Source organism: Umezawaea endophytica, from assembly GCF_025061645.1.
Lineage (GTDB): Bacteria > Actinomycetota > Actinomycetes > Mycobacteriales > Pseudonocardiaceae > Umezawaea > Umezawaea endophytica.
This window is the reverse complement of record NZ_JANYMP010000017.1, coordinates 54,641-110,217: the sequence shown is the minus strand read 5'-3', so window position 1 is coordinate 110,217 and position 55,577 is coordinate 54,641. Positions and strand designations below refer to the sequence as shown.

Annotated in this window: 60 protein-coding genes and 1 riboswitch (2 of these 61 running past the window's edge); of the genes, 35 read left to right on the top strand and 25 right to left on the bottom strand. The window is 71.3% G+C overall.

The genetic code is table 11. From position 1 onward, the window contains the following. Positions 1-754: the 5' end (the start) of a Tex family protein gene (locus tag NZH93_RS30800; RefSeq protein WP_259626757.1), read on the bottom strand. It extends 1,559 nt beyond the left edge of the window; 754 of the gene's 2,313 nt are visible here — the first part of the coding sequence; its start codon is at positions 752-754; its stop codon lies beyond the left edge, outside the window. Between the two features lie 185 nt (positions 755-939). On the opposite strand from NZH93_RS30800, the gene NZH93_RS30795 reads away from it, so the two are divergent. After that, a complete protein-coding gene (locus tag NZH93_RS30795) occupies positions 940-2,361 on the top strand; it encodes an FAD-dependent oxidoreductase (RefSeq protein WP_259626756.1) in 1,422 nt (473 codons plus the stop codon). On the opposite strand, the gene NZH93_RS30790 is transcribed toward NZH93_RS30795, so the two are convergent. Then, positions 2,350-2,781: a MerR family transcriptional regulator gene (locus tag NZH93_RS30790; RefSeq protein WP_259626755.1), complete on the bottom strand. Its 432-nt coding sequence runs from the start codon at positions 2,779-2,781 to the stop codon at positions 2,350-2,352. The genes NZH93_RS30795 and NZH93_RS30790 overlap by 12 nt on opposite strands. Before the next feature lie 79 nt (positions 2,782-2,860). On the opposite strand from NZH93_RS30790, the gene NZH93_RS30785 reads away from it, so the two are divergent. Genes NZH93_RS30785 through NZH93_RS30770 form a run of 4 tightly spaced genes read left to right on the top strand, consistent with a single transcriptional unit; the run spans position 2,861 to position 6,398 of the window. Next, complete coding sequence (locus NZH93_RS30785; protein ID WP_259626754.1) at positions 2,861-3,703, top strand: SDR family oxidoreductase; 843 nt, start codon at positions 2,861-2,863, stop codon at positions 3,701-3,703. A 57-nt stretch (positions 3,704-3,760) separates the two neighbouring features. Beyond that, a complete protein-coding gene (locus NZH93_RS30780) occupies positions 3,761-4,567 on the top strand; it encodes an LLM class flavin-dependent oxidoreductase (protein WP_259626753.1) in 807 nt (268 codons plus the stop codon). Further along, entirely contained in the window at positions 4,567-5,436 is an 870-nt protein-coding gene (locus NZH93_RS30775) for a patatin-like phospholipase family protein (RefSeq protein ID WP_443742670.1), read from the top strand. The genes NZH93_RS30780 and NZH93_RS30775 overlap by 1 nt, the downstream gene beginning before the upstream one ends. Before the next feature lie 53 nt (positions 5,437-5,489). Next, positions 5,490-6,398, top strand: coding sequence for an alpha/beta fold hydrolase (locus NZH93_RS30770; protein ID WP_259626751.1), 909 nt, complete (start codon positions 5,490-5,492; stop codon positions 6,396-6,398). Here the strand turns inward: NZH93_RS30770 and NZH93_RS30765 are convergent. Continuing rightward, positions 6,390-6,959 (bottom strand): hypothetical protein, encoded by a 570-nt coding sequence (locus NZH93_RS30765; RefSeq protein ID WP_259626750.1) that lies wholly within the window; start codon positions 6,957-6,959, stop codon positions 6,390-6,392. The two genes, NZH93_RS30770 and NZH93_RS30765, sit on opposite strands and share 9 nt — an antisense overlap. Further along, a complete protein-coding gene (locus NZH93_RS30760; RefSeq protein WP_259626749.1) occupies positions 6,956-8,344 on the bottom strand; it encodes a WS/DGAT/MGAT family O-acyltransferase in 1,389 nt (462 codons plus the stop codon). Before NZH93_RS30760 ends, NZH93_RS30765 begins: the two co-directional genes overlap by 4 nt. 163 nt (positions 8,345-8,507) lie before the next feature. Here NZH93_RS30760 and NZH93_RS30755 point away from each other — a divergent pair, with 163 nt between their 5' ends. The 7 genes from NZH93_RS30755 to NZH93_RS30725 all read left to right on the top strand — a co-directional run bounded on the left by NZH93_RS30755 (position 8,508) and on the right by NZH93_RS30725 (position 12,498). After that, the gene (locus NZH93_RS30755; protein WP_259626748.1) at positions 8,508-9,320 is read left to right on the top strand and encodes a lipase family alpha/beta hydrolase; all 813 of its coding nucleotides are present in this window, start codon (positions 8,508-8,510) and stop codon (positions 9,318-9,320) included. Between the two features lie 90 nt (positions 9,321-9,410). Next, a complete protein-coding gene (locus tag NZH93_RS30750) occupies positions 9,411-10,088 on the top strand; it encodes a Crp/Fnr family transcriptional regulator (RefSeq protein ID WP_259626747.1) in 678 nt (225 codons plus the stop codon). Between the two features lie 17 nt (positions 10,089-10,105). After that, complete coding sequence (locus tag NZH93_RS30745) at positions 10,106-10,408, top strand: hypothetical protein (protein WP_259626746.1); 303 nt, start codon at positions 10,106-10,108, stop codon at positions 10,406-10,408. A gap of 4 nt (positions 10,409-10,412) precedes the next feature. Continuing rightward, on the top strand, positions 10,413-10,829 hold the full coding sequence (locus tag NZH93_RS30740) for a hypothetical protein (RefSeq protein WP_259626745.1): 417 nt from the start codon (positions 10,413-10,415) through the stop codon (positions 10,827-10,829). 63 nt (positions 10,830-10,892) lie between these two features. Then, positions 10,893-11,321, top strand: a complete 429-nt coding sequence (locus NZH93_RS30735) for a hypothetical protein (protein WP_259626744.1) — start codon at positions 10,893-10,895, stop codon at positions 11,319-11,321. Continuing rightward, complete coding sequence (locus tag NZH93_RS30730; protein WP_259626743.1) at positions 11,315-11,542, top strand: helix-turn-helix transcriptional regulator; 228 nt, start codon at positions 11,315-11,317, stop codon at positions 11,540-11,542. Before NZH93_RS30735 ends, NZH93_RS30730 begins: the two co-directional genes overlap by 7 nt. Continuing rightward, positions 11,539-12,498, top strand: coding sequence for an NAD(P)-dependent alcohol dehydrogenase (locus NZH93_RS30725; protein ID WP_259626742.1), 960 nt, complete (start codon positions 11,539-11,541; stop codon positions 12,496-12,498). The genes NZH93_RS30730 and NZH93_RS30725 overlap by 4 nt, the downstream gene beginning before the upstream one ends. Here NZH93_RS30725 and NZH93_RS30720 read toward each other — a convergent pair. Genes NZH93_RS30720 through NZH93_RS30710 form a run of 3 tightly spaced genes read right to left on the bottom strand, consistent with a single transcriptional unit; the run spans position 12,488 to position 14,984 of the window. Then, positions 12,488-13,366 (bottom strand): hypothetical protein, encoded by an 879-nt coding sequence (locus NZH93_RS30720; protein ID WP_259626741.1) that lies wholly within the window; start codon positions 13,364-13,366, stop codon positions 12,488-12,490. The genes NZH93_RS30725 and NZH93_RS30720 overlap by 11 nt on opposite strands. After that, entirely contained in the window at positions 13,363-14,685 is a 1,323-nt protein-coding gene (locus NZH93_RS30715; RefSeq protein ID WP_259626740.1) for a hypothetical protein, read from the bottom strand. The genes NZH93_RS30720 and NZH93_RS30715 overlap by 4 nt, the downstream gene beginning before the upstream one ends. Continuing rightward, entirely contained in the window at positions 14,682-14,984 is a 303-nt protein-coding gene (locus NZH93_RS30710; protein WP_259626739.1) for a DUF6403 family protein, read from the bottom strand. The genes NZH93_RS30715 and NZH93_RS30710 overlap by 4 nt, the downstream gene beginning before the upstream one ends. A 130-nt stretch (positions 14,985-15,114) precedes the next feature. Between NZH93_RS30710 and NZH93_RS30705 the strand changes: the two genes are divergently transcribed. Next, positions 15,115-15,882, top strand: coding sequence for an enoyl-CoA hydratase/isomerase family protein (locus NZH93_RS30705; protein ID WP_259626738.1), 768 nt, complete (start codon positions 15,115-15,117; stop codon positions 15,880-15,882). Here NZH93_RS30705 and NZH93_RS30700 read toward each other — a convergent pair. From NZH93_RS30700 to NZH93_RS30675, 6 genes are all read right to left on the bottom strand, one after another. Continuing rightward, positions 15,879-16,478, bottom strand: a complete 600-nt coding sequence (locus tag NZH93_RS30700) for an MBL fold metallo-hydrolase (RefSeq protein WP_259626737.1) — start codon at positions 16,476-16,478, stop codon at positions 15,879-15,881. The two genes, NZH93_RS30705 and NZH93_RS30700, sit on opposite strands and share 4 nt — an antisense overlap. Beyond that, positions 16,478-17,563: an S-(hydroxymethyl)mycothiol dehydrogenase gene (locus NZH93_RS30695; RefSeq protein ID WP_259626736.1), complete on the bottom strand. Its 1,086-nt coding sequence runs from the start codon at positions 17,561-17,563 to the stop codon at positions 16,478-16,480. The genes NZH93_RS30700 and NZH93_RS30695 overlap by 1 nt, the downstream gene beginning before the upstream one ends. Before the next feature lie 43 nt (positions 17,564-17,606). Continuing rightward, on the bottom strand, positions 17,607-18,125 hold the full coding sequence (locus NZH93_RS30690; RefSeq protein WP_259626735.1) for a VOC family protein: 519 nt from the start codon (positions 18,123-18,125) through the stop codon (positions 17,607-17,609). Positions 18,126-18,351: 226 nt separating this feature from the next. Continuing rightward, complete coding sequence (locus NZH93_RS30685; RefSeq protein WP_259626734.1) at positions 18,352-18,633, bottom strand: DUF4235 domain-containing protein; 282 nt, start codon at positions 18,631-18,633, stop codon at positions 18,352-18,354. Then, positions 18,630-19,271 (bottom strand): DUF3618 domain-containing protein, encoded by a 642-nt coding sequence (locus NZH93_RS30680; protein WP_259626733.1) that lies wholly within the window; start codon positions 19,269-19,271, stop codon positions 18,630-18,632. Before NZH93_RS30680 ends, NZH93_RS30685 begins: the two co-directional genes overlap by 4 nt. Further along, positions 19,268-19,666 (bottom strand): phage holin family protein, encoded by a 399-nt coding sequence (locus NZH93_RS30675; protein WP_259626732.1) that lies wholly within the window; start codon positions 19,664-19,666, stop codon positions 19,268-19,270. Before NZH93_RS30675 ends, NZH93_RS30680 begins: the two co-directional genes overlap by 4 nt. Positions 19,667-19,758: 92 nt before the next feature. On the opposite strand from NZH93_RS30675, the gene NZH93_RS30670 reads away from it, so the two are divergent. Continuing rightward, entirely contained in the window at positions 19,759-20,721 is a 963-nt protein-coding gene (locus NZH93_RS30670) for a YihY/virulence factor BrkB family protein (protein ID WP_259626731.1), read from the top strand. A gap of 16 nt (positions 20,722-20,737) precedes the next feature. On the opposite strand, the gene trxA is transcribed toward NZH93_RS30670, so the two are convergent. Continuing rightward, positions 20,738-21,109, bottom strand: a complete 372-nt coding sequence (gene trxA, locus NZH93_RS30665) for a thioredoxin (RefSeq protein ID WP_259626730.1) — start codon at positions 21,107-21,109, stop codon at positions 20,738-20,740. Between the two features lie 139 nt (positions 21,110-21,248). Between trxA and NZH93_RS30660 the strand changes: the two genes are divergently transcribed. Genes NZH93_RS30660 through NZH93_RS30645 form a run of 4 tightly spaced genes read left to right on the top strand, consistent with a single transcriptional unit; the run spans position 21,249 to position 25,487 of the window. After that, positions 21,249-22,169 carry an ABC transporter substrate-binding protein gene (locus tag NZH93_RS30660; protein ID WP_372506921.1) on the top strand — a complete coding sequence of 307 codons (921 nt, stop codon included), beginning with the start codon at positions 21,249-21,251 and terminating at the stop codon, positions 22,167-22,169. After that, on the top strand, positions 22,159-22,989 hold the full coding sequence (locus NZH93_RS30655) for an amino acid ABC transporter permease (protein ID WP_259626729.1): 831 nt from the start codon (positions 22,159-22,161) through the stop codon (positions 22,987-22,989). Before NZH93_RS30660 ends, NZH93_RS30655 begins: the two co-directional genes overlap by 11 nt. Beyond that, on the top strand, positions 22,986-23,744 hold the full coding sequence (locus NZH93_RS30650; RefSeq protein ID WP_259626728.1) for an amino acid ABC transporter ATP-binding protein: 759 nt from the start codon (positions 22,986-22,988) through the stop codon (positions 23,742-23,744). The genes NZH93_RS30655 and NZH93_RS30650 overlap by 4 nt, the downstream gene beginning before the upstream one ends. After that, positions 23,745-25,487, top strand: coding sequence for an aminotransferase class V-fold PLP-dependent enzyme (locus tag NZH93_RS30645; protein WP_259626727.1), 1,743 nt, complete (start codon positions 23,745-23,747; stop codon positions 25,485-25,487). Between the two features lie 177 nt (positions 25,488-25,664). Here the strand turns inward: NZH93_RS30645 and srmL are convergent, their stop codons facing one another. Beyond that, a complete protein-coding gene (gene srmL / locus NZH93_RS30640; RefSeq protein ID WP_259626726.1) occupies positions 25,665-26,762 on the bottom strand; it encodes a PheS-related mystery ligase SrmL in 1,098 nt (365 codons plus the stop codon). 177 nt (positions 26,763-26,939) lie between these two features. On the opposite strand from srmL, the gene NZH93_RS30635 reads away from it, so the two are divergent. From NZH93_RS30635 to cobM, 3 genes are read left to right on the top strand one after another with little or no spacing between them, the layout of a single operon-like run. Further along, on the top strand, positions 26,940-27,332 hold the full coding sequence (locus NZH93_RS30635) for a pyridoxamine 5'-phosphate oxidase family protein (protein ID WP_259626725.1): 393 nt from the start codon (positions 26,940-26,942) through the stop codon (positions 27,330-27,332). Beyond that, complete coding sequence (gene cbiE, locus NZH93_RS30630; RefSeq protein WP_259626724.1) at positions 27,329-28,495, top strand: precorrin-6y C5,15-methyltransferase (decarboxylating) subunit CbiE; 1,167 nt, start codon at positions 27,329-27,331, stop codon at positions 28,493-28,495. The genes NZH93_RS30635 and cbiE overlap by 4 nt, the downstream gene beginning before the upstream one ends. Next, positions 28,492-29,235 carry a precorrin-4 C(11)-methyltransferase gene (gene cobM / locus NZH93_RS30625; protein WP_259626723.1) on the top strand — a complete coding sequence of 248 codons (744 nt, stop codon included), beginning with the start codon at positions 28,492-28,494 and terminating at the stop codon, positions 29,233-29,235. Before cbiE ends, cobM begins: the two co-directional genes overlap by 4 nt. 59 nt (positions 29,236-29,294) lie before the next feature. Here cobM and NZH93_RS30620 read toward each other — a convergent pair whose 3' ends face one another. After that, positions 29,295-29,672, bottom strand: coding sequence for an SH3 domain-containing protein (locus NZH93_RS30620; protein ID WP_259626722.1), 378 nt, complete (start codon positions 29,670-29,672; stop codon positions 29,295-29,297). Positions 29,673-29,838: 166 nt separating this feature from the next. Between NZH93_RS30620 and NZH93_RS30615 the strand changes: the two genes are divergently transcribed. Continuing rightward, complete coding sequence (locus NZH93_RS30615) at positions 29,839-30,555, top strand: cobalt-precorrin-6A reductase (RefSeq protein ID WP_259626850.1); 717 nt, start codon at positions 29,839-29,841, stop codon at positions 30,553-30,555. Here NZH93_RS30615 and cobJ read toward each other — a convergent pair. The 3 genes from cobJ to NZH93_RS30600 form a co-directional block, all read right to left on the bottom strand. Beyond that, positions 30,530-31,984, bottom strand: a complete 1,455-nt coding sequence (gene cobJ / locus NZH93_RS30610; RefSeq protein ID WP_259626721.1) for a precorrin-3B C(17)-methyltransferase — start codon at positions 31,982-31,984, stop codon at positions 30,530-30,532. The two genes, NZH93_RS30615 and cobJ, sit on opposite strands and share 26 nt — an antisense overlap. Beyond that, positions 31,984-32,610, bottom strand: coding sequence for a precorrin-8X methylmutase (locus NZH93_RS30605; RefSeq protein WP_259626720.1), 627 nt, complete (start codon positions 32,608-32,610; stop codon positions 31,984-31,986). The genes cobJ and NZH93_RS30605 overlap by 1 nt, the downstream gene beginning before the upstream one ends. Then, complete coding sequence (locus NZH93_RS30600; RefSeq protein ID WP_259626719.1) at positions 32,607-33,629, bottom strand: ferredoxin-like domain-containing protein; 1,023 nt, start codon at positions 33,627-33,629, stop codon at positions 32,607-32,609. Before NZH93_RS30600 ends, NZH93_RS30605 begins: the two co-directional genes overlap by 4 nt. Continuing rightward, positions 33,627-33,773: riboswitch (cobalamin riboswitch) on the top strand. (Overlaps the previous gene by 3 nt.) A 35-nt stretch (positions 33,774-33,808) precedes the next feature. On the opposite strand from NZH93_RS30600, the gene cobN reads away from it, so the two are divergent. The 3 genes from cobN (at position 33,809) to NZH93_RS30585 (ending at position 40,818) form a co-directional block, all read left to right on the top strand. Then, positions 33,809-37,384 carry a cobaltochelatase subunit CobN gene (cobN, locus tag NZH93_RS30595; protein WP_259626718.1) on the top strand — a complete coding sequence of 1,192 codons (3,576 nt, stop codon included), beginning with the start codon at positions 33,809-33,811 and terminating at the stop codon, positions 37,382-37,384. A gap of 429 nt (positions 37,385-37,813) precedes the next feature. Next, positions 37,814-38,836: a LacI family DNA-binding transcriptional regulator gene (locus NZH93_RS30590; protein WP_259626717.1), complete on the top strand. Its 1,023-nt coding sequence runs from the start codon at positions 37,814-37,816 to the stop codon at positions 38,834-38,836. A 50-nt stretch (positions 38,837-38,886) separates the two neighbouring features. Further along, entirely contained in the window at positions 38,887-40,818 is a 1,932-nt protein-coding gene (locus NZH93_RS30585; protein WP_259626716.1) for a polyprenyl synthetase family protein, read from the top strand. On the opposite strand, the gene NZH93_RS30580 is transcribed toward NZH93_RS30585, so the two are convergent. Next, entirely contained in the window at positions 40,815-41,237 is a 423-nt protein-coding gene (locus NZH93_RS30580) for a LapA family protein (protein WP_372506920.1), read from the bottom strand. The genes NZH93_RS30585 and NZH93_RS30580 overlap by 4 nt on opposite strands. Before the next feature lie 42 nt (positions 41,238-41,279). Further along, on the bottom strand, positions 41,280-44,024 hold the full coding sequence (locus tag NZH93_RS30575) for an nSTAND1 domain-containing NTPase (RefSeq protein ID WP_259626715.1): 2,745 nt from the start codon (positions 44,022-44,024) through the stop codon (positions 41,280-41,282). 225 nt (positions 44,025-44,249) lie between these two features. Between NZH93_RS30575 and NZH93_RS30570 the strand changes: the two genes are divergently transcribed. After that, the gene (locus NZH93_RS30570; protein WP_259626714.1) at positions 44,250-45,173 is read left to right on the top strand and encodes a terpene synthase family protein; all 924 of its coding nucleotides are present in this window, start codon (positions 44,250-44,252) and stop codon (positions 45,171-45,173) included. A gap of 85 nt (positions 45,174-45,258) precedes the next feature. After that, on the top strand, positions 45,259-46,443 hold the full coding sequence (locus NZH93_RS30565) for an esterase-like activity of phytase family protein (protein WP_259626713.1): 1,185 nt from the start codon (positions 45,259-45,261) through the stop codon (positions 46,441-46,443). A gap of 49 nt (positions 46,444-46,492) precedes the next feature. Here NZH93_RS30565 and NZH93_RS30560 read toward each other — a convergent pair whose 3' ends face one another. The 3 genes from NZH93_RS30560 to NZH93_RS30550 all read right to left on the bottom strand — a co-directional run bounded on the left by NZH93_RS30560 (position 46,493) and on the right by NZH93_RS30550 (position 49,097). Continuing rightward, on the bottom strand, positions 46,493-47,095 hold the full coding sequence (locus tag NZH93_RS30560) for a DUF4232 domain-containing protein (RefSeq protein ID WP_259626712.1): 603 nt from the start codon (positions 47,093-47,095) through the stop codon (positions 46,493-46,495). Between the two features lie 21 nt (positions 47,096-47,116). Further along, a complete protein-coding gene (locus tag NZH93_RS30555) occupies positions 47,117-47,614 on the bottom strand; it encodes a DUF4232 domain-containing protein (RefSeq protein ID WP_259626711.1) in 498 nt (165 codons plus the stop codon). A gap of 154 nt (positions 47,615-47,768) precedes the next feature. Beyond that, positions 47,769-49,097, bottom strand: coding sequence for a serine/threonine-protein kinase (locus NZH93_RS30550; protein ID WP_259626710.1), 1,329 nt, complete (start codon positions 49,095-49,097; stop codon positions 47,769-47,771). A 102-nt stretch (positions 49,098-49,199) separates the two neighbouring features. Between NZH93_RS30550 and NZH93_RS30545 the strand changes: the two genes are divergently transcribed. Then, positions 49,200-49,916 (top strand): DUF4232 domain-containing protein, encoded by a 717-nt coding sequence (locus NZH93_RS30545; protein WP_259626709.1) that lies wholly within the window; start codon positions 49,200-49,202, stop codon positions 49,914-49,916. Positions 49,917-49,928: 12 nt separating this feature from the next. Continuing rightward, positions 49,929-50,459 (top strand): RNA polymerase sigma factor, encoded by a 531-nt coding sequence (locus tag NZH93_RS30540; protein WP_259626708.1) that lies wholly within the window; start codon positions 49,929-49,931, stop codon positions 50,457-50,459. Here the strand turns inward: NZH93_RS30540 and NZH93_RS30535 are convergent. After that, positions 50,456-51,664 (bottom strand): ROK family transcriptional regulator, encoded by a 1,209-nt coding sequence (locus tag NZH93_RS30535; protein ID WP_259626707.1) that lies wholly within the window; start codon positions 51,662-51,664, stop codon positions 50,456-50,458. The genes NZH93_RS30540 and NZH93_RS30535 overlap by 4 nt on opposite strands. 96 nt (positions 51,665-51,760) lie before the next feature. Here NZH93_RS30535 and xylA point away from each other — a divergent pair, with 96 nt between their 5' ends. From xylA to NZH93_RS30505, 6 genes are all read left to right on the top strand, one after another. Then, on the top strand, positions 51,761-52,930 hold the full coding sequence (xylA, locus tag NZH93_RS30530; protein ID WP_259626706.1) for a xylose isomerase: 1,170 nt from the start codon (positions 51,761-51,763) through the stop codon (positions 52,928-52,930). Further along, positions 52,930-54,327: a xylulokinase gene (gene xylB, locus NZH93_RS30525; protein ID WP_259626705.1), complete on the top strand. Its 1,398-nt coding sequence runs from the start codon at positions 52,930-52,932 to the stop codon at positions 54,325-54,327. Before xylA ends, xylB begins: the two co-directional genes overlap by 1 nt. A 93-nt stretch (positions 54,328-54,420) precedes the next feature. Then, positions 54,421-54,600: a hypothetical protein gene (locus tag NZH93_RS30520; protein WP_259626704.1), complete on the top strand. Its 180-nt coding sequence runs from the start codon at positions 54,421-54,423 to the stop codon at positions 54,598-54,600. An 86-nt stretch (positions 54,601-54,686) separates the two neighbouring features. Next, entirely contained in the window at positions 54,687-55,268 is a 582-nt protein-coding gene (locus NZH93_RS30515) for a nucleotidyltransferase family protein (RefSeq protein ID WP_259626703.1), read from the top strand. Continuing rightward, positions 55,265-55,513: a BON domain-containing protein gene (locus NZH93_RS30510; protein WP_259626702.1), complete on the top strand. Its 249-nt coding sequence runs from the start codon at positions 55,265-55,267 to the stop codon at positions 55,511-55,513. Before NZH93_RS30515 ends, NZH93_RS30510 begins: the two co-directional genes overlap by 4 nt. Beyond that, positions 55,510-55,577, top strand: the 5' portion of a protein-coding gene (locus tag NZH93_RS30505; RefSeq protein WP_259626701.1) for a metallophosphoesterase family protein. Its footprint extends 670 nt past the window's final position; the window shows 68 of its 738 coding nt (coding positions 1-68); its start codon is at positions 55,510-55,512; its stop codon lies beyond the right edge, outside the window. Before NZH93_RS30510 ends, NZH93_RS30505 begins: the two co-directional genes overlap by 4 nt.

Sequence of the window (55,577 nt, the reverse complement as noted above, 5' to 3'; positions counted from 1 at the left end):
GGACCTCGTACGTGCTCGGGCCTTCCTCCGGCGCCTCCTCGGGCTCCAGCACCAGGTCGAGCGCCTCTTCCTTCTCCCCGCGGAACATCGCCAGGATCCGGTGCGACGGCAGCTTCGTGAACGGCTCGGAGAAGTCGAAGTAGTCGGAGAACTTCGAGCCCTCCTCCTCCTTGCCGTCGCGCAGCTTCGACACCAGGCGACCGCGCGTCCACATCTGCTCGCGCAGCTCGCCGATCAGGTCGCCGTCCTCGCCGAACCGCTCGACCAGGATCGCCCGCGCACCGGCCAGCGCCGCCGCCGCGTCCGCGACCTCCTCGGTCACGAAGCCCGCCGCCAGCTCCTGCGGGTTGTGCGACGGGTCGCCGATGAGCTGGTCCGCCAGCGGTTCGAGGCCCTGCTCGCGCGCGATCTGCGCCTTGGTGCGGCGCTTCGGCTTGAACGGCAGGTAGAGGTCCTCCAGCCGCGCCTTGGAGTCCGCCGCGAGGAGCTGCGCGTGCAGCGCGTCGTCCAGCTTGCCCTGGGTGCGGACCGAGTCGATGACCGCGGCCCGGCGCTCCTCCAGCTCGCGCAGGTAGCCGAGGCGCTCCTCCAGCGTGCGGAGCTGGGTGTCGTCGAGCGTTCCGGTCACCTCCTTGCGGTAGCGGGCGATGAACGGCACGGTGGCTCCGCCGTCGAGCAGCTCGACGGCCGCTGTGACCTGCCCCGCGCGTACCCCGAGCTCGTCGGCGATCCTCTGGTCAATGGAAGTCGTCACGGTCAGGCATTGTGCCCGCCCTCACGCCCCCGCGGTCGGTCGGGTGCCGCGACCCCCCGCCGGTTCCACTGGGCCGTTGGGCGTAATCGGCGTCGCTGTCGAGCGACTCCGGCCGTGGGGAGTTGACGGATCACCACCCGACGCTAGATAACCGGAGTAATTCTCACCTTTCCTAGGAGCAGCGCGTGCCGTCGTCACCCACCCGCAAGTTCGCCGAGATCAGCACACCGACCCCGCCCACCCGCACCGACGTGATCATGCGGAGGGCCGTCGTGCTCGGCGGGAGCATGGCGGGGCTGCTGGCGGCGCGGGTGCTCAGCGACCACGCCGACGAGGTGCTGGTCATCGAGCGGGACGGTGGCGCGGCCGACGGCGGCCCGCGCTCCGGCGTGCCGCAGGGCGGCCACGTGCACGCACTGCTCGCCGCGGGCAACGTGCAGCTCGACCGCTGGTTCCCCGGCTTCACCGAGGCCGCCGTCGCCGAGGGCGCGGTGCTCCCGCCGCGCGGCGGCGTGAAGTTCCACAGCAACGGCGAACTCCGCATCGGACCGCCGTCCAAGCACGACCCGGCGCTGCTCAGCACCCGCCCGTTCCTGGAGGGCCTGGTGCGCGCCAGGACCGGTGCCGTGCCCAACGTCAAGTTCGTCACGGGCCGCGCGCAGGGCCTGGTGTTCGACGACGACCGGGTCGTCGGCGCCCGCTACGTCCCGGAGGGCGCGACCGAGGAGGTGGTGGCGCCCGCCGACCTCGTGGTCGACGGGATGGGCCGGTCCAGCAGGCTCGGCGACTGGCTCGGGGACAACGGCTGGCAGCGCCCGCCGATGCGGCGGATGCCCATCAAGCTCAACTACGCCACGGCGGTGTTCAAGCGCGACGACGCCGTCAGCGACACCTGGGTCTCCGTGTCCACCGCGGACTCCGTGCCGGAGGAGGGGAGGGTCGCGCGGATCGCGGGCATCAACCGGGTCGAGGGCGACCGGTGGACCATGCTGATCTCCGGCTACGACGACGACCGCCCGACCCGCGACGTCGAGGACTACCGGACCCGCTGCCGCCGCGACTTCCCCCCGGTCTACGGCGACATCGCCGAGCGCTGCGAGATGATCGGCGACGTCATCACCTACCACCAGGCCGACAGCAGGCGCCGCGACTACCACCTGGTCGACCGCCTGCCGGGCGGTGTCGTGGCCACCGGCGACGCCGTCGCGTCGTTCAACCCGGTCTACGGCCAGGGCATGACGTCCGCGGCGCTGCACGCCTCCTGCCTCTCGGCCTACCTGCGGTCCAACCCGGACCTCGGCGCGCCCGCGAAGACGTACTTCGACGACGTGCGGGTCGTGGTCGACGCGGCCTGGCAGGTCTCCACCCTCGCCGACCTGTCGCTGCCGCACGTGGACGGCCCGTACCCGCGCGGCTACCCGGTCATCAAGTGGATCGGCGGGCTGGTGTTCAAGGCGTCCTCGACCGACCCGGTGGTCGCCGAGCGGATGAACGACGTCACCGCGATGCTCGCGCCACCGGCCGTCCTGGCCAGGCCGAGCACCCTGCTGCGGGCGATCGTGGTCGGGCTGCGCCGGAAGGTGTCGGCCCGGCGATCAGGCGCTTGAGCACGCGGGGCCGTCGCGCCAGAGCGCGTCGGCCGTCCCCGCGGCCAGGTGCTCCTCGTAGAGGGACACCTTGGCCTTGATGACGTCCAGCGCCTCGTTCAGCTCCTCCACCTGCCTGGTCACCCTGGCCTCGTGGCCGCGCAGCAGGTCGAGGCGCGCGGCCTCGGTACCGGGGCCCTGGCGGACCAGGTCGGCGTAGCGGCGGATGTCGGCCAGCGGCATGCCGGAGGACCGGAGCTTCGTGCAGACGCGCAGCCAGCCGACCTCGGAGTCGGTGAAGACGCGGCGGCCCGCGCTGGTGCGCCGCACCGGCTCCACGAACAGGTGCTCCTGCTCGTAGAACCGGAGGGTGTGCGTCGACAAGCCGGTCAGTGCGCTGACTTCGCCGATCGTCAGCGTGGTGCTGGAGGCTGTGGTCATACCCCCCACTGTAGGGAGGTTGACTTCGAGTCGCCTCTAACTCCTAGCGTCGGTGGCAGCCACGAGGAAGGGAAGACCCATGAGCAAGACCTGGTTCATCACCGGCACGTCGTCGGGCTTCGGCCTGCTGCTCACCAGGCGGCTGCTGGAACGCGGCGACCGGGTGGCGGCGACCCTGCGGCGCCCCGAGGTGCTCGACGGGCTGCGCGCCGAGCACGGCGACCGGCTCTGGGTGCGGCGCCTGGACGTGACCGACACCACGGAGGTCCGCGCGGTCGTGGACGCGGCGTTCGCGGAACTCGGCACGGTCGACGTGGTCGTCAACAACGCCGGTTACGCGGTGTTCGCCGCGGTTGAGGAGGCGACGGACGAGCAGGTCCGGCAGGTGGTCGACACCAACCTGATCGGGTCCATCTCGGTCATCCGCGCCGCACTGCCGCACCTGCGGGCGCAGGGGCACGGCCGCGTCCTCCAGATCTCCACGGCGGGCGGGCAGACCACGTACCCGAACTTCGGCTACTACCACGCGTCGAAGTGGGGGATCGAGGGCTTCTGCCAGACCGCCGCCCAGGAGATCGCCCCGTTCGGCATCGGCCTGACGATCGTCGAGCCGGGGGCGTCACCGACCGGGTTCGGGGCCGCGCTGGCCACCGCGCCGATCATGCCCGAGTACGACGCCGGGCCCGCGGGCGACGTCCGGCGCGCCATCGCCAACGGCGACTTCCCGTTGGCCAACGACCCGGAGAAGATCGCGGGCGCGATCGTCGACCTGGTCGACAGCGGCGAGGTCCCGCTGCGCCTGCCGCTGGGCCCGGACACCTACCAGGACGTCCGCGCGTCCCTGGTGGCCCGCCTGGAGGAGCACGACGCCCACCGCGAGACCGCGCTGTCCGTGGCACGGGACGAGTTCGCCACCCGGTAGCACGGCTCCGGGGCGGGGCGCGGCCCGCCGGGTTACCGTGCTCGCCGGAGGTCAACGATGCGAGCTGGGGTTGTGCTGCCGTTCTTCGACGCGCCGGACGTCGCCGAAACCGCCGTGCTGGCCGAGGCGCACGGGTGGGACGGGGTGTTCCTCGCCGAGGCCGTGTGGGGTGTGGACGCGTGGGTCTCGCTGACCGCGGCGGCCATGTGCACCCAGCGGATCCGGCTCGGCACGATGCTCACCCCGTTGGCGCGCTTCAAACCGTGGGACGTGGCGTCCAAGGTCGGCACGCTCGACCGCTTGTCCGGCGGTCGGGTGCAGCTCTCCGTCGGCCTCGGCGCGTTGCACCCCGGCTGGACGGCGTTCGAGCCGGACACCGGTCGCGCCGAACGGGCGCTGCTGCTCGACGAGGGGCTGGCCGTCTACGACGGGCTGATGCGCGGCAGGCCGTTCTCCTTCGACGGGCGGCGCCACACCGTGCGGGAGACCGACTTCTTCCCACCGCCGCCCACCGTGCAGCGCCCGCGGGTGCCGGTGTGGGTCGTCGGCGCGCACCCCTCCCGGAAGTCGCTGGGCCGCGCCGTGCGCTGGGACGGCCTGGTGCCGAACGTGTTCGGCCCGGAGGGTGCGCGCGGTCCCGAATCGCCCGCGGAACTGGCCGAGGTCGTCGGCGCGGCGCGGGAGCTCCGCTCGGACCTCGGCCTGCCGTGGGAGGGGTACGACGTCGTCGCCGAAGGCGTGACCTCGCCCGGCGACTCCGTGCGGGAGTGGGAGGACGCGGGCGCGACCTGGTGGGTCGAGTCCAACTGGGACACCACGCCCGAGGCCGTGCGCAGGCGCGTCACCGCCGGGCCGCCGTCGTGATCGCGCTGCCCGGTCCCGTCGGGTTCGTCCTCGGAGGCGGCGGCAGCCTCGGCGCTGGCCAGGTCGGCATGCTGAAGGCGTTGGCGGAGCACGACATCACCCCCGACCTGGTCGTCGGCACGTCCGTCGGCTCGGTCAACGGCTCGCTGCTCGCCCTCGACCCGGACAAGGCCCCCGAACGGCTCGCGCTGATCTGGGAGCACATGACCCGCCCGCGCGTGTTCCCCGGCGGTCCGCTCGCCCAGTTGCGGACGTTGCGCGCCCACAAGAAGTTCCTGTTCCCCAACACCGGTCTTGCCACGGTGATCGAGCAGGGCTTGGGTGGTGCCGACGACTTCGCCGACCTGCGCCTCCCGTTCGGCGCGGTCGCGGTGGACTCCACGACCGGCCAGGCGGTGCTCATCCGCACCGGCCCGCTCGTCCCGGCCATCCTGGCCAGCAGCGCCATCCCCGGCGTCTACCCGCCCGTGCACCTGGACGGCCGCGTCCTCTACGACGGCGGCGTCCTGGCCAACGTGCCGATCCGCCAGGCGCTCGCGATGGGCGCGAAGTCGTTGGTGGTGCTGGACTGCGCGTTCCCCGGCCACCTGCCGACCGTCCCGGAGACCCTGGCCGAGACGCTGCTGTTCTGGGCCACCCTGAGCATGCGCAACCAGGCCGTCCTGGAGGTCGAACTGGCCTCCGCGGACGTCCCGGTGCTCTACCTGCCCGGCCCGCCGGTCCAGCCCGTGACACCGCTGGACTTCAGCCACACGGCCGAGCTGATCGCCAGCTCGTACACGGCGTCGACCGCGTTCCTGGACACCGTGCGGGTCGACGGACCGGGCCTGTACGGCGCTCCTGGCGGGCCGCCGGTGGAGACGATCTAGGTGTGTCACAGCTCCACTACCGGTAGGTAGCTTCAAGCGACATACTGGTCGGTATGACTGCGATGAGCGTGGCGAACTGGGGTGGGACCAGCCGTTATGCCGACCTGGACGGCCAGGTGCACTACGTCGACTTCGGCGGGCCGGACGATCCGGACGCGCCGACCGTCGTACTGGTGCACGGGCTCGGCGGGTCGCACCTCAACTGGTGCCTGCTCGCGCCCCGGCTGGTCGGGCACGCGCACGTCGTGGCCGTCGACCTGGCCGGGTTCGGGCTGACGCACCCCGAGGGGCGGCGGACGACGGTCGCGGCGAACGCGCGGCTGCTGGACCGGTTCCTGCGCGAGGTCGTCGGCAAGCCGGTCGTGCTGGTCGGCAACTCGATGGGCGGGATGATCTCGATCCTGCACACCGCCGCGAACCCGGACACGGTGACCGCGCTTGCGCTGGTCGACCCGGCCCTGCCGCTGGTCTTCGGCGTGCGGCCGGACCCGCTGGTCATGTCGACGTTCTTCCTCTACGCCCTGCCGGGGCTGGGGGAGCGGGTGCTCGCGAAGGCGCGGTCCGGGCAGACGCCGCGCCAGCAGGTGAAGCAGGTGATGAACCTGGTGTGCGCCGACTCGAAGGTCGTGCCGGAGGAGTTGATCCTCGCCTCCATGAGCCTCATCGAGCAGCGCGCCGAGGTGCCCGGACTGGACACGGCGTTCCTCGCGGCGGCCAAGTCGATCGTCCTGGTCAACGCCCGCCGCGGCGCCTACTGGCGGGCGATGAAGAACATCAGGGTGCCGGTGTTCCTGATGACCGGCGACAAGGACCGGCTGGTCCCCGTCGGATCGGCCAAGGCGACCGCGGCGCGCAACCCCGGCTGGCGGTTCGACGTGTTCGAGGGCATCGGCCACGTGCCGCAGATCGAGGTCCCGGACGTCGTCGCGGACCGGCTGCTCGACTGGCTCGGATCACGCTGACCGCAGCAGCCGCACCAGCTTGGTGAGCGGCACCCGTTCCCGCCACTGCTCGGAGCGGGCCGTGACGACCACCTCGCCCGGTGCCGTCTCGACCCCGGTCAGCCGCAGACCGCCGGGCAGCGCGGGCACCGGGACCTGCCTGCGCAGCGGCAGGAACCCGGTGCGGACCCACAGCTCGCCGTCCCGCACGGACGGCACCAGCGGCACGACCCCCCACCGCAGCACGCCGTCCGCGCCGATGTCGAGCTTGCCGACGTCCTGGGCGCCCAGCACCAGTTCGACCTCGACCGGCGCGGCCACCAGCGTCGGACCGGGGTTGACGTGGACGTTCACGCAGCTCACCGCGAGCCTCCTGGCCGTCCGCCCGGACCACTCGACGTCCTCGACGACGATCCGCACGTCGTCGAACTGGCCGAGCGCCAACCCGAGCGCGCCCAGCGTGCAGTCGACGTCGGCGACCGTCATCGTCGCGTCGGCCTCCCCGACGCGCACGGTCACCCGCCGGTCCGTCAGCGGCCGGGTGGCGAGCTGGAGGACGGAGTGGACGAGACCGGGGATCACCCTGCCGGGGTCGCGGCGACGGCCAGCAGTTCGTCGAAGCCCGCGCGGATGCCGTCGGCCAGCACCTGAACGTCCGGCACGCCGTCGAAGTCCGCGTTGATGCCGAAGGTGATCTGGTCGAGGTAGGAGAAGATGCCGATGGAGATCCGCATCGTGCTGGCGATCGGCACGTAGGGGTAGATCTCCTTCAACGCCCGGCCGAGCATGAACAGCGGCACGCGCGGGCCGGGCACGTTCGTCGTCACGGTCTGCAGGAGCTGCTGCGGGAACCGCATCGCCGTGCGCGACCCCAGCGCGAGCAGCGTCGGCGCGGCGAAGTTGCCCGCCTTCGTCAGCACGTCCGCGCCCGCCGCCTGCCTGCTGCCCTTCAGGTCGTCCATCTGCTCGCGGATCGAGGCCAGCCGCTCCAGCGGCTCCAGCGTGCTGACCGGCAGGTTCACCAGCACCGCGCTGACCCGGTTGTCCAACCGGTCGTGCTCGTCCGCGGCGCGCATCGACACCGGCACCATGGTCCGCACGACCTGGCCGTCGACCAGTTCCCCGCGCTTGGCCAGCAGCTCGCGGAACCCGTGCGTGATCGCGGTCAGGATGACGTCGTTGACCGTGCCGCCGACCGACTTGCGGATCTTCTTGACCTCCGCGAGGTCCGCCTTCGCCCACACCCAGCGGCGGTGCGGCCCGATCGGGCCGTTCAACGAGCCCGCGGTCGAGGAGGTCAGGCGCTTCGCCGTGCCGGGCAGGCTGCCGAGGACGGCGCGGCCGATGTCCAGCAGCTCCGACCCGCTGCGCAGGCTCCTGGCGAACGCCGGGATGGCGGCCAGGTGCTTGACCGGCGTCCACACGGCGTCGCGCACGCCGTCGACCACGAGGTCGAGCTGCGACGGGCTGGGCTGCGGCTTCCACTCCTTGGGCTCCGGCAGTTCCGCCTCCTCCCGCCAGTCGAGCAGGAGCTGCATCAGGTCCGTGCCCGCCACGCCGTCGATCATGCAGTGGTGGACCTTGGAGATGATCGCCCAGCGCCCGTTCTCCAGGCCCTCGACGAGCCAGACCTCCCACAGCGGCTTGCTCAGGTCGAGCCGCTGCGCGAACAACCGGCCCGCCAGGTTGCGGAGCTGGTCGTCGCCACCCGGTGAGGGCACGGCGGTGTGGCGCACGTGGTAGAGGATCTGGAAGTGGTCGTCGTCGACCCAGACGGGGCGTCCGACGTGCAGCGGGAGGCTCTTCACGCGCTGCCGGTAGCGCGGCACGCTGTCCATTTTCGAGAGGAAGAGCCTGATCACGTCGCCGTAGGAGGGGGCTGGTCCCTCGAACACCAGCACCGATCCGACGTGCATCGGCACGTTCTCGTCCTCGACGAAGTAGAAGCTTGCGTCCATCGCGCTCATCCGGTCCACAGTGGAGACCGTAGGACTCCCGGTCTGCCGCAGTCCAGGACCACTGGGGTGAGAGCGCGCCCAACCGAGACGTTCTAGGGGTGGCGCAATTCACTTTCAGGAAACATCATGGACACATGCAGTAGCGGATTTGCCGACGGAACGGGGGATGGCGATGACAGCCGTACCTTCAGACGCCTACTTCCCGCTGCCGGACGAGCCTCCTCTCCCGCTCGTCGAGGGTCAAGCCCCCAGTCTCCTGTGGTACCTGACGGAACCGACGAGAGCCGCCGTCGACATCGGCCAGTTCGCCGCCACCAGGCAGCTCCTGCGCGCCGCGCCGAGCGGTGACGGCCACCAGGTGATGGTCCTGCCCGGCCTCGGCGCCTCCGACGGCTCGACCTCCGTGCTGCGCCGCTTCCTGGCGAAGCTCGGCTACGACGTCCACGGCTGGGGCCTGGGCCGCAACATCGGTCCGACCGTTCCCGCGGTCCAGGGCATCCGCGCCCAGCTCCGCGAACTCGGCAGGGCAGACAAGGTCAGCATCATCGGCTGGAGCCTGGGCGGCATCTTCGCCCGCGAGATCGCCAGGGAACACCCGGAGCTGGTCCGCCAGGTCATCACGCTGGGTAGCCCCTACGCGATGACCGACATGAAGCACACCAGGGCGAACCCGGCCTACCAGTTGCTGTCCCGCTTCTACACCGCGGGCGCCGCCCACCCGCCGCCCGAGCACAGCCGTCCGGCGTTCCCGGTGCCCGCGACCTCGGTCTACTCCAAGACCGACGGCATCGTCCCGTGGCAGGGCTGCGTGTCGGACCCCGGCCCGCGGGCGGAGAACGTGGCGGTCTCGTGCAGCCACCTGGGTTTCGGCTACAACCCGTCGGTCATGTGGGTGGTGGCCGACCGGCTCTCCCAGCCGTACGGCTACTGGCGTCCGTTCGCGCCCCCGCCGGGGATGGCGAACATGTACCCGAAGGCCGCGTAGTCCCTCCGTCGAAGCCCGCCCTGATCCGTCGGGGCGGGCTTCTTCGTCGTGGGCCTTGCTCGCAGCTAAGTGTATCTTTACACTCAGGACATGGCTGAATTATCCTCTTCTCCGGGTGATCCCCTCCTCACCGAGGAGGAACTGCTGGCGCTCCGGTCGGTCGGCAGGGTCATCCACCGGCAGGAGGGGCACGTCTTCATCAGCCAGGGCGAGGAGACGGACTTCGCGCTGCTCATCCAGAAGGGGCACGTCAAGATCGTCGTCGGCACGCCGCCGAGGATCGTGGCCATCCGCAAGCCCGGTGAGATCGTCGGCGAGATGGCCGCCATCCGGCAGAGGCCGCGCTCCGCCAGCGTCGTCGCGCTCGACGAGGTGGAGATGCTCTACCTGCCCGCGGCCGAATGGCTGAAGTTCCTCTACGACCACCCGCGCGCGATGCGCGCCCAGTTGTTCGCCGCCGACGAGCGGCTGGAGCAGGCGACCCGCAAGATCGTGGAGTCGGACCTCGCGGTCGAGCAGCGCCTGGCCAAGGCCATCGTCGAACTGGTCGACAGCGGTGTCGGCACCCCCGGCGACGGCGGCACGCTCCTGCGCTTCAGTCAGCAGGACCTGGCGACGCTGACCGGGGCGTCGCTCGACTCGGTCAAGAAGATCATCCGGACCTTCAAGGACGAGCGCCTGGTCGACACCGGGCGGCAGACCCTGCTGATCCGCGAGATGGCCGACCTGGCGCAGATCGCCGACGGCAACCGCACCGCTCTGCTGTGACCGCGGGGAGGTCGTCGATGAGCGCGAGCCTGCTGACCGAGGCCGGATCCCTGATCGCCGCCGCGGTCGTGGCGATCCCGTCCACCGCGTGGGCGCTGGTGTCCTTCGGCAAGACGGTGGTGCAGGAGCGGTCGCGCACGGCCCGCCTCACCGCCGTGCTCAAGGACAGCGCGCCCGCGGAGCGGAGCGAGATCATGCGCGCCTGGGGGCAGTGGGAATCGGGGCGGCCCGCCGAGGTCGTCGCCGAGGCGCCAGAGGCGGAGCGGCCCGCGTGGATCAGGCGCGTGCTCAGGCGTGGGACCGATCCGGGCGGGGAGTAGACCCTTGCCGCCGCCCGGCGACCTCCTCGCCCACCCCCTCATCGCCCGTCTCGTCGAACTCGGCCTCGACCGCGACGACTTCGTCCTGTTCGGCAGCGCGCCCCTGCTGGCGCACGGGTTGCGCGCCGAGATCCGCGACCTCGACGTGGTGGCGCGCGGCGACGCCTGGCGGTACGCGTGGCAGCACGGGGTCCAGGGGGTCGGCGGCATCAGCGGCGACGAGGTCGCGCAGTTCTGGGGTGGCCGCATCCAGTTCTCCCGCCGGTGGATCCCGCCCGCCAGGAGCGCGGACGAGTTGATCGACACCGCCGACGTCGTCGACGGGCTGCGCTTCGCCCGGTTGACGGATGTCCTGGCGTACAAGCGACTCCTGCTCAGGCCCAAGGACGTGGTGGACATCGGCGCGATCGGCCACGCCTAGCGCCACCCGTCGCGATGTAAAGCAATCTTGACACCATGTCAGGGCTGCTTTACATTCGGTCGCATGGCATTCGAAGAGAAGCGCGCTTGGATGATGGGGTTGGTGACGGTGATCGCGTACGCGGTCTACGTCGTCGTCATCCTGGGGCGGTGGGATGGCGGTCCGATCGTCGACGTCCCCTACGTGGCACCTGTCCTGTGGACGATCGGCGGCGCGATCCTGGCGACCGTCGTGCTGCACACCGCTATCGCGACCTTCTCGCCCGACGACGCCGACATGAAGGACCAGCGGGACCGGGAGATCTCCCGCTTCGGTGAGCACTCCGGACGGTCGCTGGTCGTCGTGGGCGGGATGGGCGCGTTCGCGATGGCGCTGCTCGACGTCGACCAGTTCTGGATCGCGAACGCGCTCTACCTGGCCTTCGCGCTGTCCGCCGTGGCGGAGTGCGTGGCGAAGGTCGCGGCCTACCGCAAGGGTTTCTGGCCGTGGTGAAGGCGACTCGGGTCACGAACTCGATCAGGGCGCTGAGGTTCTCGCACGGGGAGATGACGCAGGCCGAACTGGCCGCCGCCGTCGGGGTCAGCAGGCAGACGGTGATCGCCATCGAACAGGGGCGGTACTCGCCCTCGCTGGAGATGGCGTTCCAGATCGCGGAGGCGTTCGGGGTCTCGCTCGACGACGTTTTCCAGTACACCAAGGAGGAGAAACCGTGAAGGCGATCGTGCAGGACGTGTACGGCTCGGCGGACGTGCTCGGGTTCCGCGACGTCGACAGACCGGCGGTGGGGGACGGCGAGGTGCTCGTGCGGGTGCGGGCCGCCGGGGTCGACCCCAGCGTGTGGCACATGACCAGAGGGCTGCCGTACCCGCTGCGGCTGGTGTCCGGGCTGCGGAAGCCGAAGGCGAAGGTGCCGGGGCTCGACGTGGCCGGGCACGTGGAGGCCGTCGGGGCGGGCGTGACGCGCCTGCGGGTCGGCGATGAGGTGTTCGGGTCGTGCGACGGGGCGTTCGCCGAGTACGCCGTGGGCCGTGAGGACCGGTTCGCGGTGAAACCGCCGGGCCTGTCGTTCGAGCAGGCCGCGGTGGTGCCGGTGTCGGCGTGCACGGCGCTCCAGTCGTTGCGCGACGCGGGGAAGGTCGCCGCCGGGCAGCGGGTGCTGGTCATCGGCGCGGGCGGTGGCATCGGGGTGTACGCGGTGCAGCTCGCGAAGGTGTTCGGCGCCGAGGTCACCGGCGTGTGCTCGACCGGCAAGGTCGACCTGGTCCGCTCGCTCGGCGCGGACCACGTCGTCGACTACACGCGGGAGGACTTCGCGGGCGGCTTCGACCTCGTCCTCGACATCGCGGGCAACCGGCCGCTGCTGCGGCTGCGGCGGGCGCTCACGCCGAAGGGGACGCTGGTGATCGTGGGCGGCGAAGGCGGCGGGAAGCTGTTGCAGGGCACCGATCGCCAGCTCCGGGCGCTCGCACTGTCGCCGTTCGTCGGCCAGCGGCTGCGCAGCCTGCTCGCGTCGCAACCGGTGGGGGACCTGGAGTTCCTGGCCGCACTGCTGGAAGCGGGCACCGTGCAGCCCGTGATCGGCCGCACCTTCCCGCTCAGCGCGGCCGCGGACGCCATCCGCCACCTGGAACTCGGGCACTCCACCGGGAAGTCCGTCCTTACGGTGTGAGCGCCAGTTCGCGGCACCTCCGGCTCAGCGCCTCGACCTGAGCGGTCAGCGCCCCGGTGCTGCCCCCGCCCGCGGCGATCGTCGCCAGCAGGCCGGTGTAGTCCCTCGTCAGCCGCCGGTACTTCCCCGCGAACGACGGGCTCGCGGTCGCGTACCGCCGGTCCAGATCGATGATCTGCTGCGCCAGCACCCCCGCGCTCGCGCTGAGCGCGCTGCGGTCGTCCGTCGCCGCTTCCAGGCCTTCCCGGCGGCGCGCGGTCAGCCTGCCCGCGCGGCGCGCGCCCAGGTAGATCCCGGCGGCGCCGACGAGCACGGCGGCGACCGAGGCGGCGGCGACCAGGTAGCGGGGGAGCGACGGGCTGATCGTCCGGGCCCCGTCGGGCACGGCACCCGTCCGGACGAGCTTGTCGTAGTTGACCGCGATGACCTTCAACGCGTCCAGCGGCTGGTCGTGGAACTGGTCCACACCGCTGGCGATCATCGTCTCGGCGACGAACGCCTTGCCGAAGTTCTCGTTGTCGACGCCCGGCAGCAGGGCGCAGCCGTAGTGGTCGTACTCGTCGCCCTCGCGCTTGAGCATCAGCGCCAGGGTGCCGTCGGCCGCGCCGTGCACGCTCTTGCAGGACGCGCGCAGGTCCGCGTCGGGCGCGAGGAACGCGACGACGAGCCTGCGGTTGCCGAGGATCCGCTCGGCGGCCGCCTGGTCGAGTTCCACGCCCGGCGCGGCGTACACCGACGACGACCGCACCTGCCGGGCGATCGGCCCGTCCAGCACGCCGCCCGACCACAGCGCCCAGCCCGCGAGGACCAGGCACGCCAGCACCGCCGCGCCGAACCCGGTGCCGAAGAAGCTCCTGACCCGCTTCACGCCACCCTCCCCCGGAGGTAGACATCGGACCGGTAGTCCTGGCGCCCCAACGCCTTCGCGGTGGTGTCCAGCTCCGCCGCGGCGTCGTCGAGCAGGGTGCGGACGTGCGCGTCCGGCAGGTCCTCGGCGAGGGCGTCACCCGCCGCGCGCAGCTTGCTCATGCCCCGCACCAGCGAGGGGTCGCTCGACAGCGCGGACACCTCGATGGCCAACGCGGTCAGCCCGGCCAGCCGCGCGGGAGTCCCGGCGCGCGCGGTGCCCCCGCGCCGCACCGAGTTCGCGGACAGCACCAGGAACACCACGGCGCACGCCGCGAACAGCCACGGCAGCGCGGGCAGCGCCACCCGCAGCGGGTCGAGCGGCAGGTACGGCAGCGGCCGGTCGAACAGGCCCGCGTACCGCACGTCGGTGACCCGGTTGAGGTACGCGTGCAGCACGTTGGCCTGCGGGTAGGCGTAGGTGGCGATCCGGTCGGCGGCCTGGGCGTAGAAGCTCGTGCCGACCACGTCGGCGAACTCCTCCGCGCGCGGCCCGTGGTACTCGATCCAGTCGCCGTACATCACCACGACCGGTCGGTCGGGGAACAGCGCGGTCAGCGCCGGGCCGTACTGCGGCACGGGTTCCCCGAACGGCTGCCGGGGGAGCGCGACGTACAGCGCGCCGTCCGGGAACGCCGCCTCCGCCGACTTCGGCACGCGCGCCAGCGTGGCACCGGCGCCGGTGTGCACCCCAGCGGCCCGCAGGTCGGCCACCACCGGGTCGAGTTCCGCGGCGGTCGGCTCACGCCAGCGGAACCGGTCGACGTCCTCGGCGGCGGGCTTGTCGTTCAGCTTCGCGGCCAGCGTGACCAGCAGGCTCGTCACGTCGCCCTGCGCGAACCGGATCCGCCAGTCGGCCAGCCCGGTCGACGTGGCCTGGAGCCCGCCACCGGTCACGTCGGTGCCGATGACCCGGATCTCGGCCGCCTCCACGTCCCGCACGCGCTTGCGCTCGGCCTCGTCCAGCCCCGGCGGCGCGACCAGGATCCGCGCGTCGCCGATCACCTCGCGCACCGCGGCCTCGTCCCACCGGGCGACCGAACCGGGCAGCCGCACCACGGCGTCGGCCCGCACCATGGCGGTCATCTCCTCCACCGACGGCACGGTCACGTCGGCCAGCTCACCGGCCGACCCCTCCTTGACCGGGTCGGACGACGTCGGCGACCGCCCGTAGCTCACGTCGACGCTCTGCCGCTGCGCGACCAGGAACACGACCAGCACGAGCACGGCCGCGCCGAGCGACCCCCACCGCACCAGCCCGGACCTCGGCACCCCGGTCACCTCCGCGCCTCCCGCCACAGCCGATCAGCCCGTTCGGCGAGGTCGGCCACCATCCCGGCCGCCTTCACCCCGCCCCGCTCACCCGCGATCGACTCGGCCCGCGCGAACAGCCGCTCGGCCTCCGGCACCGCGCCCCGACAGGCGTCCCGGCTCACTGAAGCGCTGTCGACGGCCGCCCGCGCCCGTGACCACGTCGTCCGCTTCCGCAGGTCGTGCGCGCGCCACCAGGGCAGGAACGCCACCCCGAAGCCCGCGGCCAGCAGCACGGCGGCGGCGACCAACCAGATCAGCCAGGTCATGCCACTCCCCAGGGACCACATCGGCGGGTGATGCGATTCTGCACGACCGGTTGGACGCACGCAGGCCGCCGAACGTTTCACCGATCCGGCACCAAGTGGAGTACGCACTCCGTCCGCGTAGGCTCGGCTGGTGAGTGAGCACCTGATCCTCGACACGGACGGCCACGTCGCCACCCTGACGATCGACCGGCCCGCCAAGCGCAACGCGATGAGCTACGACATGTGGTCCGCGCTGCCCGGCCTGCTCGACCTCGTGCGGCACGACGACGAGATCAGGGTGCTGGTCGTCCGGGGCGGCGAGCACTTCTCGGCGGGCGCGGACATCAGCGAGTTCTCGACGCTGCGCAAGGGTGCGGACGGGGCGGCGAAGTACGGCGCGGCGGTGCACGCCGGGGAGCGGGCCATCGCCGGGCTCGGCAAGCCGACGATCGCGGCGATCACCGGGTTCTGCGTCGGCGGCGGCTGCGAGATCGCGCTGGCGTGCGACCTCCGGATCGCCGAGTCGGGCGCGCGCTTCGGCATCACGCCCGCGAAGCTGGGGATCGTCTACAACTTCACGTCCACCAAGCGGCTGGTGGACGTGGTCGGCCCGGCGTGGGCGAAGCAGATCCTGTTCAGCGGCGAGATCGTCGACGCGTCCACGGCGCTGCGGATCGGGCTGGTGAACGAGGTCCACGGGCCGGAGGCCGTGCACGCGCGGGTCGGGGACCTGGCCGCCACCATCGCGTCGCGGGCCCAGGTGAGCCTGCGCGGGGCGAAGACGATCGTCACCATGATCACCGACGGGCGGCACGAGGAGGACGACGCCGTGCACGCCCTCTACGACGAGGCCGTGCACAGCGCCGAGTACACCGAAGGTGTCGCCGCGTTCCTGGAGAAGCGGGCGCCGAACTTCTAGACGTTCGCGGTCTCCGCGGCGATCGTGGTGCTGTCCCCGTGTCCGGTGTGGACGACCGTCTCCGGCGGCAGGGACAGCAGCCTGGCCTTGATCGAGGCGACGATCGTGTCGAAGTCCGAATAGGACCGACCGGTCGCGCCGGGGCCGCCGTTGAACAGGGTGTCGCCGGTGAAGACGACCCCCAGCGACGGCACGTGGAAGCACACGGCCCCCGGCGCGTGGCCCGGTGTGTGCAGCACGTGGACCTCGCCGCCGCCGACGGTGATCACCTGGCCGTCGGCCAGGTCGCCGTCCGGCGCGCGGTCCGGGTGGGTCAGGTCCCACACGACCCGGTCCGCCGGGTGCAGCAGCACCGGGGCGCCGGTCGCCTCGGCCAGCGCCGGGGCGACCCGCACGTGGTCGTCGTGCGCGTGCGTGGCGAGGATGGCGACCACCTTGCGGCCGTTCACCACCTCGAGGATCGCGTCCACGTCGTGCGGCGCGTCGATCACCGCGCACTCCGCGTCGTCGCCCAGCACCCAGACGTTGTTGTCCACGTCGAAGGTCTGGCCGTCGAGCGAGAACGTGCCCGAGGTGACGCCGTGGTCGACCCGCATCAGAAGACCACCACCGAGCGCAGGACCTCGCCCTTGTGCATCTTCTCGAACGCGGCCTCGACGCCGTCGAGCGGGATCTCCTCGCTGACGAACGCGTCGAGGTCGAGCCTGCCCTGCTGGTAGAGGTCGACGAGCATCGGGAAGTCGCGGCTGGGCAGGCAGTCGCCGTACCAGCTCGACTTGAGCGAGCCGCCGTGGCCGAAGAAGTCGATCAGCGGCATCTCGATCTTCATGTCCGGCGTCGGCACGCCGACGAGCACGACGGTGCCCGCCAGGTCGCGCGCGTGGAACGCCTGCTTCCACGTCTCCGGCCTGCCGACGGCGTCGATCACGACGTCCGCGCCGAAGCCGTCGGTCAGCTCCTTGATGGCCTCGACCGCGTCCACCTCGCGGGCGTTGACGAAGTGCGTGGCGCCGAAGCCCTTGGCCCACTCCAGCTTCCGCGGGTCGGTGTCCACGGCGATGATCTTCGCCGCGCCCGCCAGCCGGGCGCCCGCCACCGCGCCGTCACCCACGCCGCCGCAGCCGATGATCGCCACCGAGTCGCCGCGACCGACGTTGCCGGTGTTCATGGCCGCGCCGAGGCCCGCCATCACGCCACAGCCGAGCAGGCCGACGGCGGCGGGACGGGCGGTCGGGTCGACCTTGGTGCACTGGCCCGAGTGCACGAGCGTCTTCTCCGCGAACGCGCCGACGCCGAGCGCGGGGGACAGCGCGGTGCCGTCCTTCAGCGTCATCGGCTGGGCCGCGTTGTGCGTGTTGAAGCAGTACCACGGCTTGCCGCGCTTGCACGCCCGGCACGAACCGCAGACCGCGCGCCAGTTCAGCACGACGAAGTCGCCGGGTTCGAGGTCCGTGACGCCCTCGCCGACCTGCTCCACGATCCCGGCGGCCTCGTGGCCCAGCAGGAACGGGAACTCGTCGTTGATGCCGCCCTCGCGGTAGTGCAGGTCGGTGTGGCAGACCCCGCAGGCCTGCACGCGCACCACCGCCTCGCCGGGGCCGGGGTCCGGGATCACGATGGTCGTCAACTCGACCGGCAGTCCCTTGCCCCGAGCGATCACGCCGCTGACTTCCTGCGCCACGTCGTCCTCCGTTTTCGCCGCACGTCGTCGTACTTGAAGTCGATCAGTCAACCAGGCGTTCACCGTCGAAGACACCCAGGTCCTCGCGGTAGAACTCGATGCCCACGCCGTTCGGGTCGCGGAAGTACAGGCTGTCGTCCACCCCGCGGTCCGGGCCGAGGTACTCCACGCCCTCGGCGTCCAAAGTGGCCTTCGCCGACGCGAACTGCTCCGCGGACACCGACAGCGCCAGGTGCTGCACGGCGCCGATGGTCTCGCTGAAGTCGGGGTGGTCGTGGCCGGGGAAGTCGAAGAACCCCAGCAGGTTGCGGTGGCCGATGTCGAAGAAGAAGTGGCTGGAGCCCGCGTAGTCGCGGTTCTCCACCAGTTCCACCAGCGGGAACCCGAGGAACCCCTGGTAGAACTTGATCGTCGTCTCGACGTCCCGGCAGATCAGCGCGATGTGGTGCACGCCCCGCGTCGGCGACTGGCCGCGGTCGGCGAGGGGCTTGAGGTACCTGGACCGCAGGTCGTCACGACGGGCGCGGACGGCGTCGAGTTCGGCGCCCTCTGGCTGTGGCATGGGGTGCTCCTCGGGTCACTGGTGGTGCTGCCAACGGCCATGGTAGTTGCGTGTTCAAATTCTTGCCCAGCCGTCATTCGTTGCGCAGCACGCACAGCGTTCCGTCAAACGCAACAAACTGCGCCCAGTCGAGGCTCCTGTCAAGACCTCCAACCGGGTAGTCCCGCACGACGAGGAGCGCCCGCTCCGCGATGCGGAACGGGCGCTCCTGGTGTGGTGGGAGGTGTCAGTTGTCCATGTCGCGCTTGTCGCCGGGCCACTCGCCGGTGAGCTTGTCGTAGCCGGTGGCGCCACCGCGGTCGATCGCGGCCTTGACCAGGCCGAAGATCGCTCCCTGCACGGTCGCGGCGAGCAGCACCTCGGACCACGTGCGGTCCTGCTGCGTCGGGGTCGGCGCTTCCTTGTCACCGCTGATGAGCTTCCAGACCTGGCCGAAGGCCTTGCCCGCCAGCACACCGCCGAGCACGCTCACCGCCATGCCGAGCGGCCGGTAGAGGAGCTTGTTCACGACGCCCTCCCGCGGATGAGCTTCCACAGCACGAACAGCACCGCGCCGACGATTCCCGCCGTGACGGCCGGGTGCCTGCGGGCCTGGTTCGCGACGGGTTCGGGCAGCGCGCCCACGGCCTGGTCGGCCTTCGCCTTCACCTGCGGCGGGATCGCGTCGACCACGTGCGCCGCGGCCTCGGACGCCTTCGCCCGCGCCTCGTCCGCCTTGACGCGGACTTGCGGCGGGATCGCGTCCACGGCCTGCGCGGTGACCGTCGCGGCCTTCGCCTTCACCTGCTGGGCGGTCTCGGCCGCCTTGTCACCCACGTGCGCGGCCGTTTCGGCGGCCTTCGCGGTGGCTTCCTTGCCCTTGACCTTCACCTGCTGCGCCGTCTCGGCGGCCTTCTCGCCCACCTGGGCTGCGGTCTCGGCGGTCTTCGCGGTGGCCTCGCGGCTCTTGACCTTCACCTGCTCCGCGGTCTCGGCGACCTTGTCACCGGCCTGCGCGGCGGCCTCCTGGCCCTTCGCCTTCACCCGCGCGGGCACGTCGGCCTTGTGCGCCAACGCTTCCACGGTGTCGCCGAGTTCCCGCCGCGTCTTCTCGATGTCGGCGCGCAACTCAGCCGGGTCGGTGGGGACTTCCTTCTGGCCGCTCATCGGTGTGCCCTCTCGCTGAACGTGGCGATGTCCTGCTTCACGCCCTGGATCGCCTGCTCCGGAACGGGCGGGGTGCCCCTGTCGATCTGCTTCTTGCCGAGCAGCGCCACGATCCCGGCGATGGCGAACACGCCGACCGCGACGACGAAGGCGGCGAGCCACGGGGCCATCACCGTGGCCAGCAGCAGCACGAGTCCCGCGATGAGCGACATCACGCCGAACCACGCGAGGACGCCCGCGCCGCCGAACAGCCCGGCTCCGACGCCGACCTTCTTGCCCTTGGCCTGCACCTCCGCGACCGCGAGCTTGATCTCTTCCCTGGCAAGCCTGCTGACCTGTTCCGACAGTTGGCCGACGAGCTGCGCCGTCGACGCCTCACGCACTGTGCTGTCCATGACCGCCTCCTCTCTCTGGACGGCGGTTACCCTCTATCTCCCGACGTCAACCACCCGGTGTGGTGACACCCGATCGTGGGCACCCCGCGCGCATGACGGACACGGCCGGAGAACTCGCCCAGACACCTGACGCGCCAACGGATCTGTCGAAGCGCTCGTGGTGGGGAGTGCTCAAGAGGACGGTCAAGGAGTTCAACCGGGACAACCTCACCGACTGGGCCGCCGCTCTCACCTACTACGGGGTGCTGTCGCTGTTCCCCGGTCTGCTGGTGCTCACCGCGATCCTCGGTCTGCTGGGCCCGTCCGCGACGCAGTCCCTTGTGGACAGCGTGAACAGCATGGGACCGGGGCAGGCGCGGGACATCATCATCGGCGGCATCGAGGAGCTGCGGAAGACGAAGTCGTTCGCGGGGCCGCTGGCGGTCGTCGGCCTGCTCGCCGCGCTCTGGTCCGCGTCCGGTTACGTCGGCGCGTTCATGCGCGCGTCGAACTCGATCTACGACGTCGAGGAGGGGCGGCCGTTCTGGAAGGTGATCCCGCTGCGCCTCGGGTTGACGCTGGGAGTGGTGGTGCTGCTGGTGCTCACCGCGGCGGGCATCGGCGTGAGCGGTGGCGTGGCGGAGGAGGTGGGAGGCTTCTTCGGCCTCGGACCCACCGCCGTCACGGTCTGGGACATCGCGAAGTGGCCGGTGCTCCTGCTGCTCGCGAGCCTCGCCATCGGCCTGCTGTTCTGGGCTTCGCCGAACGTGCGCCAGCCCAGCTTCCTGTGGATCACGCCGGGCGGCCTGCTCACGGTCGTGGTCTGGATCGTCGCCTCGCTGGGCTTCGGCTTCTACGTCGCCAACTTCGGCTCGTACAACAAGACCTACGGCGCGCTGGCGGGCGTGATCGTCTTCCTGGTGTGGCTGTGGATCTCGAACCTGGCCCTGCTGCTGGGCGCGGAACTCGACGCCGAGCTGGAGCGGGGTCGGCGGATCGAGGCGGGGCAGTCACCGGAACACGATCCGGTGGCCCCGCCCCGTGACACCAAGGCGATGGACGGCGACCGGGAGTGACCCGGCCGCCCCGCGGCTACTCGGCCGCGGCCTGCTGCGCCTCGGCTTCCTTGCGCACCTCGTCCATGTCGACCTTGCGGGCCTGCTCGATCAGGTCCTCCAGCGCCGACTCGGGCAGCGCGCCCGGCTGCGCGTAGAGCACGATCCCGTCGCGGACGATCATCAGCGTCGGGATGGACCGGACCTGGAACGTCGCGGCCAGCTCCTGCTGGGCCTCCGTGTCGACCTTGCCGAAGACGATGTCCCCGTGCTTCTCGGACGACTTGTCGTAGACCGGGCCGAACTGGCGGCACGGACCGCACCACGAGGCCCAGAAGTCGACCAGGACCATGTCCGAACCGCCGACGACCTCGTCGAAGTTCTTCGTGGTCAGCTCCACCGTGGCCATGCGTCCTCCTAGCTCGACAGCAGTCCTAACGCCCTGTTCAACGGACGGGCGGCCCCAGGGATTCCCGAGGCGATTTCAACTCGCTGTGGACATCTTCAACAACGAGTTGTAGCTTTTCGCCACCACACCTGGAGGCGCCGTGCTGATCCGAAGGCTTGCCGTTACCGCCCTAGTCCTGTCCACGTTGGTGGCCTGCGGAAACGACGACGGGGCCGCACCGGCCGCGTCCGGGGGGCCGCAGCCGTCCACCGAGTCGATCGTCTCGTCCGTGAAGAAGGACGACGCGCTCGCCGCCGGCCTGCCGCCCGCGATCGCGTCCGCAGGCGTGGTGAAGATCGGATCGAACATCCAGAACCCGCCGAACAACTTCTACGCGGAGGACGGCAAGACGGCGAAGGGCTCCGAGGTCGACCTCGCCAACGCCATCGCCGCGAAGCTGGGGCTCAAGGTTGAGTACAGCGACATGGCGTTCAGCTCGCTGATCACCAGCCTCCAGTCCGGCCGGATCGACCTCACGATGGCCGCGATGAACGACACCGCCGAGCGCCAGAACGCGATCGACTTCGTCGACTACTTCACCTCCGGCATCACGATCATGGTGCAGAAGGGCAACCCCAGCTCGGTCAAGGGGCCGGACGACCTCTGCGGCAAGGGCGTCGCGGTCAACCTGGGCACCAGCCAGGAGGCCTACGCCAAGGAGCAAAGCACCAAGTGCGTCGCCGCAGGCAAGGGCGAGGTGACCGTGACCTCGACCGACAGCGACACGCAGAACCAGAACCAGCTCCGCACCGGCCGCGTCGCCGCGATCCTCAACGACCTGCCGACCGCCGTGTACGTGGCGCAGACCGCGGGCAAGGGCGAGTACTTCGAGGTCGTGAAGGCCGACCCGATCAACGGCGGCCAGTACGGCATCGGCGTGAACAAGGCGAACCCGCAGCTCACCAAGTCGGTCCAGGCCGCGCTCCAAGCGCTGGTCGACGACGGCACGTACGGCAAGATCCTGGCCGAGTGGGACGTCGCCCAGGGCGCGATCACGAAGGTGACCGTCAATGGCAAGTGAGGACCTCCAGGTCGTCCCGATCCGGCACTGGGGCCGCTGGGTCGTCGGGGCGCTGATCCTGGGGCTGCTCGCGGCGCTCGGGTTCGCGCTGGCCGACGCCCAGATCCTCTACGAGGACGTGCCGGGTTTCTTCACCCACGAGATCATGATCAACGGCCTGGTCAACACCGTGGTCCTCGCGGTGTGCGCCCAGGCCGGGGCGATCGTGCTCGGCGTGCTGCTCGCGCTGCTGCGCCGGTCGCCCAACCCGGTGGCCCGCTGGTTCGCGTGGGGCTACATCTGGCTGTTCCGCGGCCTGCCCGTGCTGCTCCAGATCCTGCTGTGGTTCAACCTCGCGCTGGTGTTCAAGTTCATCTCCATCCCGGTGCCGTTCACCGACGCGTTCCTGCTCCACGAGCCGACGAACGTGCTGATCACGGCGTTCGTGGCGGCCCTGCTGGGGCTGGGGCTCAACGAGAGCGCGTACATGGCGGAGATCGTCCGGGCCGGGCTGAACAGCGTCGACCCCGGTCAGATCGAGGCCGCGAAGGCCATCGGGATGACCCCCGGCAAGACGTTCCGGCGAGTGGTGCTCCCGCAGGCGATGCGGGTGATCATCCCGCCCACCGGCAACAACTTCATCAACATGCTCAAGGGCACGTCGATGGCGTCGGTGATCGGGTTCCTGGAGCTGATCCACGCGGCCAACCGGATCTCGTCGGGCAACCTGGAGATCATGGAGACGCTGATCGCCGCCGCGCTGTGGTACCTGATCGTGGTCAGCGTGGCCAACGTCGGGCAGTACTACCTGGAACGCGCCTACGGGAAGGGTGTCCGATGACTCTCGTTCGTGCGCACGGGGTGCGGAAGTCGTACGGGTCGACCGAGGTCCTGCGCGGTGTCGACCTGACGGTCGACGAGGGGCAGGTCGTGTGCCTGCTCGGGCCGTCCGGAGCCGGGAAGAGCACGTTCCTGAGGTGCGTGAACCACCTGGAGACGATCGACGCCGGTCGGATCTGGGTCGCGGGCCACCCCGTGGGGTTCGTGCTGAAGGGCGGGAAGTTGCACGAACTGCCGGAGCGCGAGGTCGCGACGCAGCGGCGGGACATCGGGATGGTGTTCCAGCGGTTCAACCTGTTCCCGCACCGCACGGCACTGGAGAACGTGACCGAGGGGCCGATCCAGGTGCTGGGCCGCCCGCGCAAGGAGGCCGAGCGGGAGGCGTTGGAACTGCTGACCCGCGTCGGGCTCGGCGACCGCGGCGGCGCGTACCCGCGGGAGCTGTCCGGCGGGCAGCAGCAGCGGGTCGCCATCGCCCGCGCGCTGGCGATGAAGCCGAAGGTCATGCTGTTCGACGAGCCGACGTCGGCGCTGGACCCCGAACTGGTGGGGGAGGTGCTCGACGTCATGGTGGCGCTGGCCCGCGACGGGATGACGATGATCGTGGTGACGCACGAGGTCGGGTTCGCCAGGGAGGTCGCGGACCACGTGGCCTTCATGGTGGACGGGGCGATCGTCGAGTCCGGGACGGCTCGGGAGGTGTTGGACAATCCACAACATCAACGCACGCGGCAGTTCCTCGCGAAGGTGCTCTAGGTGACTACTCGGCTCCCCGCCTCGTACCTGGTCCAGTTCCACGAGCCGGAGGGGTACCTGGACTTCGGGCGGTTCGGGCCGCCCTCGCACGCCGTGGTCGACACGTCGACGAGGCTGCTTGAGGCCTCGGCCTCGGCAGGCCCGTCCACTGTGGACGACCTGATGCGGCAGGAGTTGCGGGCGAAGGCCGCCGCGGCCCGGTTGTGCCGCAGCGACACCGACCACGTGACCCTGCTGCCCAACACGAGCACCGGGCTGTTCCAGGTCGCGCTCGGCGTGACCGGGCAGGTCGTGGTGTCGGCCGCCGAGTTCCCGTCGAACACGTACCCGTGGCAGCGGGCCGGACGCGCCGACGTGCGGTGGATGCGGCCCGACCGCGGGTGGGTCACGCCGTCGGCGGTGGCCTCGGCGCTGACGCCGGGGACGACGGCCGTGTCGGTGTCCGCCGTCGACTTCCGGACGGGGTACCGGGCCGACCTCGCCGCGCTGCGCGAGGTGGTCGGGGACCGGCTGCTGATCGTGGACGGGATCCAGGGGTTCGGGGTCGTCGACGAACCATGGGAGGTCGCGGACGTGCTCGTCGTCGGCGGGCAGAAGTGGTTGCGCGCGGGGTGGTCCACGGGGTTCATGGTGCTGTCGGACCGGGCCCTGGAGCGTTTGGACCCGATGATGTCCGGGTGGACCGGGGCGTTGGACGCCGGCTTGTTCGACGACGACGTGCACCCGGTGGCCGAAGGCGCGGCCGGGTGGTCGATCACGAACCTGAGCCCGATCGCCGCCGGTGCGCTGGGACAGGCGCTGGAACTGGTGGAACTCGGCGGGGTGGCGGCGATCGGGGACCGGATCGGGACCCGGCTGGACGAGTTGGGCGAGATCATCGCTTCGGTGGGCGGGGAGGTGGTCTCGGCGTCGGCCGAGGACCGCAGGGCCGGGATCCTGGCGTTCACGCTGCCGGACCACCCCGCTTCCGTGGTGGGGGCGGCGCTGGTCGACGCCGGGGTGACGGCGACCGTGCGGCCCGACCACGTCCGGTTGACCCCGCACGCCTCCACGACGCCGGAGACCGTGGCCCGGTTCGCCGCCGCGCTGCGCGGGGTTCGGCGGCCGGTGGCGCCGGTGCGGCGGGAGATCGAGCAGGTGTCCGGCGGGGCGGACGTGCTGGCCGCGCTGGTGCCCACGGTGAACAGCCTCGCCGCCGCGTTGGGGGCCGGGACGGAGGTCGTGCTGCACGACCTCGGGGCGCTGCCGAACTCGATCGTGGCGATCGCCGGGGATCTGACCGGGCGTGAAGTGGGCGGGCCGATGACGGACCTGCTGCTGGGATTGGTCCGGCGGGGGACCACCCACGACCTGACCAACTACGAGACGTACGCGCCTGACGGGCGGGTGATCCGGTCGTCGACGGTGTTCCTGCGGGATTCGGGTGGGGTGGCCGTGGGGTGCCTGTGCGTGAACAGCGATCAGGCCGTGGTCGGGCGGGTTGAACGGGTGGTGGAGGCGTTTCCCGGTGATGTGGATACGTTGCAGAGGTTGCTGGTCGAGCGGGCCGTCGCCGATGTGGACGTGCCGGTGGCGTTGATGAAGAAGGTGCACAAGTCGACTGTGGTGCGGGTGTTGGATGACGCCGGGTATTTCTTGATCAAGGATTCGGTGGATCACCTGGCTGGGGCGTTGGACGTTACGCGGTACACGATTTACAACTACCTGAATGAGATTCGGGGGACGGCTAAGGCTGGGGGGTGAGGGTTGGGGGTTGGGGGGTGGGTGGGAGAGGTGCCCCGGTCGCTCAAGTGTCTCGAGCTTCGCACCCGTTTTGTCAAGGCGGGAAAGATGCCTTGACAAAACGGGTGCGAAGCTGAGGGCGCTGGGGATCGGGGCGGCGGGGGAGGTGTGGGCTCCTTCCAGTTGGGTGCTTTCGTGTCAGTCCGTCGTGGGTGGGTCAGTCCATGGGCTGGTGGTGCTCAGGCTGGTGGGGCTTTGGCTGGTGGTGCCCTGGTGCAGGGCGGTGTAGACGGTGTCGCGTGCTTGGTTGGCCTCGTCGTCGGTGAGGGTGCGGCTCAGGTCGCGTAGGACGATTCTGAGCAGGACGTTCTTTTGGCCTGGTTTGGCGCCTAGTCTGGTGGCGGCTGCGTTCGGGAGGTCTTCTACGGGGGTTTGGGAGAGGACCTTGATCTCCTCTGCGAGGTCGCCGATCGCTGTGCGTACCTGGTCGCCCAGGGTTTCGTCGTCTGCGTTCTCGTCTACTGCTATGGAGAGGTCTCGTGACACCGGTGGGTGTTTGGAGACTGGGCGGTAGGGGGTCAGGTCTTGCATCTGGTTGGCGATTCTCGGGTCTGTTGCCTTGAGCAGTCTGATGTCGGTGATGCCCTTGCGGAGCATGAGTAGTCGGTCCAGGCCGAGGCCAAGTGCGATGCCGGTGACGGTGGTCGGTAGGGCTGCCCTGTCCAGGACGTGCCTTGCCGTTAGGCCGCATTCGGCCACCTCCAGCCAGGTGCCGTCCACCCAGACGTCCACCTGGCTGCCGTTCTCGGTGTACGGGTGGGTGGCCGGGATCAGGCGCAGGGTCCTGTCTGGCAGTGCGCCGCGGATGGCGTTGACCACCAAGGTGTCCAGGTCGCGCGGTGTGCGGCTGATGCGCCACAGGTCTAGTTGGTGCGGGGTGCCGGTGTGCACGCGGTCCACGGTGTCGCGGCGGTAGACCGCGCCCACGCAGGCCAGCAGGACGTCGTCCCAGGTGTCGCCCTCGGCCGCCAGTCTCCTGAGCGACAAGGGGATCATGGCGCTGGCGTGGCTGCGGAGCACCCGTTCGTCGTCGAGGTACCTGGTGTACCTCGCGTCCCTGGTGATGGCGTCCGGCGGGTAGCCGAGGTTGGTGTAGTTGTCGGCGATGGTGGTGACCGGGTCTTCGCGGACCACGCGCAGGTCGGCGGTGTCCGTCGTCGCGGTGAGGATGTCGTTCAGGATCAACTGGATGGCGTGGGGCCCCTGTGCGGGGTCGCTGAGGTCGCGCGGGAGCATGGTGGGTCCTGTCGGTGAGGTGGACGGGCGGGGGATCCCCTCGGCCGGTCCGTCACCGGGTCGTGTCAGCGCGCGCTGCGAACCCCGGCGACCGGTACTACCGGCCGGGGGTGGGTAAATCGGCGCGTCACGTGCACGTCCCAAACCCTAGCAGCGGGGGTCAAGCATGATGTGCGCATGCTGACGAACAAGGGCGCCGACTTCGAGGGGTTCTGGGCCGAGCGCCACCTGTGCACGTTGACCACCGTGCGCGCCGACGGGACGCCGCACGTGGTGCCCGTCGGGGTGACGGTGGACGTGGAGGCCGGAGTCGCGCGGGTGATCACGTCCGGCACCTCGCACAAGGTCCGGCACGTCCTCGCCGGTGGCGAGGACGGCGTCCCCGCCGCCGTGTGCCAGGTGGACGGTCGTCGGTGGTCGACGTTGGAGGGGCGCGCCGTGGTGCGGCGCGAACCCGAGGTGGTGGCCGACGCCGAGCGCCGCTACGCGGCCCGGTACCGGACGCCGCGGGTGAACCCGCAGCGCGTGGTGATCGAGATCAAGGTCGCCCGAGCGCTGGGGACCGTGTGATCGCGGTCGTCGGCATCGGCGTCGACGGGTGGGACGGGCTGTCGCCCGCCGCCCGTGACGAGGTCGAGGCCGCACAGGTGCTGATGGGCGACGCGCGGCAACTGGAGATGGTGCCGGGAGACCACGAGCGGGTCACGTGGCCGTCGCCGATGCTGCCCGCGCTGCCGGGGCTGTTCGAGGCGAACCGGCACCGGCGGGTGTGCGTGCTGGCCAGCGGTGATCCGCTGTTCCACGGGATCGGGTCCACGCTGATCCGGTTGCTGGGAGCCGACCGCGTGCGGATCGTGCCGCACCCGTCGTCCGTCTCGCTGGCGTGCGCGCGGCTCGGGTGGCCCGTCGACGACGTGGAGGTGGTCAGCACGGTGGGCAAGCCGGTCGAGCTGCTGCACCCCGTGCTGCACCCCGGCCGTCGGGTGCTCGTGCTGGGGTCCACGCCGTTGGCGGTCGCGGACCTGCTCGCGGCTCGCGGGTACGGCGACAGCGTCGTCACGGTGCTGGAACGCCTTGGCGGGCCGGGAGAACGCGTGCACGACGACCTGTCCTACGTGGACCCGTTGCACGTGCTGGCGATCGAGGTCGTCGGCACCGCCGTGCGGTCGCGGGTGCCCGGACTGCCCGAGTCCGACTACGAGCACGACGGCCAGATCACCAAGCGCGAGGTGCGGGCCGTGACGCTCGCGCAGCTCGCGCCGGTGCCCGGCCAACTCCTGTGGGACGTCGGCGCGGGCGCGGGCAGCATCGCCATCGAGTGGGCCCGCGTGCACCCCGCCTGCCGGGCGTTCGGGATCGAGCACCACCCCGAGCGGGCCGAGCGGATCGGTCGCAACGCGCGCGCCCTGGGGGTGCCGGGCGTGCACGTGGTCGTCGGCAAGGCCCCGGAGGCGCTGGAGGGCCTGGAACGGCCGTCAGCCGTGTTCATCGGCGGTGGCCTCACCGTGCCCGGCGTGGTGGAAGCCTGCTGGGAAGCGCTGCTGCCCGGCGGCAGGCTCGTCGTCAACGCCGTGACGCTGGAGTCCGAGGCCGTCATCGCCGCGTGGCACCCGCGGCTGGGCGGCGACCTGACCAGGATCGCGATCAACCGCGGCTCACCGGTCGGTGGGTTCACCGGCTGGCGCCCGCACATGCCGGTCACCACGTGGGCCGTGACGAAGGAGACCGAGTGACCGTCCACTTCATCGGCGCCGGACCCGGCGCCGCAGACCTGATCACCTTGCGTGGAGCCAAGTTGATCGGTTCTTCGCCGGTCTGCCTGTACGCGGGCGCGCTCGTGCCCGTCGAACTGCTCGACCACTGCCCGCCCGGCGCGCGGCTCGTCGACACGGCGAACCTGACGCTGGACGAGATCGTGGCGGAACTGGTCGCGGCGCACGAGGCGGGCCACGACGTGGCCCGCCTGCACTCCGGCGACCCGTCGGTGTTCAGCGCCATGGCCGAGCAGATGCGCAGGCTGGACGCCGCGGGCGTGCCGTACGACGTGACACCGGGCGTGCCCGCGTTCGCCGCCGCCGCGGCCTCGCTGAAGCGGGAGCTGACCGTGCCGGGCGTCGGGCAGACCGTCGTCCTGACCCGCACGGCGGCCCGCGCCACCCCGATGCCGCCGGGCGAGGACCTGGCGACGCTGGGCGCTTCCGGGGCGACGATGGTGCTGCACCTGGCCGTGCAGCGGATCGACGAGGTGGTCGCGGAACTGCTGCCGAATTACGGCGCGGAATGCCCGGTCGCCGTGGTGGCCCGCGCCAGTCGGGAAGACGAAATCGTCATCCGCGGCACTTTGTCCGACATCGCGGAAAAGGTGAAAGCGGCCGATGTCAAACGCACCGCCGTAATCATGGTGGGCCGAGTCCTCGGCGCGACCCAATTCCTGGACAGCCACCTCTATTCCGCCGAACGCTGCCGCCCCTGAGGGGCTCGCGCGTCCGCGAGCCCCTCAGGCGGTAATCAGCAGTGGACGAAAGGCGGTGATCAGCAGTGGACGAACGAGCCCGCGTTCTGGAGCAGGCTGTCCTTGATCCAGCCCTGCTTGCCCGTCACGGTGTCGCGCACGTGGGACCACGTGCCGCCGTCGCCCTCGGTGTAGCAGTGCATGTCGAGCAGGTGACCGCGCTGCGCCTGGCCCACTGCCGTGCAGTTCGTGCCGGTGCCGGTGCGGATGTTCGCCGCGCCGGTGGAGTGGTCGGTGCGCGAGTCGGCGTCCCTCCAGTTGGTGTTCGGGCACACCGCCTGGACCGACACGCCTGCCCCCGGCTTGTCCGGCTCGGCGACGGCCGAAGGCGCCAGCGACACGAGCGCGCTCACCGCGATGGCGGCGACGGCCGCCAGTGACTTGATGGTGGTACGCATGAATTCCTCCCCTGTCAGTTCCTGGAGAGGGTTTTTTCGTGATCTTTTTCCGGCGAATCCCCCGATTCGCACCTCCCCAGGTGAAATGACCGTATCCGCTGGGATGAAACGGCGTCAATCACTCGATAGTGCGGCGTTGAAGAACGGCGAATAACATGGCCCGGTGATCCTGATCCTCGGTGGCACCGGTGAGGCGCGACGGTTGGCGGCGCGGTTGCCCGGTGAGGTGGTCTCCTCGCTCGCGGGCCGGGTGGCCGCTCCGCGGTTGCCGGAGGGCGAGGTGCGGGTCGGCGGGTTCGGCGGGGTCGACGGGCTGGTGGAGTGGTTGCGCGCCAACGGGATTACGGCCGTCGTCGACGCGACCCACCCGTTCGCCGCGACCATGACCGCGCACGCCGTCGAGGCCACCGCGCGTGCGGGGGTGCCGCTGCTGGTGCTGCGCCGCCCCGGCTGGACGGCGGGGCCCGGCGACGACTGGCGGTGGGTCGGGTCGCTGGAAGAGGCCGCCGCGGACCTGCCCGGCGAGCGGGTGTTCCTGACGACCGGGCGGCAGGACGTCGGCGTGTTCGCCGGGTGCGGCCAGTTCTTCCTGGCGAGGTCGGTCGATCCGCCGGAACCGCCGATGCCCCAACGGATCCACGTGCTGCTGGACCGGGGACCGTTCACCGTGGACGGTGAGGTGGCGCTGATGCGGGAGCACGCGATCGACGTGCTGGTCACCAAGGACAGCGGTGGCGGGCAGACGTCGGCGAAACTGGCCGCGGCCCGGCTGCTCGGCGTCCCCGTGGTGGTCGTGCGCCGCCCACCGCCGCCCGCCGCGCCGACCGTGGACTCGGTCGACGCGGCGGTCGAGTGGGTCAGGCGGGGTAGCGGCGGGGCGTGAAGACCTGGCCCCTGCCGGTGATCCGCGTCGTGGTGGAACCGATGAGCAGCAGGCAGCGCATGTCCACCACCGACGGGTCCAGGTCGGCCAGCCGCACGACGCGGACGTCCTCCTGCGGGCCGCCCACGTCCCGGCCGATCACCACGGGGGTGTCGGGGGAGCGGTGCGCCAGCAGGAGGTCACGGGCCGCCTCGACCTGCCACGTGCGGGTGCGCGACGCGGGGTTGTAGATCGCCAGCACGAGGTCCGCCTTCGCAGCGGCCTCGACCCTGCCCGCGATGACCTCCCAAGGCTTCAACCGGTCCGACAGCGAGACCACGCAGTAGTCGTGGCCCAGTGGCGCACCGACCCTGCTGGCCACGGCGTGCGCGGCGGTCAATCCGGGCAGCACGCGCACCGGCACCGAGGCGAACTGCTCCTCGTCGCCGACCTCGAGGACCGCGCTGGCCATCGCGAACACACCGGGGTCGCCGGACGACACCACGACCACCCGCGACCCGGACTTGGCCAGGTCCAGCGCGAACGCGGCCCGCTCGGCCTCCACCCGGTTGTCCGACGGGTGCTTGCGCTGGTGCGGGTTCGGCGGCACGCGGTCCAGGTACGGGCCGTAGCCGATCAGGTCGTCCGCCGACGCCAGCGCTTCGCGGGCCTCTGGCGTCAACCACTCCCGTCCGGCCGGGCCGAGCCCGACCACGACGACCTCGCCGAACGCCGTGCGCTCGCGGGCCTTGGAGGGCAGGACGGCCAGCGAGAAGTACGGCACGGTGTCCGGGTCCACTTCGGACAGCGGAGCGGTCCGCTGCTTGCCCGTGGTGGCCCGTTCCACGTACCACGCGTCGTCCAGCCGACCGGCCGACTCCAGCGCCGTCCGCACGCCCTTGAACGTCCGCCCCAGCTTCATCACCGCGGCGGAATCGGTGTGCGCCAAGTGCTCGGCGAGCACGTCCGGCGGCAGCGTGCCGGGCAGGATGGTCAGCACCTCGTCGCGCTCCACCAGCGGCCTGCCGAGCACCGCCGAACCGGCGCTCACCGACGTCACACCGGGCACGACCTCCGTCGGGTACCGGTGGGCCAACCGCTTGTGCAGGTGCATGTACGAGCCGTAGAAGAACGGGTCGCCCGCCGCCAGCACGACGACGTCCCGACCGGCGTCCAGGTGCGCCGCCAGCCGGCCGGCGCACTCCACGTAGAACTCGTCGATCTGGCCCTGGTAGTCGTCGGTGTCCTCGGTGGTGACCGGGTACACCAGTTGCTCCTCGACCTGCCCTTCGCGCAAGTACGGCGCGGCGGTCGAGCGGGCGATGCTGCGGCCGTGCCGCGCGCTGTGGAACACGACCACGTCGGCCGCGCCGATCAGCCTGGCCGCCTTGACCGTGACCAGTTCGGGGTCGCCGGGGCCGACCCCGACGCCGTACAGCGTACCCGTCATCACTCTTCCTCGCTCGCGATGGCGTTGACGGCCGCCGCGGTGATGGCGCTGCCGCCCCGCCGTCCGCGCACGACCAGGTACTCCAGGCCCAACTCGTTGGCCGCCAGGGCTTCCTTCGACTCGACGGCCCCGATGAAGCCCACCGGGATGCCGAGCACGGCGGCCGGTTTCGGCGCCCCCGCGTCGATCATCTCCAGCAGCCGGAACAACGACGTGGGCGCGTTGCCGATGGCGACGACCGAGCCCTCGAGGTGGTCCCGCCACAGCTCCATCGCCGCGGCGCTGCGGGTGGTCTCCAACCGGGCGGCCAGGTGCGCCACCCGCTTGTCCCCCAACGTGCACAGCACCTCGTTGTCGGCGGGCAGCCGTCGCCGGGTGATGCCCGACGCGACCATCGTGGCGTCGCACAGGATCGGCGCGCCCGCCAGCAGTGCGGCGCGGGCGTCCGCGACGACGTTCGGCGAGTAGCCGATGTCCTGGACGAGGTCGACCATGCCGCAGGCGTGGATCATCCGGACCGCCACCCGCGAGACGTCCGCCGGTAACCCGCCGAGGTCCGCCTCGGCGCGGATGGTGGCGAACGACCGGCGGTAGATCTCGGCGCCGTCCTGGATGTAGCTCGTCAACTCGTCTCCTCGTAGCCGTCGCCGGTCGCGACGAACTCGATCACGTCTCCGGACGGTCGTCCGCAGCGTCGTGCGCAGCCCGCCCAGTGCACCGGTCGGGTGTGGGGCGTGCCGAGCCAGGCGCGCGCGTCGGCGCGCACGTCGGCCAGGGACTTCGCGCAGCCCGGCCGTCCGGTGCAGGCCGTGACCCCGTGCCAGGGGGAGTCGGGGTCGGTGATCAGCCCCAGCCCGGTGAGGTCGGGGGTGCCGGGGAGGACCAGGCTGCGCCACGGGGTGAGGCGGACGGGGAAGTCGGCCAGGGCTGCGGCCTGGTGGGCGTCGAGGCGGCCCAGGGGGGCGCCGACGACGAACCGGTCGCCTGCCGGGCCGGGGGGAGGGGGAGTGGTGGTGGCGGTGAGGCGGTCGGTGGTCGGGGTGCCGCCGAGGGCTGTGGTGATCCTGGCCACGAGGTCGGGTACTTCGGCGAGTCGCCATGCCTGGTCGCGTTCGGCTGCGAAGATCCGGGCGGCTTTGACGACGGCGGCTACCGGGTCGGTGGGGCGTAGGCCGGTGTCGCGGCCTGCCAGGAGGAGTGCGTTGTCGATCAGGCCGATGTCACCGCCCAGGCCTGCGACGGAGGCGCCGACCGTGATGAGGAAGCGGCCGGGGAGGTCGGCTAGTTCGGGAGTGGCGCAGATCGCGTGGTCGAGCTGGTCGACGGTCGTCTGGGTGTCGTCCGAGAGCGGTGCGGCAATGATGTTGCGCACACGTTCGTGGGTGAGGGAGGGCAGTAGGCCTGCCGCGGCCATGCGGTCGCCTAGGTCGAACTGGGCTCCGTCGGTCAATCCGCGGATCTGGAAGTTGGCCCTGGAGGTCAGTTCGAGCTGTCCGTCGCCCAGGTCTGCTGAAGCGGTCACGATGGCTCTGAACTGGAGTTTCGTCAGTGTGCCGCCAGGGACGCGGATGCGTGCAAGGCCGCCGTCGGCCGCTGGGTGCACGTCGATAGCGCCTGGACAGGCGTCGGCTCGAGTTCGCTCCATTGGCACGCGCCGGATGCTACGTGACGGCTGTACTGTCAGGCCGAACGGCGAAGCAGCGAGGAAGTCGGTGCGAATCCGACGCGGTCCCGCCACTGTCACCGGAGTGATCCGGGAGCCAGGAACTCCGCTCCGCCGTGTGCCGACGACTTGGGGCGAGGACCCCGGAGTGGAGCTTTCGCGTGATCCTGCTGCTGTCGACCTCCGACACCGACCTGCTGTCCGCACGGGCCAGCGGTGCCGACTACCGGCTCGCCAACCCGTCCCGCCTGGGTGTTGACGACCTGCCCGAGCTGGTCGAGGGCGCGGACGTGGTCGTCGTGCGCATCCTCGGCGGTCGCCGGATGTGGGAAGAAGGCCTGGACGCGCTGCTCGCGGGGCCGCGCCCGGTGGTCGTGCTCGGTGGTGAGCAGAACCCCGACGCGCCGCTGATGGAGCTGTCCACGGTGCCCGGCGGGGTGTGCGCGGAAGCCCACGCGTACCTCGCGCACGGCGGCGCGGCGAACCTTGCGGAGCTGCACAACTTCTTGTCCGACACGATCCTGCTGACCGGCAACGGGTTCGCGCCGCCGGTTCCGGCGCCGAACTGGGGTCTGCTCGACCGCCCGGAGCCGACGACCGACGGGCCGACCGTCGCGGTCCTCTACTACCGGGCCCACCACGTGGCCGGGAACGTGGCGTTCGTGCACGCGCTGTGCGACCAGATCGAAGCCAAGGGTGGCCGGGCGCTGCCGGTGTACTGCTCGTCGCTGCGCACGGCCGAGGCCGAGTTGCTGGCCGTGCTGGGCACCGCGGACACGTTGATCGTCACGGTGCTGGCGGCGGGCGGCAGCAAGCCCGCGACCGTCGGCGCGGGTGGCGAGGACGAGGCATGGGACGTCGGCGCGCTGGCCGCGCTGGACGTGCCGATCCTCCAGGGGTTGTGCCTGACCAGCAGTCGTGCGGCGTGGGACGAGAACGACGACGGCCTGTCGCCGCTGGACACGGCCACCCAGGTCGCGATCCCGGAGTTCGACGGCCGGATCATCACGGTTCCCTTCTCCTTCAAGGAGATCGACGAGGACGGGTTGACGGTCTACGTCGCGGACCCGGAGCGCGCGGCGCGGGTCGCCGGTATCGCGCTGGGGCACGCCCGGCTGCGCCACACGCCGCCCGCCGAGCGCAAGATCGCGGTCATGCTGTCGGCGTACCCGACGAAGCACTCGCGCATCGGCAACGCGGTCGGGTTGGACACCCCGGCGAGCGTCGTGCGGCTGCTGACCGCGTTGCGGGAGCAGGGGTACGACATCGGCGCGCCCGGTGAGCTGCCCGGTGTGGAGCAGTTGGACGGGGACGCGCTGATCCACGCGCTGATCGCGGCGGGTGGGCAGGACCCGGACTGGTTGACCGAGGAGCAGTTCACCGGCAACCCGGTGCGGATGACCGCGGCCCGGTACCGGGAGTTCTTCGCCACGCTGCCGGACGACACGCGCGAGGAGATGGAGCGGCACTGGGGGCAGGCTCCCGGTGAGCTGTTCGTCGACCGGTCGCACGACGCCGACGGCGAGATCGTGCTGGCGGCGCTGCGGGCCGGGAACGTCGTGGTGATGGTCCAGCCGCCGCGCGGCTTCGGGGAGAACCCGATCGCGATCTACCACGACCCCGACCTGCCGCCGAGCCACCACTACCTGGCCGCGTACCGCTGGCTGGCCGACGACTTCGGCGCCCACGCCGTGGTGCACGTCGGCAAGCACGGGAACCTGGAGTGGTTGCCCGGCAAGACGGTCGGGATGTCGGCCGGATGCGGGACGGACGCGGCGCTGGGTGACCTGCCGCTGATCTACCCGTTCCTGGTCAACGACCCCGGTGAGGGGACGCAGGCGAAGCGCCGTGCGCACGCGACCCTGGTGGACCACATGGTGCCGCCGATGGCGCGTGCCGACAGCTACGGCGACATCGCTCGGCTGGAGCAGTTGTTGGACGAGCACGGGAACATCGCGGCGATGGACCCGGCGAAGTTGCCCGCTGTCCGGGCCCAGATCTGGACCTTGATCCAGGCCGCGAAGCTCGATCACGACCTCGGGTTGGAGGACCGTCCGCACGACGCCGAGTTCGACGAGTTCATCCTGCACGTCGATGGGTGGTTGTGCGAGATCAAGGACGTGCAGATCCGGGATGGGTTGCACGTGCTTGGTGAGGCGCCGACGGGTGATGCTCGGGTGGGGCTGGTGTTGGCGATGCTCCAGGCGAAGCAGATGTGGGCCGGGCAGGTGGCGGCGTTGCCTGGGCTTCGTGAGGCGTTGGGGCTGGTGGAGGATGGTTCGGAGTCCCGGACGGCTACTGATGATGTTGAGGCCGTCGCTCGTGGGCTGGTCCAGGGTATGGAGGACGCCGGGTGGGCGCGGGAGGCTGCTCGGGGGTTGACGGAGTCCGAGCAGGTGGCTCGGATCCTGGAGTTCGCCGCTGATGAGATCGTGCCCCGGTTGGCTCGGACCACGGATGAGATGACCAACGTGTTGCACGCGTTGGATGGTGGGTATGTGCCGGCGGGGCCGTCTGGGTCGCCGTTGCGTGGGCTGGTGAACGTGCTGCCCACCGGGCGGAACTTCTACTCGGTGGACCCGAAGGCGATTCCGTCGAGGTTGGCCTGGGAGACCGGGCAGGCGATGGCTGATTCCTTGTTGGCGCGGTATCGGTCGGAGACGGGTGAGTGGCCTCCGTCGGTGGGGTTGTCGGTGTGGGGGACCAGCGCTATGCGGACCTCTGGGGATGACATCGCCGAGGTGTTCGCGTTGATGGGGGTTCGGCCGGTGTGGGATGACCAGTCCCGGCGGGTCACGGGGTTGGAAGCCGTTCCGGTGGAGGAGCTGGGGCGTCCTCGGATCGATGTGACGGTTCGGATCAGTGGGTTCTTCCGGGACGCGTTTCCGCACGTGGTGGTGATGCTCGATGACGCGGTGCAGTTGGTGGCCGGGTTGGACGAGCCTGATGAGGTGAACTTCGTTCGGGCGCATGCGCAGGCGGATCTGGCTTCGCACGGGGATGTTCGGCGGGCGACGATGCGGATCTTCGGGAGCAAGCCGGGGGCGTATGGGGCCGGGTTGTTGCCGTTGATCGACAGTCGGAACTGGCGGGATGACGCTGATCTGGCTGAGGTGTACGCCGTGTGGGGTGGGTATGCCTATGGTCGGGAGTTGGACGGGGTTCAGGCTCGGCCTGATATGGAGTCGGCTTATCGGCGGATCGCTGTGGCGGCGAAGAACATCGATACGCGGGAGCACGACATCGCGGATTCTGATGACTACTTCCAGTACCACGGTGGGATGGTGGCGACCGTTCGGGCGTTGACTGGGAAGGCGCCTGCCGCGTACGTGGGGGACAGCACGCGGCCGGATGCTGTGCGGACTCGGACGTTGAACGAGGAGACGACTCGGATTTTTCGGGCGAGGGTGGTTAATCCTCGGTGGTTGTCGGCTATGCGGAAGCATGGGTACAAGGGGGCGTTCGAACTGGCGGCCACTGTGGACTACCTGTTCGGGTATGACGCTACTACCGGGGTGGTGGCTGACTGGATGTACGAGAAGTTGGCTGAGACGTATGTGATGGACCCGGAGAACCAGAAGTTCATGACGGAGTCGAATCCGTGGGCTTTGCATGGGATTTCGGAGAGGTTGTTGGAGGCTGCGGAGCGGGGGATGTGGGAGCACCCGAATCCGGAGACCGTGGAGGCGTTGCAGGCTGTGTATTTGAGGACTGAAGGGGATCTTGAGGATCGGTAGGGGGAGGGTTCCGGCGGGGCTGGGTTGGGTGCCGGGGTTGCGTTGGTGGGGTGGCCGATTTGACTTGGGGCCCCTAGATTTGCCCCTTCGTCGGACAATAAAGGGCAGAGGTGAAGCTGCCGTCCGACGCAAGTTTAAGGGGCAAATCCCCCAAGTAAAATCGGCCACGGTTGGGTAGGCGGCGTCACGATGGGTGCGTGGTGGGCGGGTCGTGGTGGCGCGTTGGGTGCGTGGTGGGCCCGTAGTGGCGGTGGCGGTGGCGGCTGCGTGGTGGGTCGGTAGTGGCGCTGGTGGGTGGGTGGGGCGCCGGTGGCCTGGTTGTGGGGGTGTTGTGGCCTGAATGGGGGCGTGTCGGGTTGTTGGTGGTGTGTGGTTGAAGACCTAAGATGGCCGGCATGACGCTCTGGGCTGTGGGGTCGAGGGGTTTGCGTGACTGACGCGGCCCGTGGGCGTCGATTGGGCGCGCGTATTGAGGAAGTTGCTCGTGAGGCGGGCGTTTCCAAGTCGACTGTTTCTCGGGTGATCAACGGGGAGCAGTACGTCAGTTCGAAGGCTCGTGAGGCTGTGCACGCCGCGATCCTGAGTCTGGGGTACAGCCCTAACCAGGCTGCGCGGACGCTTGCCGGTAGTCGGACCAACTGCATTGCGCTCGTGGTGTCCGAGCAGGGGAGTCGGGTGCTTTCCGACCCGTTCTTCGCCGGGGTGTTGCGAGGGGTGCACGGTGAGTTGATCGGGCATCGGGTTCAGCTGGTCCTGATGATGAGTCAGCAGGACGATGAGAAGGATCTTGTCGGTTACCTGTGCGGTGGGCACGTCGACGGTGCGCTGGTGTTGAGCCTGCACGGGCAGGATCCGTTGCCGCGGACGTTGGCGGATGCCGGGTTGCCGATCGTGGTCGGTGGGCGTCCGTTGGGGGCCTCTGGGGTTCCCTACGTTGACGCGGACAACTTCAACGGGGCGTTGGAGGCTGCTCGGCACCTGGCCACCACTGGTCGGCGGCGGATCGCGACGATCGCTGGGCCGAAGGACATGGCTGTCGGCATGGATCGGTTGAGCGGGTGGCGTCGGGGGCTTGGGGAGTGCGGGGTGGAGTCGGACCTGGTCGCTTACGGTGACTTCACGCCGGAGAGCGGGGCTCAGGCTATGGCCGAGTTGTTGAAGCGCGATCCCGCCATCGACGGTGTGTTCGTGGCGGCGGACATCATGGCGTTGGGGGCGTTGCAGACGTTGCACGCCAACGGCAAGCGGGTGCCCGAGGACGTTGCCGTGGTGGGGTTCGACGACTTGGCGCTGGCGTCCACCGCCGTGCCGCCGTTGACCACGGTCAAGCAGGACGTGGAGCAGTTGGGGCGCACGATGACCTGGCGGTTGCTGGCCGAACTCGCCGGGGAGGAGGGGTTGCCGCCGTCGTTGTTGCTTCCCACCTCTTTGGTGGTAAGGGCCAGCGCCTGATCCTCCTACACTGAGCGACCGGTTGACTACTGAAAGTCAGAGGTTGGCTCATGTGGAGTTCCGCGGCCGGGGACGTCGAGTGGTGGACCGTGCACCTCCACCTGGTGACCGGTGGGGGTGACGAGCTCGGGTTGTCTGTTCGGTTCCTCCGGCAGGGCAGTGGGGCCGGGCATGCCGTTCTGGTCGACGGGGTGGCCTGGTTGGACGGCGGGGCCATGCGGTCGGTCCGGGAGGCCGTCGAGCGGGATGTCGACCTGGACCCCTGGATTCGCGAGGCTTTTCGGGAGTTGCTCGCCGGTGGTCGGCCTGTGGAGCCGGATCGGGTGCTGCCGGGGGTGGTACGGGGTCTCGATTTCGGGGTCGCGGTGCTGGAAGTGGAGTCGGATGGGTTGGTCCGGCTCACGACCGCGCGGGGTGAACTGGTGGGCGTGCCGGTCAAACCCGTTGGGCCTGACGGGTGTTCGCGGTTGGTCGTTCGAGGCACGGTTGATGGTCGGGACGTTGACGGCACGGGGTGGCTGGCGCACGACGACGGGCCGTTGAAGGTCCATCTCGACAACGGGTGGGACGTCGCGGTGGATCTCGCCTGTTCGCCGGAGGGTGAACCGGTTCCGTGTCGGGTGGGTCTGGTCGGGTCTGAGCCGTGGACGTCGTTGTCCACTTTGCACACCTACCCGACGCGGTGGCGGATGGTCTCGTCCGAGCTGGAACTGGTGCTGTCCGGGGACTTTCCGCGGCACGAGTTCCGCACGATGGTCGGGCGCGGTCCGCACCTGCACGGGTGGGCGCGCGTGAGCGGCACGATGGCGGGTAGACCCGTCACCGGCAAGGCGTTCCTGGACGTCGTGCCGGACAACAGGGTCGGTCGGTTCGAGGACTTCCTCGGCAGGCTCCGGGCGATCACGCACGCGGAGGTGCGGGCGCTGTACCCGGACTCGCCCAGCGCCGAGTCGACGGCGGACCTGGCGGGTGCCGACGCGGCCGGGTTGCCGCACGCGGTGGTGCACGACGCACTGGTCCGCCCGGTGCGGCACGTCGTGGACGCGGGCGGGCGGGGGTGGCGGACGTTCGCGACCTGTGCCGCCACCGAGATGTTCGGCGTGTCCAGCGATCCGTACACGCCGCTGCTGGGCGTGGTGGAGCTGGTGCACAGCGGCAACCTGGTGGTGGACGACGTCGAGGACGGGTCACCGCTGCGCCGGGGTGTCCCCGCCGCGCACGTGGTGCACGGTGTGGCGGCGGCGGTGAACGCGGGCACGGCCGCGTACTTCGCGCTGGACCGGGTGGTGCCGCGCATCCTGCCCGACGACGACCGGCTGCGGCTGCGGGTCTACCAGACGTTCCTGCGGGCGATCCGGGCCGGTCACGTCGGTCAGGGCGTCGACATCGCCGGGCACCGGGCCGCGATGGACCACGCGGTGGCGACCGGCGACGGTCGGGTGCTGCTCGACGGTGTGCGCGGGGTGCTGCGGTTCAAGACCGGGATGCCCGCCAGGGCGTTCGCCGAGATCGGCGCGCTGATCGCGGGGGCGGACGACGAGCGGGTGGCGGCGGTGGGCGACTACTTCGAGGCGGTCGGGCTGGCCTACCAGATCACCGACGACCTGATGGACCTCGGCGGGGTCACCGGTCCGACGGCCTCCGGCGGGGTTCGCGCGACCAAGCACGTCGGCGAGGACCTGCGCGCGGGCAAGGTGACCATGCCGCTGGCCCACGCCGTCGGCCTCCTGCCGCCCGAACGGCTGGCCGCCGTCTGGGCGGTGGTGCGGGACGGGCGCGCGGACCACGCCGCCGTCCGCGAGATCGCGGAGGAACTGGTCGGGTGCGGTGCCGCGCGCGCCTGCCACGAGGAAGCCAGGTCGCACGTGGACACCGCGTGGGCTGTGCTGGAACCGTTGCTGCCCAACACGTTCACCAAGGTCGTCGTCCGCGCGCTCGGCCACTACGCGGCGCTGCGCGAACGGCAATCGGTGCCCGGTTAGCGCAGCGCCCGTTTCGTCTGGCGGCGCAACTGCATGATCCGGGCCGCGCCGACCAGCGCGACCAGCAGCGCCCCGCCGATCGCGGCGAACAGCAGGGCGACGCCCAGCGGCAGGGTGAACGCGCCGCCGAGGAAGTGGATCGTCACGTCCGTCAGGTTCTGGAGGATGAACACCAGCAGGAAGATCAGCACGAAGATCGCGATGATGACGGCGATCCACGTCCCGCTGATGCGGGTCGGTTTGATCCTGGCGTGCGACGTCGGTGCCTGCGGGGTCGTCGGGTCCACGACGGGCGCGCTCGGGTCGGTCACGACGGGCGGGTTCGTGATCGACTCGTCCGCGGGGGTCGACGGGTCCGCGGGCACGCCGACGACCGTCGGGTGGACTTCGGTCACGCGGTCATCACGGGGAGTGCTCACCTGAGTGAGTATCAGCCCATCCGGGTGTTCCCGCAGCACAGGTCATCCGCACGGTGGAACGAACTCCAGGCCGGGGAAGAAGCGCTGCCACTCCTCCCGGCTCAGCGAGGCCCCCTCGCACAGCCGGGCCGCGGCGCTCGCCTCGTCGAAGTCCCAGCGCCGGGACGAGCCGTCGCCGCTCGACGTCATCACCGTCGTGTTCGGGCCCGCGGCCCCGCGCGGCAGGAACTCGATGGTGTGCACCGAGGCCGTGGGGCCGGTGATGGTCGCGGGTTCGGACGGGCGCCGCGGGTCGGTGATGTCCCACAGCCGCACGGTGTCCGAGCCCGCGGCGCTCGCGAGGTGCCGCCCGTCCGCGGAGATGGCCAGCGCCTTGATCCCGTCGGCCTGCACCGACAGCTCGGACAGCGTCGTCGGGCGCTTCGGGTCCGTGAGGTCCCAGAGCCGGATGGTGCCGTCCACGCCGCCGGTGGCGAGCAGCCGCCGGTCCGCCGAGAGCGCCATCGTGGCGACGTGCGGGATGCTCCGCAGCTCGCCGAACACCATCGGCCCGGACGGGGAGTCCAGGCGCCACAGGCTGGTGGTGCTGTCGGCGTCGATCGTCACGAGCACCTGCCCGCTCTGGTCGAACCGCACCTCCCGGCCTCGGATACCCGGCCGCGCGACGGTCGAGACCAGCGTCGGCGCCTTCGGGTCCGCCATCTCCCACAGGCGCACGGTGGTGCTGCCGTCGGCGTCGATCGTGGCCATCCGGCTGCCGTCGGGGGCGAGCGCCACGGAGCCGACCCTGGCCGGGAACCGGTGCAGGAACACGGGTTTGGTCGGGTCGGTGAGGTCCCAGACCTCGTCGAGCGTGGCGGCGAGCACCCGGTCGCCCGAGGTGAACCCGAGCGACCTCACCGCGTCCGGCTCGCTCGTCCCGTCCAGGCCCGCGGCCTGCCCCCGGCCCCGGACGGGGTTCCCGTCCGGCCCCATCGACGACTCGTCCCGCGGCACGACCCGGCGGACGAGGTGGTCGCTCCAGGTGGCCGTCGCGGTCGTGAGCAGGCCGTCCACGACGTCCCGCGTCGGCTCCAGCCGGTACGCGGCGACGCTCAGCTTCTTGGCGAGCGTGGGGTTGCTGTCGCCCATCCGCACGGCCGCGATGGCGATCTGCTGGGCCACGGCGATGTTGCGCTGCTTGTCCGCCACGGCCTGCGCCCGGATCGTCTGCACGATCGCGCCGCTCGCGAGGACGAGCAGCACGGCCAGCAGCGCGACGAGCTGCCGCAGCCTGCGCGTTCGGCGCAGCGCGAGCGTTTGCTCGCGGTTCCGGGCGGTCAGGCTGGCGGTGAGGAACTCCCGTTCGCGCGAGCTGAGCCGCACCTCGTCGCGGGCGGCCCACTCGGCCGCCGCGTCCAGCCGGGTGCCCCGGTACAGCGAGTCGGGTTCGCGGGCCAGCACGTCCCACGTGGCCGCGGCCTCGGTGAGCTGCCGCCCGGTGCGCAGGCCTTCGCGGTTCTCGTTCAGCCAGCCGCGCAGCCGCGGCCACGAGCGGATCAGCACCTCGTGGGCGATCTCCACGGCGTCTCGGTCCAACGTCAGCAGCCGCGCGTGGGCCAGCCGGTCCAGCACGACCTGCGTGTCGACGTCGTCGTTGTCCAGTTCGCCGCGGGCGAGCCTGCGCTTGGTGTCCTCGGTGCGGTCGCCCAGCGCGGTGAGCCGCAGGAATATCTGCCGCGCCACGGCCCGCTGGTCGGTCTCCAGCGCCGTGTAGGTGCGTTCGGCGGTCTGCGCGAGCGCGTGCTGGATGCCGCCTGCCGCCTCGTACCCGGCCGGGGTGAGGGTGGTCCCGCGTCTTCGCCGCCACGTCTCCAGCAGCGCGTGCGACACCAGCGGCAGCACGCCTGGCTGGCCGGTGGCGTCCGCGACCAGGCGGGTGACCAGCGCCGTCTCGACGGTGCAGCCGACCTTGGCGGCCGGGCGCATGATCGCCTGGCGCAGCTCCTCCGCGGACATCGGGCCCAGCAGTAGTTGCGCGTCGCGCAGGGCCTCGACCAGGCCGGGGTGCTGGGCGCAGTGTCCGTAGAAGTCGGCCCGGACGCCGATGACGACCCGGCAGCGGGTCCGCGACGCGGTCAGCAGCGCCTCGACGAACGCGGTCCGCGCGGCCAGGTCCGGGCAGAGGGTGAAGACCTCCTCGAACTGGTCGACCACCAGCACCAGCGCGTCGACCTCGGTGCCGATGACCCGGTCCAGCACCTCCGGGCTCAGGTCCAGCTCGGCCGGGGTGACCACGATGGAGGAGGTGCACTCGAACGCGCCCTCGGCGATGCGCGGCATCAGCCCGGCCCGCAGCAGCGACGACTTGCCCGCCCCGGACGCGCCGAAGACGCCCACCAGCCGCCGGTCGGCCATCCGGCCCACCAGGTCGTCCAGGATCCGCTCGCGGCCGAAGAAGCGGTCCGCGTCCTCCGGCTGGAACGCCGCCAGCCCGGCGTAGGGCGGGGAGCCCTGGTCGGACGCGGTGTCCTCGGGTGGCGCGACCTCGGCGGCGACCTCGCGCCACCGGCTCTCCCAGACCCCTGGGTCACCGTCGCACGCCTGCACGTACGCCAGTGTCACGGCGAGGCTGGGCAGCTTCCGGCCGCCCGCGGCGTCGGAGAGGGTCGTGGCCGAGTAGTGCGCGCGGGTGCCTAGCTGGCGGTACGTGCGCCCGCCCGCTTGGTCCCGGAGGGTCCGCAGATCGGCCGCGAACCGCAGCAGAGGGGTGTCACCTTCGTCGAGCGGGCGTTCCCCACGCGGCACCTCGCCACCTCCTCGTCCCGGCCCCGATTGTCCTGAGCTGGGTGTACGACGTCCAGTGGCTGATCCCGGACAACCGGGGCTAGGGGCCGGTAGGGGTTGTCCACGGTTGCGAAACGCCGTTATTTTTCCGATGTGGCCGGTCGCTGTCGCCCGGTCCTGGACAACAGCTAAACGGAGGTGGGTTGAGCCATGAGCGCAGGCGCATTCACACTCAGCGGACTCGATGTGCCCGAACCACGTGCGGGGATCGCCCCACCGTTCGTGATGTGCGCGTTCGACGCCGAGTCGAACGCCGCGGACCACCTGGTGTCGGACCACTCGGTCGGCTGGGCGGTGTCGCTGGGGCTGCTCCCGCCGCACGAGATGGCGGAGGTCGCGGGCATGGACCTTGGGTACCTCGTCGGCTACGGGTTCCCGAACGCCGACTACGAGCGGCTGAGGCTCGTCGGGGACTGGGCCGTGCTCCAGGCCGTCCTCCAGGACGAGCGGCCCGCCCCGGAGGACCTGGAACTCCTGCTCGCCGTCCTGCGCGCCGAGCCGGTGCCCCCCGGAGACCCCAGGGCGGAAGCGATGGCGGACCTGCGGGTCCGGCTGCTGGCGCTCGGCGGGCCGGACTGGCTGGCGTCGTTCGCCGACGAGGTGGGCCGGATGTTCGACGGGTTCGCCCGCGAAGCGCTCGACGACCACCACGGCCACGTCCCCACCCCCGAGGCGCACGCCGCGCTGCGGGAGTTCACCGTCGGCCTGCACCCGATGTTCCGCTTCGGCGAGCCCGTCGACGGGCTCGACCTGCCGCCGAAGGTCCGCGAGCACTCCGCGCTCCGCGAACTCGCCTCCACCGCCTGCCGGATCGTCGGCTACGCGCGGGACCTCTACACCCACCGCGCCGAGATCGCCCGCGGCGGCGTGCACAACCTGGTGCTGGTGACCATGCGGTCCCAGTCCGTCGTGCTCGACCAGGCCGTGGACCGGGCCGTGGAGATCCACGACGACGAGGTCCGCGACTTCGTCCGCAAGGCCGCCGACCTGCCCTCGTTCGGCGGTCCGGTCGACGACCAGGTCCGCGGGTACGTGGGACTGCTGCGCCGCTGGGTCGGCGGCCACCGGAAGTGGGCGGAGTACACCGGCAGGTACCGCAAGCCCGGTTGAGCGTTGGGGATCCGTTCACCTCGCCCGCCTACGGTGCGCGCACCGCGCGACCGCAGGTGGGCGCGCCGGACAGAACGGAACACCCATGCGGAGACCACTCGCGCTCGGCGTCGCCCTGCTCGTGGCGGTGGCGGGCGTCGCCCCCGGCGCCGCCGCGACCGGCACGCGGGACTTCGGTCGCGCCACCCTGCTGAAGTTCGCGTCGCTGCCCGCCGAGACGTTCGTGCCCGGCAGCGAGCCCTCCGGCGCCGCGCTCGGCGGGACGCCGTCCAACGGGATCGTGCCGCCGTTCGCCGACCAGCCCGTGCAGGGCTTCAGCGGCGTCGTCCGCAACGGCGACGGCACGTTCGAGGTGCTGTCCGACAACGGGTATGGCAACAAGGCCAACAGCGCCGACTTCCTGCTGCGCATCCACCGCATCGCGCCGGACTTCGCCTCCGGCGGCGTCGACGTGCTGGGCGGCGTGACGCTGACCGACCCGCGCGGCCTGGTGCCTTTCGCGCTGACGCGGCCGGACCGGGTGCTGACCGGAGCGGACTTCGACGTCGAGTCGATCACGCGCGTGGCCGACGGCAGCTACTGGCTCGGTGACGAGTTCGGCCCGTACCTGCTGCACTTCGACCGCGCCGGTCGACTGCTGGCCGCTCCGGTGCCGCTGCCCGGCGTGTTCGCGCCGGAGAACCCGGCGGGCACGCCGAACCTGGGCAGCAGCAAGGGTTTCGAGGGGATGGCGCAGTCGCCGGACGGCAAGTTCCTCTACCCGCTGCTCGAAGGGACCGTCACCGGTGACGCGCCGGGAACGTTGCGGGTCAACGAGTTCGACCTCGCCCGCGGGAAGTACACCGGGCAGCGGTACTCCTACCGGCTCGGCTCGCCGGACCTGGCCATCGGCGACATGATCTCGGTGGACCGCAATCGCTTCCTGGTCATCGAGCGCGACGGCGGGCAGGGCGCGGACGCGAAGGTGAAGCGGATCTACCTGGCGGACAAGCGCGACCGCGACCGGGACGGGTTCCTGGACAAGACCCTCGTCGCCGACCTGCTGGACATCGCCAACCCGCGTCGGGTCGGCGGGTTCGAGGGGACGTTCCGGTTCCCGTTCACCACGATCGAGGACGTGGTGATCCTGGACGACTCGACGCTGGGAGTGTTGAACGACAACAACTTCCCGTTCTCGTCCGGCCGCACGCCCGGCAAGGCGGACAACAACGAGTTCATCACCATCAAGCTCGCCGAGCGGCTGCACGCAGACCCGCGGGTGCTGCGCTGAGGGAGCGGGAAGCGCTTCTCCCGCAAGGGAAAGGCGCTTCCCGGCAGGCTCAGCCCTGTACCGGACCGACGACCATCGTGGACTTCTCCGGCGCGGAGCACGCCTTCCGCTGCTGCTCGACGAACACCGCCGCGGTCTCGCCCGGCGGGTAGACGCGCAGGCCCCGGACGTCGGCGGGAGCGCACTCCGCCGGGTCGAACACGTCGGCGTTGGTGATCGCCAGGGTGCTCGTCGCCGACGCGCCGGGGAGCAGGGTCACCGCCGGTCCGCCGTCGGCCTCCCTGGTCGCGGGCGCGCCGACCTGCGTGCCGCCGTCGCCGGTCACGAAGGACACGCCCGGCGAGCCCTGGAGCGCGCACTCGACCGCGCCCCGGTTCGTGAACGCCAGCACCAGCCGGGTCTGGTTCATGCCGCCCCCGCCCTGGTCGGGGGTGAGCGCCACCGCCAGGTCGGCGGACGCGCAGGCCGCGGGCCCGGAGGCGGCGGCGGGGGACTCCGGCGCGGCGGACGCGACCGGTGACGGGGTCTGCGAGCGGGCGGGAACGGACGGCGCCGAACCGGACGGCGTGCCACCGCCCTGGCCCTGGCTCGTGCAGGCGCTGAGCAGGGCGACCGCCACGGCGGCGAAGGTGATCTTGCTGGTGGTGCTCACGGCGAACCTCCTGGTGGTGGATCAGCTCTCGGCGACGACAGCGCTCAGTTGGACGTCCGCGCCGCTGACGGGCACCGACGGCCACGGCGCCCGGACCGAGGTGTCCCCGGCGGTCGACGGCAGCGAGAACGTGACGGCGGACACCGGGTTCGGCTGCTCCCCGGTGCGCTCGACCAGGTAGGAGATGCCCGCGTGGCCAGGGGTGATGGTCACCGGCGTCGCGACGGAGCCCGGCTGGGGCGTGGCGGAGATGCCCGGCGCGGTGTCGCCGTCCGGACCGTAGAACACGACGTTCGACGGCACGCCCGCGAGCGCGCAGTTCGTCGTGTCCGCGGCGGCCGTGTAGCGGACGAGGAAGGCGGAGTGCCCTGCCGCGTGCTCGGGGCTCCTGCTGATCGCCACGTCGACGTCGTTCGCGCCGCACGCCGGGACGGCGCCGGGCCCGGCGCTCGCGACCCCGGCGAGCACCGCGGTGGACGCGGCGGCGAGGACGACACCCGTGCTGATGGACCTGCGCATGACATTTCCCCTCTCGCTTTGTTCGCGTTCCCCGATCCCCTTTTCGCCGGGCAACGCGTTCTCCAGGGATATGCCCTCGCGCCCTCGTCAGCACACCTTTCTTGAACCTCGTCACAACCGACCAACTCCGGGCCGGAAAAGCGGTCGGAACCGCTCAGCGCGCCCGGACGGTGTCGAGCAGCCGCCGCACGGCCACACCGCTGCCGCCGCCGCGGACCTGCACGACGAGCACCAGCCGTTCGTCCGCCACGTCCGTCAGCACGACCTCGTCGACGCTGCGGCCGGGGCACCGCTCCCACCGGCGCACCACACCCGACCAGCGCGGCGACTCGAACCGGGACTCCACCACCGCGCCGCACCCGGCGTGCGCCCGCTCCCCGGACCACGTCGACGCGTCCTGCGGACCGACGCGCCCGATGAACACCCCCGGAGCGTCCGCCGCGAGGTCGTGGAAGCGCCCGAGGTCCGGGGCCGCCTCCAGCGCGGGCTGCCTGCCGTCGTCCGCGCCCGGCGTCCAGCCACCCGCCCTGACCTGCCTCGCCCACGTCGTGGGCACCGTGACCGCGAGCCCGTCCGGGGCGGCCACGGTGGTCTCCGCGCTGCCGGGAGGACCGTCCGCGCCCGCCGCGGCGAACACGAGCGCGATGGGGACGGCCACCGCCGCCGCGGCCCGAACCCGCCGTGCCGCCCGGCGGTCACCCACCGCGTGCCGAAGCGCCGCGCAGAACGCGTCCGCCGTGCCCCACCGGTCGGCGGGCAGCGGCGCCATCGCCCGGCCGACGACCGCGCCCGCGCCGCCGGGCAGTGCGCGCAGGCTCCGCGCCGACGGACCGGCCTCGGGCGGGTTCACGCCGGTCAGCAGCCGGTAGGCCAGGGCGCCGAGCGCGTACACGTCGGTCCTGCGCTCGACGATCGAGCCCGGTCCGCGCTGCTCGGGAGCCGTGTAGCCGGACGAGCCGACGGCGACGGTGAACCCGGAGCCGTCGGCGAGCGACTTCGACAGCCCGAGGTCGGCGACGACGGCCGACTCGCGCCCCGCGTCGGCGTCCCAGCGCAGCAGGACGTTCGACGGCTTGAGGTCGCGGTGCACGACGCCCGCCCCGTGCAGCGCGGTGACCCCGGCGCAGACCTGCCGCAGCAGGTCCAGCGCCTCGACCGGGGGCAGCGGGGTGCCCGCGGTGCGTTCCTCGAGCGTTCCCCGGTCGGCCAGCTCCATCGCGAAGTACGGCCTGCCGCTCGCCGTGAGGGACAGGTCGAAGACGCGCACTACGTGCGGCGACGACACCCGCCGCAGCACCCGGACCTCGTCGAGGAACCGTTCGCGGACGTCCGGCACGGCGGTCCAGTTGTCGGCGAGCACCTTCACGGCGACCCGGGTGTCGAGCACCGTGTCGCGCGCCGACCACACCGAGGCGAACCCGCCGACGCCCAGCAGACCCTCCAGGTGGAAGCGGTCGCTCACGATCGGCTGCGCGGTGCTCATGCCGTCAGCATCGCAGCACCGGGCACGACCGGTGAATTCCCGCTGTTTCACCCGAATGCCGAAATGGCACTAGTGTCGGGGAGAACGGGAGGGCGGAACACGATGTCCGGAATTCGACGACGAACGGCGCTGGTCCTTTCCGGTGTCGTTCCCGTCGTGCTGATCGCGGTGGTCGCGGTATTCACGACCCCCGCCGCCAGCACCTCGACGGTCCTCGCGGGCGACCCCTCGCCACTGCCGCGCGACATCGTCACCTCGGTGTCGAGCACACCGCCCCCGTCGTCCTCGACACCGACGTCCACGTCGTCCGCCCCGTCCTCGACCGGCCCGACGACGGTCGAGCCTCCGGCGAGCACGACCACCGCTCCGGCCGCGCCCGCCGTGGTCCAGCCCTGCCGCGCGCGTGACCTGACCGGGCGGATCGAGACGCCCGCGGCCCGCTTCAACGCGGCGGGTCACCGGGTTTTCCTCGTCGTGCTCGTGAACGCGGGCGGCACGCCGTGCTCGGTGCTGGGCTTCGGGACCTACGCGCTGCTCGACGCCACGTCGAGCCCGATGCGCAGCGTCCAGCACAACACGGTGTGGTCCACTGTGGACACGGTCGTGCTCGCGCCGGGTTCTCCGGCCTACGCGCGGGTTTCCTACACGGTCGTGGCGACCGGTGACGAACCCGAGACGGGGCCGTGCCAGCCGCCGACCGGAGCGCTGCGGGTGGTGCCGCCGGGTGACGCGGGCGGGCTCGACCTGCCGCTGAAGGTGAGCGTGTGCGACCACGGGCGGCTGGAGGTCACGGAGTTCGCCGCGGCCGATGTGTTCTGAGGAGGTGCGCGCGTGACCGAGCTGGACGCGCTGGTGTCGTCCGCCGCGAGCGGGGACGCCGCGGCGGTGAACGCGCTGCTGGAGCGGGTGCGGCCGGTGGTGCTGCGGACGTGCGCGCGGTTCCTGGACGTGCCGGAGGACGTGGAGGACGCGGCGCAGGAAGCGCTGCTGCGCCTCGCCGGGGAACTGCCCACCCGGCCGCCGGACGAGTCGTTCCGGGGCTGGATGTACGCGCTGGTCGTCAACGTCGCCCGGCAGCGGTTCCGCCTGGTGCACCGCGCCGAGACCGCCCAGCCGCTGCCCGGCGACCTGGCCGACCCGCGCCGCACGAGCGTGGTCGCCGGGTCCCGCCTCGACCTGCTCAGCGCGCTGGACCGGCTGCACACCCGGCAGCCGCTGCTGGCCGAGGCGCTGGTGTACCGCGACGTCTGCAAGCTCGGCTACGACGAGATCGCCGACGTGCTGGGAGTCCCGCTGAGCACGGTGAAGTCCCGCATCCACGACGCGCGCCGCACCATGCGCACCGAGCTGGAGGCCCGCTAGGCCAGCACGGCCGTCACGTAGGGATCGGGGTCCGCCAGGATCGCTCGCACGGCCGAGCCCGCCGCGCCGTGCACCGCAGCCTCCGCGCCCAGCGTCGACGCGATCACCTCGACCGGCGACCACTCCGAGCTGACCACCCGCTGCGTCAGCTCCGCGCGCAGCGGCTCCCACAGCCACGGCGCGAGGCGGGCGTACGTGCCGCCCAGCACGACGGTCGGCAGGTCCAGCAGGTTGACCACGCCGGACAGCGCGACGCCGAGCGACTTCGCCGCGGACCGGGTGGCTGCCAGCGCCTTCCGGTCGCGCTTGGCCAAGCGGTCCAGCAGGTCGGCGACCAGCTCCTCCGGCACCCGGTCGTCCAGCACACCCGCTTGGCGCAGGATCTCCTCCTGGCCCGCCACGCGTTCCAGGCAGCCGCGCGAGCCGCACGCGCACTCGGGGCCGCGCGGGTCGACCATCATGTGGCCGATCTCGCCGCCGAACCCGTACACGCCCTCGAACAGGCCGCCGTCGACCACGATGCCCGCGCCGATGCCGATCTCACCGGACACGTGCACGAAGTCGCGCGGGCCCGTGCCCTGCCACAGCTCGGCGAGCGCGGCGAAGTTCGCCTCGTTGCCGACGAGCACCGGGATGTCGTCGAGCCCGGCCCGCCTGCGCAGCTCGCCGCGCACGTCGACCTCGCGCCAGCCCAGGTTCGGCGCGACGCGCAGGATGCCGGTCGCGGACTCCACCAGTCCGGGCACGGCGACGCCCATGCCGCCGACCCGGACGCCCATCCGCTCGGCCTCGGCCAGCGCGGTCTTGACCGCCTTGGCGACGCGCGACAGCACGCGGGCGGGGGAGAGGGAGCGGTTGTCCACCGGCTGGAGCCAGCGGGCGCGGACCTCGCCGGTCAGGTCGATCAGGCACGTGGCGAGGTAGTCGACGCCGATCTCCACGCCGAGACCGTGCGGTCCGTCCGGCGCCAGGTACAGGGCGGTGCCCCGCCTGCCGGGGCCGGGCCGGACGGCGGCGGCGCCCTCCACGACGAGGTTCGCGCCGATCATCCGGTCCACCAGGCTGGAGACGGTCGCCTTGGTGAGACCCGTCCGCGCCGCGATCTCGGCGCGCGAATGGCCGGACGGATCCGCGATGGCGTTGAGGACCAGGGCGCTGTTGTGCCTGCGAACGGTGTGCTGCCCGGCCGGCTGCGGTGAGGACACCGGGGGATGGTAGCTGGTCGCGCGGTCGGGTGAAGGCGTTGACCGGCCGACGAAGGCGCTATAAGTTTAGGCATCAAACTTATAGGAGGAGGACCCGTGGCAACGCAGCCCACTCGCGAGGACCGGTTCAGCTTCGGCCTGTGGACGGTCGGCTGGCGCGCGCAGGACCCGTTCGGCGACGCGACCCGCCCGGTCCTCGACCCGGCCGAGGCCGTGCACAAGCTGTCCGAGCTCGGCGCCTGGGGCATCACGCTGCACGACGACGACCTGATCCCGTTCGGCACCGAGGGCGGCGAGCGCGACAAGCGCATCTCGCTGTTCCGCGAGGCGATCGACCAGACCGGTCTGACCGTGCCCATGGTCACCACGAACCTGTTCACCCACCCGGTGTTCAAGGACGGCGGCTTCACCAGCAACGACCGCGGCGTCCGCCGGTACGCGCTGCGCAAGGTGCTGCGCAACCTGGACCTGGCCGCCGAGTTCGGCGCCAAGACGTTCGTCATGTGGGGCGGTCGCGAGGGCTCCGAGACCGACGCCGCGAAGGACGTGCGGTTCGCGCTCGACCGCTACCGCGAGGCGATCGACACCGTCGCGCAGTACTCCGAGGACAAGGGCTACGGCATCCGCTTCGCGCTGGAGCCCAAGCCGAACGAGCCCCGCGGCGACATCCTGCTGCCCACGATCGGCCACGCGCTGGCGTTCATCTCCACGCTGGAGCACCACGAGCTGGTCGGCGTGAACCCCGAGGTCGGCCACGAGCAGATGGCGGGCCTGAACTTCGTCCACGGCATCTCGCAGGCGCTGTGGCAGAAGAAGCTGTTCCACATCGACCTCAACGGCCAGCACGGGACGCGCTTCGACCAGGACCTGATCTTCGGCCACGGCGACCTGCTGTCCGCGTTCTTCCTCGTCGACCTGCTGGAGAACGGCGGCTACGACGGCCCGCGGCACTTCGACTACAAGCCGCTGCGCACCGAGGACGGCGCGGGCGTGTGGTCCAGCGCCGCCGCGAACATGAGCACCTACCTGCTGCTGAAGGAGCGGGCCGCGGCCTACCGCGCCGACCCCGAGGTGCAGGAGGCGCTGCTCGCCGCGAAGGTGGCCGAGCTGGGCGAGTCGACGCTGGCCGCGGGCGAGACGACGGAGGCCTTCCTGGCCGACAAGTCCGCGTTCGAGGACTACGACGTGGACGCGGCTGGTTCGCAGGGTTACGGTTTCGTGCACCTGTCGCAGTTGGCGCTCGAACACGTCCTTGGAGCTCGCTGATGGTTCTGGTCGCCGGGATCGACTCGTCCACCCAGTCCTGCAAGGTCGTCGTCCGCGACGCGGAGTCGGGTGCGCTCGTCCGCGAAGGCCGGGCGTCGCACCCTTCGGGTACCGAGGTCGACCCGGCGGCCTGGTGGGCCGCGCTGGGCCAGGCCGTCGAGGCGGCGGGCGGTCTGGACGACGTCGCGGGCGTGTCGGTGGCGGCCCAGCAGCACGGCATGGTGTGCCTGGACGCCGATGGGACCGTCGTCCGTCCGGCGCTGCTGTGGAACGACACCCGCTCCGCCGCCGCCGCGACGGCGTTGACCGAGGAGCTGGGCGGTCCGGAGAAGTGGGCGCAGGCGGTCGGCAGCGTGCCGGTCGCGTCGTTGACCGTGACGAAGCTGCGCTGGCTGGCCGAGCACGAGCCGGAGAACGCGGCTCGGGTCGCGGCGGTGTGCCTGCCGCACGACTGGCTGACGTGGAAGCTCGCCGGGGCGCCCGGCCTGGACGCGCTGGTGACGGACCGGAGCGACGCCAGCGGCACCGGGTACTGGTCGCCGTCGGCCGGGGAGTACCGGCTGGACCTGCTCGACCTCGCGCTCGGTCGGCGGCCGGTGCTGCCCCGCGTGATCGGCCCCGCCGACCACGCGGGCGTCACGAAGGCGGGAGCGGTCCTCGGCGCGGGCGCGGGCGACAACGCGGGCGCGGCGCTCGGGGTCCAGGTCGAGCCGGGGGACGTCATCGTCTCCATCGGCACGTCCGGCACCGCGTTCGCCCGGTCCCCGCACCCGGCCTCGGACGGGTCCGGCCTGGTCAACGGGTTCGCCGACGCGGAGGGCACGTTCCTCCCGCTGGTGTGCACGCTGAACGCGTCCAGGGTGCTGGACGCCACCGCGCGGATGCTCGGCGTCGACCTGGCGGAGCTGTCGCGCCTGGCGTTGTCCGTGCCGTCGGCCGAGGGCCTGGTCCTGGTCCCGTACCTGGAGGGCGAGCGGACGCCGAACAAGCCCGACTCGACCGGCGCCCTGCACGGCCTCCGGCTGGACACGGCCACCCCCGCCCACCTGGCGCGGGCGGCGGTGGAGGGGATGTTGTGCAGCCTCGCCGACGCCATCGACGCGCTGGCCGCGGTGGGGACGCCGATGAGCCGCGTGCTGTTGATCGGCGGCGGCGCGCAGTCACCGGCCGTGCGGGAGATCGCGCCCGCCGTGTTCGGCTGCCCGGTGCTCGTCCCCGCTCCCGGCGAGTACGTGGCCGACGGCGCCGCACGTCAGGCGGCGTGGGCGGTGGCCGGTTCGGCCTCACCCCCGCACTGGGGCGAGGCGCTGAGCGTGACCGGTTTCGAGGCCCCCGCCACGCCCGACGTCCGGGCCGCGTACGCCGCCGCTCGGGATCTGACGGTGTCGCGCGGCTGACGGTGGGTACCCACCCCGTATGACCTCGTGCGCCGAACGCCCCCGTGCCGACGTCCTGTCGACACGGGGGCGTTCGCGTGGGAACGAACGGAGATGGGAATCGTGGAGACCGAGCGGAGAGACCAGACACGCACGCAGGAGGCGCGTTTCGGCGGGCACGGCATGTGGGCGCCGATGATCCCGATCAGCAGGCAGCCCGAGGAGTGGGTGGCCTGGGTCGGCGACCCCGACGACGACGGTCTGGACCCGGTCGTCGTGCGGAGCGTGGACTGAGCGCGCTCCCGCCGACGCTCGGGGAAACGGACCAACCGGGCGTCGGCGGCGTTTAGGGCCTCCGCGTGGTCGGGTAGTCACAGGACATGAGCGGAGTCCAGGACGAACTGCTGCGCACCCTTGTCAAGGTGGCGAACGCGTTGCGCGCCGCCGACATCCGCTTCGCGCTGACCGGCGGTTGCGCCGTGTACGCGCGCGGCGGTCCGGCCACCGAGCACGACGTCGACCTCCTGGTGAAGGAGGAGGACGCCTCGAAGGCGCGGTCGGCGCTCGTCGCCGCCGGGTGTCGGGCGGCCGACGCGCCGGAGAACTGGTTGTTGAAGGTCTACGACGGGGATTCGCTCGTGGACCTGTTGCACCGTCCCAACGAGATCCCGGTCACCGACGAGTTGCTGGACCACGCCGAGGAACTGGCGGTCAGCTCCGTGTCGTTGCCGGTGATGCCCGCGACCGAGGTGATGATCAGCAAGCTGCTCGTGCTGGACGGACATCGTTGCGACTTCAGCGAGTTGCTGCCGTTCGCCCGCGCGTTGCGCGAGCAGATCGACTGGCCGAAGGTGCGGAAGTCCACTGAGGACTCCCCCTACGCCGAGGCCTTCCTGGTCCTGGTCGAACGACTCGAACTGGTGGCCCCGCAGCTCACCAGCGTGCAGAGGAGTGCGTCATGACTTCAGAGCCCTACCTGTCCGCGCATTTGCACCGGGCGATAGCCGAGGACCCGCGCACCGCCGAGGCCGGTGTGCGGGCGACCGTGCGCGGTGACCACGTCCTGCTGTCCGGTGACGTGGCCTGCGAGCAGCGTCGCGCCGACCTGGAGGCCGTGGTGCACGAGGTCGCGCCGGACCTGCACGTGGTGGACGACGTGCGCGTCGTCAGCGTCGCCGAACCCGAGGGAAGCGAGGAGTTGCGATGATCCGGATCGCCGCGGTCGGCGACGTCCACCTGGGGGCGGACGCGCGAGGGCGGATGCGTCCGGC

Bases quoted from the DNA above. Each gene is read 5' to 3' on its own strand.
- trxA (WP_259626730.1), bottom strand. From the start codon at position 21,109: ATGGCCACGGTGGAGCTGACCACGAAGAACTTCGACGAGGTCGTCGGC.
- NZH93_RS30735 (WP_259626744.1), top strand. From the start codon at position 10,893: ATGGCATTCGAAGAGAAGCGCGCTTGGATGATGGGGTTGGTGACGGTG.
- NZH93_RS30680 (WP_259626733.1), bottom strand. From the start codon at position 19,271: ATGAGCGGCCAGAAGGAAGTCCCCACCGACCCGGCTGAGTTGCGCGCC.
- NZH93_RS30780 (WP_259626753.1), top strand. From the start codon at position 3,761: ATGCGAGCTGGGGTTGTGCTGCCGTTCTTCGACGCGCCGGACGTCGCC.
- NZH93_RS30550 (WP_259626710.1), bottom strand. From the start codon at position 49,097: ATGAGCACCGCGCAGCCGATCGTGAGCGACCGCTTCCACCTGGAGGGT.
- NZH93_RS30700 (WP_259626737.1), bottom strand. From the start codon at position 16,478: ATGCGGGTCGACCACGGCGTCACCTCGGGCACGTTCTCGCTCGACGGC.
- NZH93_RS30690 (WP_259626735.1), bottom strand. From the start codon at position 18,125: ATGCCACAGCCAGAGGGCGCCGAACTCGACGCCGTCCGCGCCCGTCGT.
- NZH93_RS30675 (WP_259626732.1), bottom strand. From the start codon at position 19,666: ATGGACAGCACAGTGCGTGAGGCGTCGACGGCGCAGCTCGTCGGCCAA.
- NZH93_RS30650 (WP_259626728.1), top strand. From the start codon at position 22,986: ATGACTCTCGTTCGTGCGCACGGGGTGCGGAAGTCGTACGGGTCGACC.
- NZH93_RS30585 (WP_259626716.1), top strand. From the start codon at position 38,887: ATGTGGAGTTCCGCGGCCGGGGACGTCGAGTGGTGGACCGTGCACCTC.
- srmL (WP_259626726.1), bottom strand. From the start codon at position 26,762: ATGCTCCCGCGCGACCTCAGCGACCCCGCACAGGGGCCCCACGCCATC.
- NZH93_RS30515 (WP_259626703.1), top strand. From the start codon at position 54,687: ATGAGCGGAGTCCAGGACGAACTGCTGCGCACCCTTGTCAAGGTGGCG.
- NZH93_RS30750 (WP_259626747.1), top strand. From the start codon at position 9,411: ATGGCTGAATTATCCTCTTCTCCGGGTGATCCCCTCCTCACCGAGGAG.
- NZH93_RS30760 (WP_259626749.1), bottom strand. From the start codon at position 8,344: ATGAGCGCGATGGACGCAAGCTTCTACTTCGTCGAGGACGAGAACGTG.
- NZH93_RS30565 (WP_259626713.1), top strand. From the start codon at position 45,259: ATGCGGAGACCACTCGCGCTCGGCGTCGCCCTGCTCGTGGCGGTGGCG.
- cobJ (WP_259626721.1), bottom strand. From the start codon at position 31,984: ATGACGGGTACGCTGTACGGCGTCGGGGTCGGCCCCGGCGACCCCGAA.
- NZH93_RS30790 (WP_259626755.1), bottom strand. From the start codon at position 2,781: ATGACCACAGCCTCCAGCACCACGCTGACGATCGGCGAAGTCAGCGCA.
- NZH93_RS30555 (WP_259626711.1), bottom strand. From the start codon at position 47,614: ATGCGCAGGTCCATCAGCACGGGTGTCGTCCTCGCCGCCGCGTCCACC.
- NZH93_RS30600 (WP_259626719.1), bottom strand. From the start codon at position 33,629: ATGGAGCGAACTCGAGCCGACGCCTGTCCAGGCGCTATCGACGTGCAC.
- NZH93_RS30520 (WP_259626704.1), top strand. From the start codon at position 54,421: ATGGGAATCGTGGAGACCGAGCGGAGAGACCAGACACGCACGCAGGAG.
- NZH93_RS30545 (WP_259626709.1), top strand. From the start codon at position 49,200: ATGTCCGGAATTCGACGACGAACGGCGCTGGTCCTTTCCGGTGTCGTT.
- NZH93_RS30755 (WP_259626748.1), top strand. From the start codon at position 8,508: ATGACAGCCGTACCTTCAGACGCCTACTTCCCGCTGCCGGACGAGCCT.
- NZH93_RS30770 (WP_259626751.1), top strand. From the start codon at position 5,490: ATGACTGCGATGAGCGTGGCGAACTGGGGTGGGACCAGCCGTTATGCC.
- NZH93_RS30620 (WP_259626722.1), bottom strand. From the start codon at position 29,672: ATGCGTACCACCATCAAGTCACTGGCGGCCGTCGCCGCCATCGCGGTG.
- NZH93_RS30670 (WP_259626731.1), top strand. From the start codon at position 19,759: ATGACGGACACGGCCGGAGAACTCGCCCAGACACCTGACGCGCCAACG.
- xylB (WP_259626705.1), top strand. From the start codon at position 52,930: ATGGTTCTGGTCGCCGGGATCGACTCGTCCACCCAGTCCTGCAAGGTC.
- NZH93_RS30785 (WP_259626754.1), top strand. From the start codon at position 2,861: ATGAGCAAGACCTGGTTCATCACCGGCACGTCGTCGGGCTTCGGCCTG.
- NZH93_RS30510 (WP_259626702.1), top strand. From the start codon at position 55,265: ATGACTTCAGAGCCCTACCTGTCCGCGCATTTGCACCGGGCGATAGCC.
- NZH93_RS30655 (WP_259626729.1), top strand. From the start codon at position 22,159: ATGGCAAGTGAGGACCTCCAGGTCGTCCCGATCCGGCACTGGGGCCGC.
- NZH93_RS30635 (WP_259626725.1), top strand. From the start codon at position 26,940: ATGCTGACGAACAAGGGCGCCGACTTCGAGGGGTTCTGGGCCGAGCGC.
- NZH93_RS30710 (WP_259626739.1), bottom strand. From the start codon at position 14,984: ATGACCTGGCTGATCTGGTTGGTCGCCGCCGCCGTGCTGCTGGCCGCG.
- NZH93_RS30745 (WP_259626746.1), top strand. From the start codon at position 10,106: ATGAGCGCGAGCCTGCTGACCGAGGCCGGATCCCTGATCGCCGCCGCG.